Source organism: Ensifer sp. Root954, assembly GCF_001429005.1.
Classification (GTDB): Bacteria; Pseudomonadota; Alphaproteobacteria; order Rhizobiales; family Rhizobiaceae; genus Ensifer; species Ensifer adhaerens.
Map to the genome: position 1 here is coordinate 11084 of NZ_LMJM01000021.1, position 53273 is coordinate 64356.

Annotated in this window: 48 protein-coding genes; 21 read left to right on the plus strand and 27 right to left on the minus strand. The window is 63.4% G+C overall.

What is annotated here, in order from left to right; genetic code table 11:
* From ASE71_RS11365 to ASE71_RS11410, 10 genes are all read right to left on the minus strand, one after another.
* Window positions 1-397 (minus strand): organic hydroperoxide resistance protein (locus ASE71_RS11365; RefSeq protein ID WP_060634952.1); only part of this gene is annotated, 397 nt, incomplete at its 3' end.
* Window positions 398-703: 306 nt separating this feature from the next.
* Window positions 704-1756, minus strand: coding sequence for an alpha/beta fold hydrolase (locus ASE71_RS11370; protein ID WP_034799669.1), 1053 nt, complete (start codon window positions 1754-1756; stop codon window positions 704-706).
* A 154-nt stretch (window positions 1757-1910) separates the two neighbouring features.
* Window positions 1911-2852, minus strand: coding sequence for a GlxA family transcriptional regulator (locus ASE71_RS11375; RefSeq protein WP_034799667.1), 942 nt, complete (start codon window positions 2850-2852; stop codon window positions 1911-1913).
* Between the two features lie 88 nt (window positions 2853-2940).
* Complete coding sequence (locus tag ASE71_RS11380) at window positions 2941-3579, minus strand: VOC family protein (RefSeq protein ID WP_060518124.1); 639 nt, start codon at window positions 3577-3579, stop codon at window positions 2941-2943.
* A gap of 53 nt (window positions 3580-3632) precedes the next feature.
* Window positions 3633-4976: an epoxide hydrolase family protein gene (locus ASE71_RS11385; protein ID WP_060518126.1), complete on the minus strand. Its 1344-nt coding sequence runs from the start codon at window positions 4974-4976 to the stop codon at window positions 3633-3635.
* 82 nt (window positions 4977-5058) lie between these two features.
* Complete coding sequence (locus tag ASE71_RS11390; RefSeq protein WP_060518128.1) at window positions 5059-5856, minus strand: SDR family NAD(P)-dependent oxidoreductase; 798 nt, start codon at window positions 5854-5856, stop codon at window positions 5059-5061.
* Window positions 5857-6184: 328 nt separating this feature from the next.
* Window positions 6185-7510, minus strand: coding sequence for an acetamidase/formamidase family protein (locus tag ASE71_RS11395; RefSeq protein ID WP_060518130.1), 1326 nt, complete (start codon window positions 7508-7510; stop codon window positions 6185-6187).
* Window positions 7511-7573: 63 nt separating this feature from the next.
* On the minus strand, window positions 7574-7768 hold the full coding sequence (locus ASE71_RS11400) for a hypothetical protein (RefSeq protein WP_034799659.1): 195 nt from the start codon (window positions 7766-7768) through the stop codon (window positions 7574-7576).
* Between the two features lie 182 nt (window positions 7769-7950).
* Entirely contained in the window at window positions 7951-8691 is a 741-nt protein-coding gene (gene msrA, locus ASE71_RS11405) for a peptide-methionine (S)-S-oxide reductase MsrA (RefSeq protein WP_060518132.1), read from the minus strand.
* 9 nt (window positions 8692-8700) lie between these two features.
* On the minus strand, window positions 8701-10470 hold the full coding sequence (locus tag ASE71_RS11410; RefSeq protein ID WP_060518134.1) for a cytochrome c biogenesis protein DipZ: 1770 nt from the start codon (window positions 10468-10470) through the stop codon (window positions 8701-8703).
* 225 nt (window positions 10471-10695) lie between these two features.
* On the opposite strand from ASE71_RS11410, the gene ASE71_RS11415 reads away from it, so the two are divergent.
* The 4 genes from ASE71_RS11415 to tsaA are packed head-to-tail and all read left to right on the plus strand — an operon-like array spanning window position 10696 to window position 14081.
* Complete coding sequence (locus ASE71_RS11415) at window positions 10696-11733, plus strand: iron ABC transporter substrate-binding protein (protein WP_060518136.1); 1038 nt, start codon at window positions 10696-10698, stop codon at window positions 11731-11733.
* A 23-nt stretch (window positions 11734-11756) separates the two neighbouring features.
* Window positions 11757-12764, plus strand: a complete 1008-nt coding sequence (locus ASE71_RS11420; RefSeq protein WP_060518138.1) for a FecCD family ABC transporter permease — start codon at window positions 11757-11759, stop codon at window positions 12762-12764.
* On the plus strand, window positions 12761-13585 hold the full coding sequence (locus tag ASE71_RS11425) for an ABC transporter ATP-binding protein (RefSeq protein WP_060518140.1): 825 nt from the start codon (window positions 12761-12763) through the stop codon (window positions 13583-13585). Before ASE71_RS11420 ends, ASE71_RS11425 begins: the two co-directional genes overlap by 4 nt.
* Entirely contained in the window at window positions 13560-14081 is a 522-nt protein-coding gene (tsaA, locus tag ASE71_RS11430) for a tRNA (N6-threonylcarbamoyladenosine(37)-N6)-methyltransferase TrmO (RefSeq protein WP_060518142.1), read from the plus strand. The genes ASE71_RS11425 and tsaA overlap by 26 nt, the downstream gene beginning before the upstream one ends.
* Window positions 14082-14139: 58 nt before the next feature.
* Here the strand turns inward: tsaA and ASE71_RS11435 are convergent, their stop codons facing one another.
* From ASE71_RS11435 to ligD, 6 genes are all read right to left on the minus strand, one after another.
* Entirely contained in the window at window positions 14140-14346 is a 207-nt protein-coding gene (locus ASE71_RS11435; protein WP_034799649.1) for a TOBE domain-containing protein, read from the minus strand.
* A gap of 163 nt (window positions 14347-14509) precedes the next feature.
* On the minus strand, window positions 14510-15283 hold the full coding sequence (gene xth, locus ASE71_RS11440; RefSeq protein WP_060518144.1) for an exodeoxyribonuclease III: 774 nt from the start codon (window positions 15281-15283) through the stop codon (window positions 14510-14512).
* Window positions 15284-15296: 13 nt separating this feature from the next.
* Window positions 15297-15938 (minus strand): alpha/beta family hydrolase, encoded by a 642-nt coding sequence (locus tag ASE71_RS11445; protein WP_060518147.1) that lies wholly within the window; start codon window positions 15936-15938, stop codon window positions 15297-15299.
* Window position 15939: 1 nt separating this feature from the next.
* Window positions 15940-17022 carry a tetratricopeptide repeat protein gene (locus ASE71_RS11450; protein WP_060518149.1) on the minus strand — a complete coding sequence of 361 codons (1083 nt, stop codon included), beginning with the start codon at window positions 17020-17022 and terminating at the stop codon, window positions 15940-15942.
* Entirely contained in the window at window positions 17022-17906 is an 885-nt protein-coding gene (locus ASE71_RS11455) for a Ku protein (protein ID WP_034799645.1), read from the minus strand. Before ASE71_RS11455 ends, ASE71_RS11450 begins: the two co-directional genes overlap by 1 nt.
* Window positions 17907-17932: 26 nt before the next feature.
* On the minus strand, window positions 17933-20413 hold the full coding sequence (gene ligD / locus ASE71_RS11460) for a DNA ligase D (RefSeq protein ID WP_060518151.1): 2481 nt from the start codon (window positions 20411-20413) through the stop codon (window positions 17933-17935).
* A gap of 133 nt (window positions 20414-20546) precedes the next feature.
* On the opposite strand from ligD, the gene ASE71_RS11465 reads away from it, so the two are divergent.
* The 3 genes from ASE71_RS11465 (at window position 20547) to ASE71_RS11475 (ending at window position 24575) form a co-directional block, all read left to right on the plus strand.
* A complete protein-coding gene (locus tag ASE71_RS11465; RefSeq protein WP_060518153.1) occupies window positions 20547-21194 on the plus strand; it encodes a TetR/AcrR family transcriptional regulator in 648 nt (215 codons plus the stop codon).
* Window positions 21195-21358: 164 nt separating this feature from the next.
* Window positions 21359-23638 (plus strand): methyl-accepting chemotaxis protein, encoded by a 2280-nt coding sequence (locus ASE71_RS11470; RefSeq protein WP_060518155.1) that lies wholly within the window; start codon window positions 21359-21361, stop codon window positions 23636-23638.
* Window positions 23639-23765: 127 nt separating this feature from the next.
* Entirely contained in the window at window positions 23766-24575 is an 810-nt protein-coding gene (locus tag ASE71_RS11475) for a phosphate/phosphite/phosphonate ABC transporter substrate-binding protein (RefSeq protein ID WP_060518324.1), read from the plus strand.
* A gap of 25 nt (window positions 24576-24600) precedes the next feature.
* On the opposite strand, the gene ASE71_RS11480 is transcribed toward ASE71_RS11475, so the two are convergent.
* The gene (locus ASE71_RS11480) at window positions 24601-25344 is read right to left on the minus strand and encodes an SDR family oxidoreductase (protein ID WP_060518157.1); all 744 of its coding nucleotides are present in this window, start codon (window positions 25342-25344) and stop codon (window positions 24601-24603) included.
* A gap of 97 nt (window positions 25345-25441) precedes the next feature.
* Here ASE71_RS11480 and ASE71_RS11485 point away from each other — a divergent pair, with 97 nt between their 5' ends.
* Complete coding sequence (locus tag ASE71_RS11485; RefSeq protein WP_060518159.1) at window positions 25442-26347, plus strand: AraC family transcriptional regulator; 906 nt, start codon at window positions 25442-25444, stop codon at window positions 26345-26347.
* Window positions 26348-26476: 129 nt separating this feature from the next.
* Window positions 26477-27064, plus strand: coding sequence for a YqaA family protein (locus tag ASE71_RS11490; RefSeq protein WP_060518161.1), 588 nt, complete (start codon window positions 26477-26479; stop codon window positions 27062-27064).
* Between the two features lie 16 nt (window positions 27065-27080).
* Here the strand turns inward: ASE71_RS11490 and ASE71_RS11495 are convergent, their stop codons facing one another.
* The 4 genes from ASE71_RS11495 to ASE71_RS11510 form a co-directional block, all read right to left on the minus strand.
* Window positions 27081-28520: an amidohydrolase family protein gene (locus ASE71_RS11495; protein WP_060518163.1), complete on the minus strand. Its 1440-nt coding sequence runs from the start codon at window positions 28518-28520 to the stop codon at window positions 27081-27083.
* Complete coding sequence (locus ASE71_RS11500; RefSeq protein WP_082566304.1) at window positions 28513-29619, minus strand: amino acid ABC transporter permease; 1107 nt, start codon at window positions 29617-29619, stop codon at window positions 28513-28515. Before ASE71_RS11500 ends, ASE71_RS11495 begins: the two co-directional genes overlap by 8 nt.
* A gap of 3 nt (window positions 29620-29622) precedes the next feature.
* Window positions 29623-30771 (minus strand): amino acid ABC transporter permease, encoded by a 1149-nt coding sequence (locus tag ASE71_RS11505; protein WP_060518165.1) that lies wholly within the window; start codon window positions 30769-30771, stop codon window positions 29623-29625.
* Between the two features lie 171 nt (window positions 30772-30942).
* Complete coding sequence (locus tag ASE71_RS11510; RefSeq protein WP_051659497.1) at window positions 30943-31974, minus strand: amino acid ABC transporter substrate-binding protein; 1032 nt, start codon at window positions 31972-31974, stop codon at window positions 30943-30945.
* Window positions 31975-32213: 239 nt separating this feature from the next.
* On the opposite strand from ASE71_RS11510, the gene ASE71_RS11515 reads away from it, so the two are divergent.
* Window positions 32214-32900 carry a GntR family transcriptional regulator gene (locus ASE71_RS11515; RefSeq protein ID WP_034799636.1) on the plus strand — a complete coding sequence of 229 codons (687 nt, stop codon included), beginning with the start codon at window positions 32214-32216 and terminating at the stop codon, window positions 32898-32900.
* Between the two features lie 154 nt (window positions 32901-33054).
* On the plus strand, window positions 33055-34644 hold the full coding sequence (locus tag ASE71_RS11520) for an ABC transporter substrate-binding protein (RefSeq protein WP_060518168.1): 1590 nt from the start codon (window positions 33055-33057) through the stop codon (window positions 34642-34644).
* Window positions 34645-34703: 59 nt separating this feature from the next.
* On the opposite strand, the gene ASE71_RS11525 is transcribed toward ASE71_RS11520, so the two are convergent.
* The 4 genes from ASE71_RS11525 to ASE71_RS11540 form a co-directional block, all read right to left on the minus strand.
* Window positions 34704-35378, minus strand: a complete 675-nt coding sequence (locus ASE71_RS11525) for an HAD family hydrolase (RefSeq protein WP_034799634.1) — start codon at window positions 35376-35378, stop codon at window positions 34704-34706.
* A 113-nt stretch (window positions 35379-35491) separates the two neighbouring features.
* A complete protein-coding gene (locus ASE71_RS11530; RefSeq protein WP_034799633.1) occupies window positions 35492-36163 on the minus strand; it encodes a metallophosphoesterase family protein in 672 nt (223 codons plus the stop codon).
* A 214-nt stretch (window positions 36164-36377) separates the two neighbouring features.
* A complete protein-coding gene (locus tag ASE71_RS11535; RefSeq protein WP_060518170.1) occupies window positions 36378-36749 on the minus strand; it encodes a hypothetical protein in 372 nt (123 codons plus the stop codon).
* A 142-nt stretch (window positions 36750-36891) separates the two neighbouring features.
* Window positions 36892-38604 (minus strand): phosphoethanolamine transferase, encoded by a 1713-nt coding sequence (locus tag ASE71_RS11540; protein WP_060518171.1) that lies wholly within the window; start codon window positions 38602-38604, stop codon window positions 36892-36894.
* 270 nt (window positions 38605-38874) lie between these two features.
* Here ASE71_RS11540 and ASE71_RS11545 point away from each other — a divergent pair, with 270 nt between their 5' ends.
* From ASE71_RS11545 to ASE71_RS11580, 8 genes are all read left to right on the plus strand, one after another.
* Entirely contained in the window at window positions 38875-39549 is a 675-nt protein-coding gene (locus tag ASE71_RS11545) for a response regulator transcription factor (protein ID WP_034799630.1), read from the plus strand.
* Complete coding sequence (locus tag ASE71_RS11550; protein ID WP_060518173.1) at window positions 39546-40904, plus strand: sensor histidine kinase; 1359 nt, start codon at window positions 39546-39548, stop codon at window positions 40902-40904. The genes ASE71_RS11545 and ASE71_RS11550 overlap by 4 nt, the downstream gene beginning before the upstream one ends.
* A 169-nt stretch (window positions 40905-41073) precedes the next feature.
* Window positions 41074-42240, plus strand: coding sequence for an HPP family protein (locus tag ASE71_RS11555; RefSeq protein ID WP_060518175.1), 1167 nt, complete (start codon window positions 41074-41076; stop codon window positions 42238-42240).
* Between the two features lie 180 nt (window positions 42241-42420).
* Window positions 42421-43122, plus strand: a complete 702-nt coding sequence (locus tag ASE71_RS11560; RefSeq protein ID WP_060518177.1) for a CerR family C-terminal domain-containing protein — start codon at window positions 42421-42423, stop codon at window positions 43120-43122.
* Window positions 43119-44126 carry a secretion protein HlyD gene (hlyD, locus tag ASE71_RS11565; RefSeq protein ID WP_060518179.1) on the plus strand — a complete coding sequence of 336 codons (1008 nt, stop codon included), beginning with the start codon at window positions 43119-43121 and terminating at the stop codon, window positions 44124-44126. Before ASE71_RS11560 ends, hlyD begins: the two co-directional genes overlap by 4 nt.
* Complete coding sequence (locus tag ASE71_RS11570) at window positions 44123-45853, plus strand: ATP-binding cassette domain-containing protein (protein ID WP_060518181.1); 1731 nt, start codon at window positions 44123-44125, stop codon at window positions 45851-45853. The genes hlyD and ASE71_RS11570 overlap by 4 nt, the downstream gene beginning before the upstream one ends.
* On the plus strand, window positions 45850-46998 hold the full coding sequence (locus ASE71_RS11575; protein WP_060518183.1) for an ABC transporter permease: 1149 nt from the start codon (window positions 45850-45852) through the stop codon (window positions 46996-46998). Before ASE71_RS11570 ends, ASE71_RS11575 begins: the two co-directional genes overlap by 4 nt.
* A gap of 1 nt (window position 46999) precedes the next feature.
* Entirely contained in the window at window positions 47000-48112 is a 1113-nt protein-coding gene (locus ASE71_RS11580; RefSeq protein WP_060518185.1) for an ABC transporter permease, read from the plus strand.
* On the opposite strand, the gene ASE71_RS11585 is transcribed toward ASE71_RS11580, so the two are convergent.
* A complete protein-coding gene (locus ASE71_RS11585; protein ID WP_060518187.1) occupies window positions 48113-48715 on the minus strand; it encodes an alpha/beta hydrolase in 603 nt (200 codons plus the stop codon).
* 161 nt (window positions 48716-48876) lie between these two features.
* Window positions 48877-49806 (minus strand): VOC family protein, encoded by a 930-nt coding sequence (locus tag ASE71_RS11590; protein WP_060518189.1) that lies wholly within the window; start codon window positions 49804-49806, stop codon window positions 48877-48879.
* A 234-nt stretch (window positions 49807-50040) separates the two neighbouring features.
* On the opposite strand from ASE71_RS11590, the gene ASE71_RS11595 reads away from it, so the two are divergent.
* Both ASE71_RS11595 and ASE71_RS11600 read left to right on the plus strand, forming a co-directional pair.
* The gene (locus ASE71_RS11595) at window positions 50041-51867 is read left to right on the plus strand and encodes a sensor histidine kinase (RefSeq protein ID WP_060518191.1); all 1827 of its coding nucleotides are present in this window, start codon (window positions 50041-50043) and stop codon (window positions 51865-51867) included.
* Window positions 51864-53225 (plus strand): sigma-54-dependent transcriptional regulator, encoded by a 1362-nt coding sequence (locus tag ASE71_RS11600; protein WP_034799619.1) that lies wholly within the window; start codon window positions 51864-51866, stop codon window positions 53223-53225. The genes ASE71_RS11595 and ASE71_RS11600 overlap by 4 nt, the downstream gene beginning before the upstream one ends.
* Window positions 53226-53273 lie beyond the last annotated feature (48 nt).

Genomic DNA, 53273 nt, shown 5'->3' on the forward strand with positions numbered 1-53273 from the left:
CGTCAATGTTGCCCCGGGTCGCCTTGGAATAGGGGCAGGTCTGGTGCGCGGCATCGACGAGCCGACGCGCGACGTCGGCGTCGATCCCCGGTAGGCTGACATTCAGCCGTGCCTTCAGGAAGTAGCCGCCGTCGCGGTTCAGCAGATCCACTTCGGCATCAACGGCGACGTCGGCGGGAAGCGCGACCTTCGACTGGCCAGCCGCCAGACCGATCGCGCCGATGAAACACGCGGACCAACCGGCGGCAAAAAGTTGCTCCGGGTTCGTCCCCGGCCGGGAACTGCCGGGCGTGGAAAGCTTGGTGTCCAGGCGTCCGTCGTCGCTGCGGGCAGCGCCGTCGCGGCCGCCGGTCGTGTGGGTCTTGCCGGTGTAGAGTACCTTTTCAGCTGCGCTCATGGTGTTTTCCTTTCAACAGGTTTGCCGTCCGGGCCCGATTGCCCTGCGACTGTCGAGACGCATCTGGCGCCCTCAAAATGTATCGGATGTTTCATCGACGCCCGAAAATGTATGGAAACCTGCCCAGGTGCCGGCGCCGATACACGCTGATACGAAGTCCATCCGAAAGTGGTTGTCGCCCATTGCGCCACACCAGCATGACGCGGCGCCGCATCCGGCGGGCCCTGTCTCCAATCACCGCGCACAAAAAAACGCGGGGCCGGCGAACCGGATCCCCGCGCCTCCACGCAATCTGCGGGAGAAAAACTAGAAACGATCGACGGCGACAATTGCCTCGGCAAAAGCGAGCGGCGCCTCCTGCGGCAGGTTATGGCCGATGCCGCCGGCAAGCAGCCGATGCTCGTATCTGCCGGAAAAACGCTTGGCGTAGGCGGCGGGATCGGGATGCGGCGCGCCATTGGCGTCGCCCTCAAGCGTGATGGTCGGGACGGTAATGGTAGGGAACTGCGCCAGCCGCTTTTCGAGGTCGTCGTACTGTGCTTCCCCCTCGGCCAGGCTGAGCCGCCAACGGTAGTTGTGGATCGAGATATCGACATGATCGGGGTTTTCAAGCGCCTCGGCACTCCTGTCGAAAGTGGCGTCGTCGAAGTTCCACTTGGGCGAGGCAAGCTTCCAGATCAGCCGGGCGAATTCCTTTCGGTTCTGCTTGTAGCCCTCATAGCCCCGCTCGGTGGCGAAGTAGAACTGGTACCACCAGGCAAGCTCGCCCTGCGGCGAAAGTGGCTTCCTGTTCACCTCCTGGCTGCCGATGAGATAGCCGCTGACGGAGACCAGCGCCTTGCAGCGCTCGGGCCACAGGGCCGCGATGATGTTGGCGGTTCGCGCACCCCAGTCGCAGCCGCCGATGACCGCCTTCTCGATCTTGAGCGCGTCCATCAGGGCAATGATATCCGTTGCGATCACAGCCTGCTGGCCGTTCCTTGGAGTCTCGGCGGACAGGAACCGAGTCGTGCCATAGCCGCGCAGATAGGGAACGATGACGCGATAGCCGGCATTGGCGAGCACCGGCGCCACGTCCACATAGGTGTGAACGTCATAGGGCCAGCCGTGCAGCAGGATCACGGCAGGAGCATCGCTGGCGCCAAGTTCGGCGTAGCCGACGTTGAGCACGCCCGCATCGATCTGCTTGAGGACGGGGAAGGACTTGTTCGTGCCCGGGGCGACGGCGGGTAGGCGCGGCGCCTCACCGGCTCCCGCTTGCGCTCTGACCGCGCCAGCCGATGCGAACTGCGTTGCCGCCAGCGAGAGTGCGATTGCGCCGATGAAACGACGGCGCGGGTGGTTGATTTCGTCCGACATTGACTACCCTCCGGGGAACTGAACTGGCATCACAAATGGAGTGCTGGTGTATCTGGGGCGTGTGCTTGGCGGCGTCCTATTGAAAGCACGTGTAGAAACCGCAGGGGCTGGATACACGGCGATACAATCGCATTTTCAAGGCAGGTTATTACCGTCAGGCAACGCCTTCGCGCGCATTGCGTCGGATCGTCTGGGGCGGCTGCCCGAGCGTGCGCAGGAAGGCCCGGCGCATGCGGTCGCTATCGGAAAAACCGGTCTGCTCGGCAATCACGTCCATCGAGTGACGCCCCTGCTCCATCAAGAGCCGCGCGGCTTCCACCCGCAGATGCTCGACCGCTTTTGCCGGCGACTGGCCGGTCTCCGAACGGAAGGCGCGACTGAACTGGCGCGCACTTAAGCCCGCGGCGTCCGCGAGTTCGTCTACCGAGAGGACGTTTCGCAGGTTGGCCTTGGCGTAATTGACCGACTTCTGAATGCGGTCCGACTTCGGATCGAGTTCCAGCAGGGCGGAAAACTGCGACTGGCCGCCGGCGCGCCGGTGATAGACGACGAGCTTGCGTGCCACCTGACGGGCGACATCCTCGCCATGGTCCTTCTCGATCATCGCCAGCGCGAGATCAATGCTTGCCGTCATGCCGGCCGAGGTCCACACGCTGCCATCGACGATGAAGATACGATCCTCCTCGACCTTGACCTCGGGAAATCGCTCGCGCAGTTGACGGGCGAACACCCAATGGGTCGTGGCGCGACGACCGTCGAGCAGTCCGGACTCGGCGAGGATGAAGGCGCCTGTGCAAGGGGCTGCCACCCGGCGCGAGACCTCCAAGGCATGGCGCGCGAAGGCGGCGAGTCCCGGCGTTACCGGCTCGATCACGGTGCCCGCGCCGAACATGACGGTGTCATAGACCGCGTCGTCGAAGGCCTTCGTGAGCACGCCGAAGCCGGCGGACGCCTTGATCTCGCCGCCGGCCTCCGACAGCAATTCGATCGCATAGGCTGGTTCGCCAAGCGTCAGGTTGGCGATCTCGAAGGCGGTGACCGCCGCGAACCCCATGAGCTGAAATCCCGGAAAGACGACGTAGCCGATCCTGTGCATCTCACACCACCCCTGTCCGACTCTGTCTGGAATGGCCGCTTATAGCAGATTTACGCCATGGAGGAAACGCGACGGTCATGGCCGGCGCTCATTCGGGAAGCGGCTTGCCCGCATGTTCGGCCACCATGTAGGCCGCATACCAATCCGGCCAGTTATGGTCGTGCTCACCACCGTTGCGCTTCTCGTGCTCGCCATGGGCGGCGGCAGCGCGACGCAGGGCCCCCGCAAGGTCACCGACGGAAGCAAAGTCCGTCACCTCGGTATCCACACGCCCGGGCAGACGTTCGGTCACCTCTTGCAGCAGCCAGCCGTTGCCGTCGGGGTCGCTGAAGGTGGCATAGGAGCGGTAGCTGCGGCGCGCGGGATCGCGTCCGCTGATCGCTGGCTTTCCGGGGCCCTCGCGGTGGAAGATGTCGCTGACCTCGGCGCCCCGTTCGACGAGTTCCGCACGCGCGGCTTCGATATCCGAAACGACCAGATAGAGGCCGCTCGCCGAACCGGGCGTAGCCGAGGTCAGCCCGGTGCCGAAGTGGATCGATGCCGGCGAGCCCGGGGGAGTGAACTGCACAACGCGAAACGCATCGCCGACGGGAAAGTCGGCATCGAGCCGCCAACCGAGGCGACCGTAGAAATTTTTGGCGCGATCGACATCCGCGACCGGAATGACGGCGACCTCGAACTTCAGATCGACCGATGGTGCTCTGTTGTTGCTATCTGCACCTGTCATGACACTTCTCCTTTGTTGCGACGGTGGGGCGCGCTTTCGCACGCCTCTTCCTGTCAGCTCGGTTGACGCAGTGACTTGAATGAAGCCCTCAACTCGTCGACTAGGGCTTGCGGCTGTTCCCAGGCTGCAAAGTGCCCGCCCTTGGCGAGACGATTATAATGGATGAGCTTGGGGAATGCCTTCTCCGCCCAGGATTTTGGTGCCTGATAAAGCTCGTCCGGGAAGGCGCTGACGGCCACCGGGATCTGCACGCCCTTCGGCTGGAAGAAGGCAAGCTTGTTTTCCCAATAGAGCCGTGCCGACGACACGGCGGTAGTGGTCAGCCAGTAGAGCGTGACATTGTCGAGCACGTCATCGCGCGTCAGCCCTTCCGGCTTGCCATCGAAGACGCGGGCGATCAACTCGTAGCTGCGGGCATCGTGGTCGAGCATCCAGCTCGCAAGCCCGATCGGCGAATCCTCAATCGCATAAAGCGTTTGCGGACGTTTGCTCATCTCCTGCGCATAGGACAGCCCGTTCCGGTAGAAGAAGTCGAGCTGCTCATAGGCGCGGCGCTCGTCGGCCGAAAGGTTCGCTGGTGCCGGCTGGCCGGCATCGAGGCTCTTCTGGATCTCGTCAGGCACGGTCGCCGGCATGTTGGTGTGGATCCCGAGCAAGCCCGCCGGCTGCTGCAGCGCCATCTGCTCGGTAACAGCGTCGCCCCAGTCGCCACCCTGCGCGACGTAATGGGAATAGCCGAGACGCTGCATCAGCACTGCCCAGGCGCGCGCGATCCGGACAGGGTCCCAGCCGCGCTCCGTCGGTTTGCCGGAGAAGCCGTAGCCGGGAAGCGAGGGGATGACCACGTCGAAAGCATCGGCTTCCGTGCCTCCATGCGCGTTCGGATTGGTCAGGGGATCGATGATCTTCAACTGCTCGATGATCGAGCCCGGCCAGCCGTGGGTGACGATGAGTGGCATCGCGTTCTTATGCTTGGAGCGCACGTGAATGAAGTGGATGTCAACGCCGTCGATGTTGGTCACGAACTGCGGCAGGTCGTTGAGTGTCTTCTCCACGCGGCGCCAATCGTAGTTTGTTGCCCAATAGTCGGCGAGCTTCTGCATGGTGGCAAGCCGCACGCCCTGGGTGCCGTCCGCCACCAGTTCGCGATCCGGCCACTTGGTCGCCGCGATGCGCTGCTTGAGGTCGGCAAGTGCGGCATCACTGGCGTGGAATTGGAAAGGGCGGATGGATTCGTCCGTGGCCGGTTTGGCAGCCGACGTGATTTGGACGTCGCTGCCGGCGGACACGCCCGCCGCTTGAGCGGCGAGCGGAGGAAGCAGGATCGCGATCGCGCCCGACAATGCCAAGGCGGCCAGTCGGCGGTTTTGGACAATGGGCATGGAACGTCTGAACATCATCATTCTCCTGGTTCGATTGGCGAGGCGAGGAACCGCCTCGAAAGTCCGGGTTGGAAGGTTGCCGGAAGGTGAGCGGGCGCTAGCTCCCGATACGGTAGCGAGCGGCCGGCGTTTTCCTGGAAAGGTTCGGCATCAGCTTCTGCCGTGCGGCCTCATAGTCTGCCCAGTCAGCGGCATCCGGCAGCGCTGGGATAGTGATCACTTCGCCCTGGTCGAGGCCGGCAAGTGCCGCGTCCACCATGTCCTCGGCGCGCATGACGATCTCGCTCGGCACGTGTTCGATGGGGGTGCCGGCAATGCCCCAGAAATCGGTGGCGGTCGCACCCGGCAACACGGCCTGGATGCGGATATTTTTGTCGGCAAGTTCCTTTTGCAACGACAGGGTAAAGGCCAGGACGAAGGCCTTGGTGCCACCATAGACGCCGTTCAGAACTTCCGGCGCCACGCCGACGATTGAGGCGATGTTGATGATCGTGCCAGTGCTGCGCGCCGCAAATCCTGGTGCCACCGCATAGGTCAGCCGCGTCAGCGCGCTGACGTTGAGCGTGATCATCTCGTCCATCTTGTCGACATCGGAGGCAAGCAGCGGCGCCGTCGCGCCGACCCCGGCATTGTTGATCAGCATCGTGATGCTCGCATCGCTTTCGAGGATCTTCTCGACCCGCCTGACATCATCCCTGTTGCCGAGGTCCGCGGCGACGACTTCGATGGCGCGGCCGGTTTCGTCCGCCAGCCGGCGGGCTAGATCGTCGAGGCGTACGCGGTTGCGCGCGACGAGAATGAGGTCATATCCGCGATGTGCCAGGCGGTCAGCATAGATCGCGCCGATACCGGACGAAGCACCGGTGATCAGTGCAGTGCCTTTTGAGTTGCTCATTTCAAGCTCCTTTGCTTGGGTTGGAGCCTCGATGGTACGGTCGAAAGACAGCGTCTCAAATGTCGTAATTCCGTCTTTTCAGGCCATAGCCCGTGTGGGCGGACGCGAACCAAATTTCGCCGTGACCATGCGTGTACTGTGTATCCGCGATGTGTTCGGAAGCGGCGTCTGTGTATCGCAATGTTTGAACGGCCGCGGACGGCGGCAAACCGATACGAAATGCCCTGGGATTTCTGCCGCTGCGCCTTAGCGTCAGAAATCAAAACGGGGCCGACATGACGTCGGCCCCGCTATCGTCTGCAAGCAACTCCTTGAAAATACAGGAGGCTCAGAGATTGTAGAGACTGCGCGCGAACGCGCCGATGCCCTTTGCGTCGAGCAGGCTGAGCGGGGCACGAAACGTTACCCGCGCCACGCCCGGATGGCGGCCGATCTCGATTGCACCTGCGATCGTTGCCCGGTTCATCACTTCGGGAACGCTGAGACCGAGCAGGTCTGCCGCCCGCTCCAGCCCGTTCGTGGTCGCATCGTTGAGGTTCGCGCCCGTGCCGATGAAGGTGACCGGGGCGTCAGCTTCGACCTCTCGGACACCGTGCTTGCGGGCAAGTGCCGCCACCCGCGTTCGTTCCGCCTCGTCAAGCGGACGTGCAAGGAACGGTACATCTTCCAGCACCGGCAGAAGGATCGGCCCGTCGATATTGAGCCCCTTGATGACATGGACCTCCAGCGTCACCGTGCCGGCGACGTCGCAGGTATGGCCGGCAATTTCGCCGTCGCCCTGCAGGGCATGCATGTCCCCCATATAGATGCCACCACCCGGTACCTTGACCGGGCAGATCAGGATCGCGCCTTCCCGCACGGTATTCACGTCCATGTGGCCGTCAGTCTTATGCTGGACGAGTTCGTCCGCGGTCAGGGAATAAGCATGTGGTGCGTCGGTCAGAAACTGGCCGAAATCGCCGGCATTGTGCGAGTCCGGCATCGCCTTCGACGGCGTCGTGCCCAATTGGCCGAGGAATGGCCGAAGCCTTGTGGCAACACCGATGAGGTCCGCTGGCGCGAAGGTCAGGATCGGATGCTGGATCGAGCCGTCCGGCAGGGCCAGCAGCCGTTCCGCATCCGTGGCAAAGGTCTCGGCAGTCGCTTTGCCGACGGTCAGCCCCACCTGGCGCTCATCGTCGAAGGCGATCGTGTAGCCGTTGGTGAAGATGAAGGGCGTCGCGTCCGCGCCGCACTTCTCGCAGCGGATCGCAGTCTGGCCGATGCCCTCCACGCGCGTGCGCGGCCATTCCGTGCCGCAGCCCGGGCAAACGGCCGCGCAGAAGGGATCACCGTTGAAGCGACCAGCCACCACCTCGTCGTTGCCCGAGGCCGTCGCCGCGGACGTGACGATCAGCGATCGGATCCGAATGGCAACGGCGTCGCCGACTTCAGCGCCCGCGACCGCCACAGGGCGCGTCACCTCATGTCCGCCGCGGATCTCCGGCGTGATCATCGGCCCCCAACATCCGGGCGCCGTGTTCGCGATGATGACACCGCCATCGGCGACAGGCCCCAGCATCGGCTCGGCGGGGTCGAGTATCCCGTTGGTCAACTCGTTGACAAATACTGTCCGAGCCCCGGTCGTCTGGCGCTCTCTCGTTTTCTCCAGCATGTCACTTTCCTCCAGGTTGATTGGCATCAAAGGTTCGGGCCGCCCGTCTCGGCGGTACTATCGTCAGTCGAAGAACGGATCGGCAAGCTCCTCGTGCGGCGCCCCTTGCAGCAATCCTGCTCCCTTCTCAGCAACCGTTGCGGATCCGGATCCGGAGACGAGTGCGGCAAGAAGCGAGGGTTCTCTCGGGTCGCTATCCCAGGCGCATGGTGCCGCCGCGAGCGCGGCGATGGCGAAAACTGTCGCGAAGATACGCATGATGGCTCCTTCCTTTATTGATGTCAGCAGCGGCGTTTCGTCGCCGAAGGCTCGAAACGTGCTCGCGGCCAGAGTGTCTCTTGGACGTATCGCGGGTGCGTGCAGCCGGCCGCGAAACTGTATCCTTGTGTAAAGGGCCGAACTGGTGCGCCCCTTCGGGAGGCCTCACGGCGCCTCATCAGCTAAGAAGCGCTGTCCGCCACAAGCACCGGCTTCTGCCGATAGAGGCCCGGAAACAGACGATGCAGCGCGCCGATCTTCGGTTTCTCGTAGATGACCACATAGGGCTGGCCGGGATTGTTGTAGACGTAATCCTGGTGATACGCCTCGGCCGGGTAAAAGGTCTTCCCGTCCTCGATGGTCGTCGCAATCGGGCGGCTGAAAACGCCGCTCGCATCCAGTTGCGCGATATAGTCGGTGGCAACCTTCGCCTGCTTTTCATCGCGCGGAAAAATCGCCGATCGATATTGCGTTCCGCTATCGGGTCCCTGCCCACCAAGCTGCGTCGGATCATGAGCGACGGAGAAGTAGATCTCGAGCAGCTTGCCGTAGCTCACCTGCTTCGGGTCGAACGTGATCTCCACCGCTTCGGCATGCCCTGTGGCGCCGGTCTCCGTCTTTTCGTAGGTCGCCGTCGCGGCGCTGCCGCCCGCGTATCCTGACGTGACGCTCGCGACGCCAGCCACGTGCTGGAACACCGCCTGCACGCCCCAGAAGCAACCGCCGGCAAAGACCGCCGTCTGGCGGCCGTCCGTCGGCGCGATATCGTGGAGCGCCTTCGGCACAAGCCTGGTCTCCTGTGCCACCGACGGCGGCCCGTTGAGAACGAAGATCAATCCGCCACCGACCATGGTTGCGGCGACGAGAAGGCGTCGCGTGAAGGCGGACCAGGTGCGCCCGCGCCGTTTTTCATTGTCGCTCATGGCAAACTCTCATCCAAAGGTGAAAACGAAGGCTTCTGCGCCGGGTGCGAGAAAGCGGATCTCGAAGGTCCGCTCCCGGGCTGCTCCGGACTGGCGGACGAGTTGATAAAGGCGGGTCCCCGAAACGGCACCTTTGCCGGCCGCATCGATATCCGCGCCATGGTCCGCGCCGGGCGCCACCCCATCGATGGTTATCCGAAACGGGACCGGCCTGCCGCCGGTGCCAGTGCCGAGCACCAGGTGCAGGTCCCGCGCGCGGAACCGGTAGGTGATGCCGCCGCCGGCCTCGTTGAGGCGCGCCTCTTCGGCGCCGACCGTCCAGTTGCCGGTCAGCCCCCATTCATTGAGCCCCGGTTTGCCGACCGTGTACCGCGCGGACGTGTTGGCCGAGACGCCCTCGGGCGAGACGAAGTTTGCGGCGCGCGCATAACCGACATAGGTCTCGCCGGATCCGAGGCGTGCCAGGTCCGGCGAGGCCTCGGCACCCTTTGCCTCCGGCTTGACCAGATCGCCTTCGGCCTTCTTCTTGCCGGCGGCTTCCGCCAGCAGATCCTGGATCACACGCTCGGATCCTTCATAGTCGCCCTCGCCGAAATGGGTGTAGCGGATCTGCCCCTCGGCATCGATGAAGTAGTGGGCCGGCCAGTAGCTGTTGGAGAAGGCGCGCCAGATGGCGAAGTTGTTGTCGATCGCCACCGGATAGGTGATCTTGAAGTCGCGCACCGCCTTCTCGACGTTGCCGATCTGCTTTTCGAAGGCGAATTCGGGGGCGTGCACGCCAATGACAACCAAACCTTGGTCCCGGTACTTCTCCGCCCAGGCTCGAACGTAAGGGATGGTGCGGATGCAGTTGATGCAGGAATAGGTCCAGAAATCGACGAGAACGACCTTGCCGCGAAGCTCGGCCGGCGTCAGCGGCTTCGAATTCAGCCACTGAACCGCGCCGTCGAGCGACGGAAATTGCCCTTCCACCGGAAGGTCGCTGCGATAGGCCGCCTGTCGCGTATCCTTTGCGGCAAGGGTCATGCGGGTGCTTGCGACGTCCACGGGCGAAGCACCGCTGCGCAGGCGATCGAGGATCGACTGTTCGACGCCCGACGTGCTGGCATAGGAAAGCTGCGCCAAAAGACCGGTGTCGAGCCCCAGTGCGATCGCGCCAACACCGGCGAGCACCGCGACGCCGAGACCCTGGCGGATGCGGTCGCCAAGGCCGAGGAAGCGCTTCATCGCCGCGAATACTCTGGCACCGGCCAGGACGGCGAGCGCCAGCGAGGTCGCAGCACCGGCCGCATAGGCCACAAGCAGCAGCGTGGTCTGCGCATTCGCGCCGTTCAGCGCCGCCCCGGTCAGCACCAGACCGAGCACCGGTCCGGCGCAGGGCGCCCAGAGCAATCCGGTCGCAACGCCAAGGAGGATCGAGCCGCCGATGCTGCCCTTCTCCCCGGTCGCAGCCTTTCTCGACAATCGGTTGCCGAGTTCCACGAGCGGACCGGTCACAAAGGCGGCAGCCCGCGTCGAGAGCAGCGTCACGCCGAAGACTGCGAGCATCGCGATCGCCGCGTAGCGGCCATAGGCGTTCGCCTGCACCGCCCAGTTGCCGCCTAGGGCTGCAAGCGAGGCGATACCCGCAAAGGTCACGATCTTGGCGAGCAGCATCGGAAGAATGCTGGTGGAAAAGGGTTGGCCGGCGCGGGCAAACACGAATGGCAGCACGGGCAGGATGCACGGGCTGACGATCGTCAGCACGCCGGCAAGATAGGCTACAACAAAGAGGATCATCACCGTCTCTCCGCATGGGATCGATGCCCGAGGCACAGATCGCTTGTCACGTGCGGCAGAGGACCATCGCGACGTATCGCGGATGTTTCCGACAGGAGCGGAATTGTATCTCAGTGCATCAGGGTGGCTCCCGATCGTCGCAAATCGCGCAATCAATATATTCCATGAAATATAACGGCATGCCATAGTGCGGCCTGACCGATCCCTCTCGCTATCGTGGCCTTCATGTTGAAATCTCTTGCGATAATCTTCTCAGCCGTGCTCGGCCTTGCCTCAGGCGCCGCCGAGGCGCGTACGATCACCGATGCCGCAGGGCGGACGGTTGAGGTTCCCGATACCATCACCCGCGTACTTGCTGCCGGCCCGCCGGCCTCGGTGCTCACCTATGTTCTGGCGCCGGACAAGCTCGCCGGCTGGGTGCGCGAGCCGACGGAGGAGCAAAAGGCGTACCTGCTACCGTCGGTCCGCGACCTGCCGACCTATGGCCAACTCACGGGCAAGGGCGGCAGCGCCAACGTCGAGGCGGTGCTTGCCGCCAAGCCGGACATCATCCTCGACGTTGGAACCGTCAACGACACCTACCGCTCGCTGGCCGACAAGGTGCAGGCGCAGACCGGCATTCCCTACGTGCTGATCGATGGACGCTTCGCTGATAGCGGCAAGACGCTGCGCGACGTCGGCGCGCTGCTTGGCGTGGCCGAACGCGCCGAAACGCTCGCAACCTATGCCGACCAGCGGATCAAGGATCTGAACGACAGTCTCGCCATGATACCGGCCGATCAAAGGCCGCGCGTCTATTATGGCCGCGGCCCGGAAGGGCTAGAAACGGGGCTTTCCGGCTCGATCAATGTCGAGATCCTGGAAGCCGTCGGCGCCGAAAACGTCGCGGCGGCAGCCGGCAAGGGCAGCCTGACCCAGGTGTCGCTCGAACAGATTCTCTCCTGGAACCCGGACGTCATCATCGCGGCAAGCGGAAAGTTCGCAGCCTCGGCAAAGAAGGACCCGCTCTGGGCCGACGTGAAGGCAATCACGACCGGTCGAGTCTTCACCGCGCCGTCCCTGCCTTACGGCTGGTTCGATTCGCCGCCTGCGATCAACCGAGTGATCGGCGTCGTCTGGCTGCAGAAGCTGTTTTATCCCGACCGCTTCAAGGGGGACCTGAAGGCTGAGACCCGCGATTTCTACAAGCTGTTCTACCAGGTCGACCTGACGGACGAACAAGTGGCCACGCTCCTGAAGGGGGCGGTGCCGGCTTCGAAATGAATCGGAGGCAGGAAACATCGGACATGCTAGCCGAAGGGCGCAAAGGCAATCTCTGGCTCCTCGTCGGCCCCCTCCTCCTGCTCGCCCTGGTGTCGATGTCGGTCGGCAAATATGCCGGCCCGTCGGAGATCGCCGGGGCGCTGCACGCGGCCCTATCGGGACAGCCGAGCGACCCCGTTCTTTCAACCGTGCTCTGGAACGTGCGGCTGCCTCGGGTGGCGGGTGCGATCCTGATCGGCGCAGCACTTGCCGCAGCCGGCGCCACCTATCAGGGGCTTTTCCGCAATCCCCTCGTCTCGCCGGATATCCTTGGCGTTTCCGGCGGTGCCAGTCTCGGCGCCGTCATCGGCATCTTTCTGTCGCTGCCGGTCCTGGCAATCCAGGCGATCAGCTTCGCAGGCGGGCTGCTCGCCGTCGCCGCAGTCTATGCCGTCGGCATGGCAATCCGCGGACGCGATCCGGCCCTGACGCTCGTTCTGGCAGGGATCGCCATCGGCGCTCTCGTCGGTGCCGGCATATCGCTGATCAAGATCCTCGCCGATCCCTATGACCAGTTGCCGGCGATCACCTATTGGCTGCTCGGCAGCCTCACTGCGATCACGCGTCTCGACGTCGTTTCGATCCTGCCGTCGCTTTTGATCGGGCTGGTGCCGCTGGTGCTTTTTCGCTGGCGCATGAACCTGATGACGCTCGGCGACGAGGAAGCCCAGACCTTGGGCGTCGACACGCGTCTTACCCGCGCATTGCTGATCGCGGCGGCAACGCTGATCACGGCGGCGGCCGTCTCCGTCAGCGGCGTCATCGGCTGGATCGGCCTCGTCATCCCGCACATTGCGCGCATGCTGGTCGGCCCGGACTTCCGCCGCCTGCTGCCGGCCTCGATGATATCTGGTGCTGCCTATCTGCTTGTTGTCGACATGCTGGCGCGCAGCATCGCGCTCATCGAAGTGCCGCTCGGCATCCTGACCGCTGCCGTTGGTGCGCCCTTCTTCCTTTGGCTGCTCGCCTCCGGCCGGAGGGCCTGGCTATGACGCTGGACATCAGGGATCTCGCCTTCGGCTATGGCGGACGCACGGTAGGCGAGAATGCCTCCCTGTCGCTTGAGTCCGGCGAGGTTCTGGCCCTGCTTGGCCCCAACGGCGCCGGCAAGACGACGCTGTTCAAGACCGTCCTCGGTCTCCTGCCGGTCAAGGCCGGCGATATTCTCCTGGACGGTCGACCGCTTTCCGCCTGGTCGCGGCGCGAACGCGCCAGGCAGATCGCCTATGTCCCGCAGGCGCATGCGGCACTTTTCCCGTTTACAGTGCTGGAGGTGGTGTTGATGGGGCGAGCCGCTCGCCTCGCGCCGTTCTCATCGCCTGGCGCCCGCGACCGTCGGATTGCCATGGAAGCGCTTGGCGGCCTCGGCGTGGCCCACCTTGCCATGCGCCCCTATACCGAGATCAGCGGTGGCGAACGCCAGATGGCGTTGATCGCCCGCGCACTGACGCAGGAACCCGCCATCCTCGTCATGGACGAACCGACCGCCAATCTCGACTATGGCAACCAGATGCGGGTGCTTTCGCATGTCCGAGCGCTGGCGGCACGCGGGCTTTCGGTCGTGCTTTCGACGCACAATCCGGATCACGCCTTCCTGGTCGCGGACCGCGTCGCCCTTCTCCACGCCTCGAAACTCAGCGCGCTCGGCTTACCCAAGGACGTGTTGACGCCCGCCTCTCTCAAACAACTCTACGACATCGATGTGGTGATCGGCTCGATCGACGGCAGCGACGCCCGTCTCTGTGCGCCGCGCCTCACCACCCCCTCTATAAGGAAAGGAACTGACCATGGTCCGCCAGAACGAAATCCGTGAGAACGAGGTGGCCGTGGTACCGCCCGCGGCAACCGACGCCGGTCTCGTCTTTATCGGCCGCATTTCCACGCCCTGGACCTCGCGCATGGAAACCCCTCGCCAGGGTCGGCATGACGGCCCGGTCTGCCGTATCGAAATCTTCGAACCCTGGGTCCTGGCGCTGAAAGGCGTGGAGGCGTTCGAGCGGCTGGAAATCCTCTACTGGCTCGACCGTTCGCGGCGCGATCTGGTGTTGCAAACCCCAGCCAGCAACGGCGAAGTGCACGGAACATTTTCGCTGCGCTCGCCGGTTCGGCCGAACCCGATCGGCACCTCGATCGTCAAGCTCGAAGCCGTGGAAGGCTCGAGCCTTCTCGTGCGCGGCCTTGATTGCCTCGACGGTACGCCACTCATCGATCTCAAGCCCGACCGGACTCTGTTCAAGCCGATTGCGCCGCCGCAACGCGGCGACTTCGAGACCGGCGACGGCAACGCGCATTACTGCCAGAAGGCGTGATCCGGTCGCGATTTGGCAGGGCGCGACGGTCGATCCGCGCGCCCTTGCCGCAAGCGTATCAGTCGATACCGACCATGACATCGGAGGCCTTGATGACCGCGTAGGCTTCGCCGCCGACCTTCAGGCCAAGTTCGTCGACCGACTCGTTGGTGATCGCTGCAGTCACGATCGAGCCGCCGACGTCGATCCGGACATGGGCGGTGGTTGCGCCCTTGATGACTTCGACAATCTTGCCCTTGAGGCGGTTGCGCGCGCTGATTTTCATGCGGTTCTCCTTCGTGTTGACCAGGCTGAATGTCGTAGTCACCGCATTCAGCCGCTAGGCCAGACGGGGTTTACCCCGGATCGCGGCTGCGAATAGCGGCGCTCGAGGCGAAACAGTATCACCGTCGCGCATGGACGTGCAGTCTCCCCGCAGCATTGTCAGGTCAATCGCGGAGCGTGACCCACACCGGCGCATGATCGCTCGCACCCTCCATGCCACGAACCTCCCGGTCGATGCCGGCACCGGTAAGCTTGCGGGAAAGCTTGCGGCTGAGCAGCATATGATCGAGCCGAAGGCCCGCGTCGCGCTGCCAACGGTTCCGGCGATAGTCCCAGAAGGTGAAAAGCTGGTCCTTCGGGTGAATCTTGCGCAGCGCATCGAGCCAGCCCTGGTCCAGAAGTTCGCCGAATGCGGCGCGGCTTTCGGGCTGGACCAGCGCATTGTCGTCGTAGGAGGTTGTCGGGTAGATGTCGCGCGGCTCCGGAACTATGTTGTAGTCGCCGGCAAGCACGACAGGCAGATCGAGGGCGAAGAGTTCGGCGGCATGTTTGGCCAGACGCTCGTGCCAGGCAAGCTTGTAGACGAACTTGGGGCCTGGCTGTGGGTTGCCGTTGGGCGCGTAGAGACAGGCGACCAGGATGCCGCTGACGGCAGCCTCGATATAGCGCGCCTCGGCATCCGACGGGTCGCCGTCGAGCCCGACACGGGTCAGCACCGGCTCGCTGTCTCGGGCGAGGATCGCCACACCATTCCAAGCGGATTGTCCCTGCCGCACGGCGCCGTAGCCGGCCGCTTCGATCGCCGAGCGCGGGAACTGGCGATCGGGCGCCTTCAACTCTTGCAGACAGACGATGTCCGGCTCCGCCTCGCCCAGCCAGGCGATCAGGTTGTCGAGCCGCCTGTTGATGCCGTTGATGTTGAAGGTGGCGATCTTCATTCCGGCGATCGGATCAGCGTGTCAGCCGGGCAGCCCAGGCTGCCACCGCATCGGCCAAGGTCCTCAAATGATCGGCGGTTGAAAAGCCGGAAATGCTCTTGCGCGGTTTGAGATCATGGTCTCCGTCCTCGAGCCACAGGACTTCGATCGCATCGGAAAGCACGTAGTTCTGCACTTCCTCGCGCGTGCCGAATTCGTCGCGGGTTCCCTGGCAGATCAGCGTCGGCGTCTTGAGGCCGGTCAGGTGCTTGGTGCGCAGTTGCTCGGGCTTGGCTGGCGGATGGAAGGGATAACCGAGGCAGAGCAGCCCGGTGATCCTGCCGGCCGCATGCAGCGGATCGGCGACCATGCTCGCGACGCGTCCCCCCATCGACTTGCCGCCGATGATAAGTGGGCCTTTGACGTCCAGATCCTCGATGGCGGCGAGATATTCCGGATTGAGCGTGTCGGCGCGAGGCGGCGGCTTGCGCCCCTCAACGGTGCGCCTTGCCGCCATATAGCCGAACTCGAAGCGTGCAACGCGAAAGCCTGCCGTCGCAAGCGCCCCTGCGGTCGCGGTCATCGAAGCCGAATCCATCGGCGCGCCGGCGCCATGGGCAAGAAGGATGGTGACCGCGGCATCGTCGGGTCCGTCGAAGAGAAATTTGCCGCCCATATCAGCCTGTTCTCGGGCGGCTCTGCAGGTCGACATATTGCACGCCGCGCTCCGCCGTTCGCGCCCATTCGCTATCGCTATCGAGTTCGAGATAGCGGGTCCACCAACGCTTCGCCTCCGCGAGATCGCCGGCATCGAATTCGAGTTTCGCCAGGTTGAAGACGGCGTCGGCATAGTCGCCGTCGATCTCGATCGCCTTCCCGAGATGCCTGCGCGCGGCGTCGATCCGCCCCCGTTCGTTCATCAGCCCCGCGAGGTTGAACCAGGCCTCGACGAAGGATGGATCGAGCTTGATGGCGCGGGCGTAATCATGGGCCGCATCTAGCTCCCGTCCGGCTGCCTTCAGGCAATTGGCGCGGTTGAAGGCCGCGACCGAATCCGTCCGGTCCATGGCAAGATAGCGTTGATAGAAGGCCGCAGCCTCCAGGTAGTCGCCACTGGCTTCCGCCTCCTCGGCCAGATCGAAGAGATCTTCCAGGGCGGCATCGTCGGGTGTGTCGAGATCGAAGAGCAATTGCCCATTCAGCTCACTCAGGCCCTCGGCGCTGCGGGCATAGATCGCATCGGTGCCACCGTGGTGCAGCGAAAGCGCCGTCAACGAGGCGACCGGTCCGGAGCGATGAACGGACCGGGCGATCGCAGTCCAACTCGCGCCGCTGGCAATCAGCTCGGCATATTTCCTGGCGAGGATGAGGTCGCGGAACGAGTAGGGCTCGCTGTCATGCTCGAAAGCGTCGAACAGCGAGAGCAGGTCGAAGATGCGCGGCGAGAGCCTCGCCTGATCGATCAGCGACTGGCGACTAAGCGCGGACGCAGCCGGCACCGACATCAACCCCAAAAGGCGAAGAAAGCCGTTCTCGCTGATAAGCCACCGCCCGGACGAATGTTCGGCATCGAAACGGGCTTCGATCTCCGCCTCGCTCGATTTGGCAAGCAGGCTGCGGCCGAACACCAGATAGGTCGTCTGGCGCGTCACGCCGCGACGCACGTGGCCGTGCTGGCGCTCGACCTCGCGCGCCACAAGCCGGCGCGGGAAGGCCGACAACGCCCCGACGATACCGAATGTCTGGCCTGCAACAGCCATCAGGCTTTCTTCTTCGCGGCCGGCTTTGCCGCCGTCCGCTTGGCTGGCGCTGCCGCCTTGGTGGTTTGCTTGGCTGCCGGCTCGGCCTTGGGCTTGCTCTTTGCAGGCGGCTTCGACTGCGACAGGCTCGCCTTCAGCGCATCCATAAGGTTGATGACATTGCCGCGCTCAGGGGCTGCCGCAATGATCGGCTTATGACCTTTGAGCTTCTCGCGGATCATCTTCATCAGCGCGATCTCATAACGATCCTCATAGTTCTTCGGGTCGAAGACCGTCATCTTCTGCTGGATCAAGGCTTCGGCAAGCTGCAGCATTTCAGGGTCCGGATGACCAACGGGTACATTGCCGAAATATTCAGCGGTTCCGCGCACTTCGCTCGGGTTTCTCAGCGTACAGACGAACATTCCGGTTTCGCGCGCGCCGATGGTCACGACGCGTTCACGGCTCGAAAGCACCAGGCGCGCGATCGCCACCTTGCCGCTCTTTTTCAGCGCTTCGCGCAGGACGACGAAGGTTTCCTCGGCCATCGCGCCGTCGGGCGCGAGATAATAGGGCGCGTCCTGGTAGATCACGTCGACGGAGCCTTCATCGACGAAGGCCTCGATGTTCATCGTGTGATTGGACTCGATCCTGACGCTGTCGAGATCGCTGTCCTCGATGATGATGTACTTCTTGTCTTCGTATTCGTAGCCCTTGACCAGATCCGAGCGCTCGACGAGCCCAAGTTCCGGGTCTACCGGCTTCATGTTGATCCGGTTGTGGGTGTCCTTGTGCAGCTGGTTGAAGCTGATGCGCTCGCTCGAACTGGTCGCCGGATAGAGCCTGACGGGGCAACTGACGAGACTGAGTTTGAGATAACCTTTCCAACTTGCCCTGGGCGCCATTGATGTCTCCTACGCGGCCAAACGCATTACGTCCTCGTTTCGGACAGAAGCGGCAGATCCTTGGCAAAGTCGTCGATATCCGCCCAGGGATCGCCGAAAGTATCCAGAAGTCCAGGCAGCGAAGAATAGTTCAAATCCTCCGGAGCGTCGATAGTCTCCAGATCCGCCCACTGAAGCGGGGCCGAAGCCGGCAGATTGGTGCGTGCCCGCAGCGAATAGGGAGCGGCCGCCGTATGGCTGCGCGCATTGCGATGGAAGTCGATGAAGATGCGCTTTTTGCGGTTTTCCTTGCCCATGGTCGTGGTAAAGGTCTGGGGTGCAGTCGCCGCCAGCCGCGTCGCTATCGCGCTCGTTGCCTGGTGTGTCTTCTTCCAGTCCAGCTTCGGTTTGACCGGCACCACGACGTGGATGCCGCTGCCGCCAGACGTCTTGACGAAAGGAACGAGGCCGATTGCTTCCAGCTCGCCGCGAATATGGACCGCTGCCTCGACCACGTCGCGCCACGAGATCCCCTCGCCGGGATCAAGATCGAAGACGACGCGATCGGGCTTCTCCAAGCGCGTGCGCCGCGAACCCCAGCTATGAAGCTCGATCACGCCGAACTGGGCGAGCGCCAGATAACCCTTCGTGCCCTCGATCGAGAGGAAGGACTTGCTCTCGCCCTCGGAATTGGTCGCGTTGAAGCTGACGATGGAGGGCGGCATGCCGGTGAAGGGATGGCGCTGGAAAAAGCAATCGGCCTGCTTCCCCGTCGGGCAGCGGAACAGCGACACCGGGCGACCGAGGATATGCGGCAGCATGAAATCGCCGACGAGCGCATAGTAGACGGCAATGTCGAGTTTGGTCGGTCCGGATCTTCCGAACACCCGGCGGTCGGCATTGGTCACCTGGATCGTCGCCAGGTCGGCGTCCGTGATCAGCCGCTTGCGCGGCGCCGTCGCCGGGGCCGAAAGCTCGACATCGCGAAGCCCCTTGAACACCGCATGCCGCAAGACATTGTCGGTCGTGCGGTTGGAGTAGTGGATGCGGGCGGATAGCACCGGCCGCACCCAGAGGATTTCCTTGGGCGCACCGTCCAGCGCGGTCTCACCCCCGCGCAAGGCTTGCAGCCGGGCGAGTAATTGCTTGGCTGTCGCCGCATCGAAGCCGGTGCCGACCTTGCCGCGGTAGTGCAGCTCGCCGCCCACCCACTCCCCGAGCGCCAGTGCCGCCAGCCCCTCGGCCGCCTCGGAGACGGTGTAGCCTGCGATCACGAAGTCTTCGCTTTTGAGCGCTTTGGTCTTGGTCCAGGTCTGGGTGCGTCCGCTGCGGTAGGGTGCGGAGGCACGCTTTGATACGATCCCTTCCAGCCCCAGCTCGGCGGCCTGATCGTAGAGCCCGCGCCCATCACCTTCCACATGGTCGCTGAACTGAATGGCGGAACGGCTCGATATCTGCCCTTCAAGCAGCTGAGCCAGCAGACCCTTGCGCTTTTCCAATGGAACTTCGGCGAGATTCCAGCCGTCGAGATGGAGGATGTCGAAGGCATAGAAGACGAGCTTGCCATCGGTCCCGGATGAAAGAGCCTCCTGCAACAGGGAGAAGCGGCTGATGCCCTTGTCGTCGAGAGCGACGATCTCGCCATCGATCATCGCTTCCCGACAAGGCAACTTGCGGAATGCGTCTGGCAGATCGCCGTAGCGTTTCGTCCAGTCGAGCCCGCTGCGCGTGATCAGCCGTACGGAACCATCCGAGAGATCCGCCATCGTGCGGTAGCCATCGAACTTGATTTCGTGCAGCCAGGTCTGTTCTCCCGGTGAGGCCCCGGGCGGTTTCGGGATAGGGCTGGCGAGCTGCGGCTCGATCCGCTGCGGCTTCGGACCTTTCACAGCGCCCGGCAGCGAACCAGGCTTGAGGACGGCCGGTTTCGCCGGTTTCGCCGCTTTAGCCGGTTTCCTTGGCTGCTCGACCAACTCTTCGATGCGCCGCCCGCTTTTCACGCTCTCCGGGCGTGCCGTCAGAATGTCGACATCAGGATCGGCGGCTGGATCATGCTCTTTGAACAGCAGCCAGTTGCGCGTATCGTCGTCTCCCGGTTTCGGCTTCAGCCGCGTCAGCATCCAGCCGCCATTGAGCTTTTCGCCGGCTAGACGGAACTTGAACGCGCCGGTTCTCAGGCTCTTTTCGATATCGTCCATCGGTGCCCAGACGCCGGTGTCCCAGACTATCATCGTCCCACCGCCATATTCGCCTTCCGGGATGACGCCCTCGAAGTCGATGTAGTCGAGCGGATGATCCTCGGTCTCGACAGCCAGCCGTTTGTCGGCGGGGTTGAGCGACGGCCCCCTGGGGACCGCCCAGCTTTTCAGCACGTCGCCGACCTGTAATCTGAGATCATAGTGATCGGCAGTGGCATGGTGCTTGTGCACGACGAAACGATTGCCCTCCGCGCCACTTCTTCCGGCAGGCTCCGGCGTCCGGGAAAAGTCCCGCTTCGCACGATAGGTCGTGAGTTTCGACGTCGCCATGCAGCAAAGCTAGAACGTGTTCGCAAAGGTCGCAATATCCGCCACGGCCAGGACATGCGGCACAGAAATTTCGGAAAACAATTGCTTTCTCAACTCGGCTCACCTAAAAACTCGATGAATTTGGAAAGCCGCCATGATCGAAAAGCAGAAGCCGCGACGCTCCCGCGGCCGTCCCCAGGTCCGACCGGACGACGAGACGCGCCGGGTGATCGTCCTCGCCGCCGAACGGCAATTCTGCGACTTCGGCTACGAGGCGGCGAACATCAACGTCATAGCTCAGAATGCCGGCGTTTCCACCAAGACGCTCTATCGGCTGTTTCCCACCAAGGCCGATCTCTTCGAGCGCGTCATCTCCCTCAGGATCGCCGAGTTCGTACTGGAAGCCGATGAAGAGAACCTGGAAGATCTGGGCGTAAGGGGTGGCCTGGTGCACCTGCTTGCCGCCTACGGACATCTCGTGCTCTCGCACGACACGATCGCGATCATCCGCCTGGTGCTCGCCGAGGCAGAACGCTTTCCGGAAGTTGCTGCCACCTTCTGGGAACAGGCGATCCAGCGGACAAGTGCCACCTTGGAGCGATGGCTGAGGATGCAGGTGGCCCACGGCCGGCTCGCGGTGGCAGACCCGCGTCTGACCGCAGGCATGCTGCGCGGCATGATGGCGATGGAGCCGCAACGCGCCGTCATGATGGGTTGCCTTGGCACCATCGACGAGGCGACGATCACGGCGCGAGCAGAAAGCTGCGCCGACATTTTCCTGACAGGCGCCTTGCCGAGATAGAGCCGTCGCTCTCCACGGCAAACTTTGGCGATGTCATCCAGCTGTCATCAAGCTGTAACGTGAGACCGTATAACTCTCCGCGCGGAAGCCCTTCCGCCGGACGCATGAGGCGTCGCGACCAGCCTTCGGCATGGCCTCCTCCCCTTGCACGTCCGGTGATTGTTATGCGTTTGTCCGCGAAGCTTCCTCTCGCTGCGGCGGCTCTGGCCGCTTTTTCCATTGCTGCCACCAGTCTTGCCAGCCTGACCGTCAGCGGCAATCTCTCGTCACGCGCGGCAATCGAAAAGCTGGAGGCGCTCGCCGATGCCCGCCGCAACGAGCTACGCCATTACCTCACCACCGTGGAAAACGACCTGCGCAATCTGCAAGCACAGAAGTCCGTCGCCAAGGCGCTAACCGACCTCAATGGCGCAGCCGCCAAGTTCGGGGAAAAGACCGCAAGCGAATTGCAGCGCCGCTACCTGGCGGAAAACCCCAACGCCGAAGACAAGCGCGCCCTCTACAGCTCCGCCGGCATCGACGACTACGACGTGCTGCATGCGCGCTATCACCCGTTTTTCCGGCGTTTCGCCGAAGCCCACGGCTATCGCGACGTGCTGCTCGCCAATCTCAGCGGCGATGTCGTTTACGCCCTCAACAAGAAAGGGGATTTTGGCGTCAACCTCAAGGACGCGGCCTGGAAGGACACCGGGCTTGGCCGTGTCTTCCGGGAAACGGCCGAGGGAACGGACAAGAGCAAGCTCGCCTTTGCGTCCTACGAAGCCTATGCCCCGCTTGGCGGCGGCCCCGCTGCGTTCGTCGCCATCCCCCTGGAATCGATTGACGGCAAGATCGGCACGCTGATCCTTGAAATGCCGGATGGGCGCATCGGCGAAATCGTCGGCAACCGCACGGGCCTTGGCGAAACCGGCGAAACGATTTTGCTCGACGGTAACGGGTTCTTCCTCGCCGACAGCGCCGCCACACCCGGCAACGATATGCTGAAGGCCCGGATCGTGGTTGAGCAGCCGGCGGAAGACGGCATCGTCAGCAGCAGGCTTGCGGATTTCCGCGGCGAGGAAGCCCAGATGGCGGCCACCAACCTTGATGCTTTCGGCACGCGCTGGACCATTGTTGCGGTCATGACCTCGCGGGAGGCCTTTTCCGCGGTTACCGCCTTGCGCAACTGGACGCTCGCGACCGCGCTTGCCGTCCTCGCGGCTGCGCTGGCGATCTCCATCTGGTACTCGCGCCGACTGACGCACCCGATTACCGGTCTCGTCCGCGACATGAGCCGGCTCGCCGATGGCGACACGACGATCAGCGGTGTTGGCGGTACCCGCAAGGACGAGATCGGTGACATGGCCCGCTCCGTCCTTGTTTTCCGCGACGCTCTTCGCGACCGTGCCCGCCTCGAAACCGAGGCAGCGGAGACGCGAACCATGATCGAGGAGGAACGGCACGGCCGCGAGACGACCCAGGCCGAGGTATCGCGCCAGATCAACGAGGCCGTCGAAATGCTGGCCTCGGGGCTCGAACGCTTGTCCCACGGCGATCTGACGGCCCGCATCGACCGCCCCTTCGGCGCCGGCTTCGATCGCCTACGCTCGGACTTCAACCTGTCGCTGGAGAGCCTGGCGGTCACGCTCGGTGACGTAAAGGCGAGAAGCGCCGAGATCGACGGCGAAACCGGCGAGATGCGCGACGCCATCGGCCAACTCGCCAAGCGCACCGAACATCAGGCAGCGACGCTGGAGGAAGCGACCGCGGCGCTCGGCGCAATCACCGCCACCATCGGCCGCACCGCAGAACACGCCACATCCGCAACCACGATCGCCGCCGCTGCCAAGGCGAGTTCCGATCGTTCGGGTCAGGTGGTGATGAACGCCGTCTGCGCCATGGCCCAGACCGAGAAGGGATCGGTCGCCATCTCTCAGATCATCGGCACGATCAACGATATCGCCTTCCAGACCAACCTCCTGGCGCTGAACGCAGGGATCGAGGCGGCGCGTGCCGGCGAAGCGGGTAAGGGCTTTGCGGTCGTTGCCCATGAGGTGCGGGAACTCGCGCAGAAGTCGGCGCAGGCCGCCCGGGAGATCAAGGCGATCATCACCGCGTCGGCCGAGGAAGTGGCGAAGGGCGTTTCTCTCGTCAGGGCCGCTGGCGACGCGCTCGACGAAATCTCCGGTCAGATCCACGCGATCAACGAGCAGACGCTGCAGATCGCGGGCGACGCGCGCAACCAGGCAACCGACCTGCAGCACATCAACCAGACCATGCTGTCGCTGGACGCCGTGACCCAGCAGAACAATGCGATGGTCGAGGACAGCACCGCCATGACCCACAGGCTCTCAGGCCAGGCATCCGGCCTGTTCGATCTGGTCGAGCGCTTCCGCACGACATCCAGCGGACGTCGATCTGAAACGGCCGCGGTGGAGCGGGCTGGCCTTCGCCGCACGGCCTAGCACCGCACATCGGCGCCGCCATCCAGACGCATGGCTGCCACCGCTTTGGCGCCGCGACCACGGCCTTGACGCTTCGCCGAACGCATTTTACGCCATGGCGGGAGTGCTCATGGAGCGCGGGGAAACCATGCGGATAGCCAGCCTTGCGATGTATGTCAGCCCTCAGCCGCTCGCGGCCGCAACGGCAACGCTCTGGGCGTTCCTGCGCGACGACCTGCGGCGCGAGGGCCTGACGGATGTGCCCGACCGATTGGACGCCGTCCTCCATCATGCCGATGCCTGGCTTCATCCGGCGCTGCTGCTCGCGCAAACCTGCGGCTATCCCTACGTGCGGCATTTGCGCGGCAAGGTTCGCCTTGTCGCTACGCCGGTCTACGGGCACCCGGGCTGCGACGGGCCCGACATGTGCAGCTTCGTCATCGTGCGAGCAAACGCACCGGTCCGTTCCCTCGAAGATCTCCGGGGGACACGGGCTGCCATCAACGATCCGATCAGCAATTCCGGAACCAACCTGTTGCGCGCCGCGATCGCGCCCCGCAGCCGCAATGGCCGGTTCTTCTCCTCTGTTGCCGAAACCGGCAGCCATTTGGCAAGCATAGATGCGGTTGCATCGGGCACTGCCGACGTGGCCGCCATCGACTGCGTGACCTATGGCAACACGCAACGTTTTGATCCGGAACGCGTGGCCGGTCTGCGGGTCTTGACCGCCACCGCCAGCACGCCGGGCCTGCCTCTCGTCACCCGCGGCGACGCCTCGGACGACGAGCTTTTGCTGCTGCGCAGTTCACTCGGACGGGCGATCACGGAGCCCCATTTGGCTGAGGCCCGCGCTGTGCTTTCCCTAAAAGACTTCGCGGTTCTGTCGGATGCCGATTACGAGCCTGTGGCGGAACTGGCGCGGTTCGCGCATCGTCTCGGCTACCCCGAGATCGCCTGAAGACGCGCAGTTGAGTTCAGGTACGTCAGCCTGCCTGTGCCAGCGCCACCGCATCGTCGCCGGCCGGGAAATGGAGCTGGCCGGACAAATCGTTCGCCGCTTGCCAGACGGCCTCCGCGACGTCGGCCTCGGTCGTCACCAGAGACGGTGCTGCAAATTGGGCGAAGATCGGCGCTGCGAATTCGGCATAGGCCTCGGGGATCAGGTCCTCGACCCGCATCGTCGTGTTGTGAGCAAAGCGCGTGGTTGGCGCGTAACCTGGCTCGACCAGCGTGACACGGATATCGAAGGCGGCAAGCTCGTGGGCAAGCGAACCGGTGAAGCCAGTGATCGCCGTCTTGCTGGCGGTATAGGCGGCAGCCAGCGGCATGGAAGCAAGCGTCACGCTGGAGGTGACGTTGACGACGACGCCGGACCGGCGAGCACGGAACTGCGGGATCACCGCCTGGGTCATCGCCATCACGCCGAAGGTATTGGTGTCGAAGACCTTGCGGATATGGGACATCGGCGTTGCCTCGAAGGCACCCACCACGCCGATGCCCGCATTGTTGACGAGCGCATCGATCGGACCGCTTTCCGCGATGGCGGCTGAGACGCTGTCGGGATCGGTGACATCGAGTGCCAGCAAACGAAGCCGCTTCGAATTCGGCAGAATATCGTGTCGGGGCGAGCGCATCGTGGCAATCACGCTCCAGCCTTCGGCATGAAAGCGGCGCGCAGTCTCCAGCCCGTAGCCGGAAGAGCAGCCAGTGATCAGTACGGTCTTCATAGCGGTATCCTTCGTGGTTGCGATGGAAACGGAGTACTGCGCGGACTGCGGACGTTCTACGGCTTGAAGTCCTGATTTTATTTGCTAGCATCCTGAAATGACCGATCCCCTCTCGCAGCTTATTCAGCTTCTCCGCCCACGCACAGTGTTCACCAAAGGCATCAGCGGTGCCGGCCGCTGGGCGGTTCGCTACTCCGAATTCGGTCATCCGAGCTTTTGTACCGCCATCGAGGGATCGTGCCGGCTGGCAGTCGATGGCGAGGCGCCGGTGACGCTGCAGGCGGGCGACTTCGTGTTGTTGCCTCGCACGCCCGGCTTCACCATCTCGGGCTTCGATCCGGTTCAGCCGACCTTCATCGATCCCAAGGCGGCGCCGTCACCGGTCGGCGAAGTTCGCCATGGCAGGCAGGACGGCGAACCGGACGTGCGCCTGCTCGGCGGCTATTTCGTCCTCGACTCGCCCGACGCCGGACTGCTCGTTTCGCTGCTGCCGGCATTGATGCATCTGCGCGGGATAGAACGGCTTTCGACGCTCGCCCGCATAGTGGGCGAAGAAGCACGCGACGTACGCCCGGGCCACGACCTGGTCCTCGCACGCCTTGTGGAAGTGATGCTTGTCGAGGCGCTTCGATCAATTGAAGGGGAGAGCGCGGCACCCGGCCTGTTGCGCGGGCTGGGAGATGCGCGGCTGGCGGTGGCCATTCGCCAGATCCACGCCGATCCCGCCCATCCCTGGACCGTGACGGAGCTGGCGCACGAGGCCGCACTGTCGCGCTCCGTCTTCTTCGAGCGCTTCACGCGCGCCGTCGGCGTGCCACCGATGGAGTATCTGCTCGTCTGGCGCATGGCGATCGCCAAGGACCTGCTGCGGCAACGCGAACTGGATCTTGCCGCCGTCGCCGAACATGTCGGCTACAGCTCGGCAAGCACCTTCAGCACGGCCTTCAGCCGCCATGTCGGGCAACCGCCAGGGCGCTACGCGCGCATGGCGGCTGCCCAATAATACCGGCACGGCTTCTCGTGAGAATTGTCTCAAATACAGAAGTCAGCCACATTTACACCCTGCTCTCTGGCCTATAGACGAGCCTTGGGGCCCGTAAACGGACCCCGGGCCAACAGAGAACCGCACCTCATGCTCCGACGCCTGTACGATTGGACAATGTCGCTCGCGACACGGGAAACCGCCATTGTCTGGCTTGGCATCATTGCCTTTGTCGAAAGCTCGATCTTCCCGGTTCCGGCCGATCTTCTCTTGATCCCGATGGCGCTGGCGCGCCCGGAACGGGCCTGGCGCTATGCGCTCGTGGCGACGGTCTGCTCGGTACTTGGCGGCATCGCCGGCTGGTATCTCGGCCATTATGCCTTCGACACCATCGCAAGGCCATTGCTCGAGTTCTACGGCAAGCTCGACACCTTCGAGCATCTGAAGGCCTCGGTCGACAGTGAGATGCTGGCATTGCTGCTCGTCACCTCGGGCCTGGCGCATCTGCCGCCGATCAAGGTCGTGACCATCCTTTCAGGCGCCGCCAACATCAATCTCGGCCTGTTCATCGTCTCGGCGATGATTGCCCGCGGCGCGCGATTCTTCCTGCTCGCCTGGCTGCTGCGCCGTTTCGGCGAAGAGATCCGGGATTTCCTCGAAAGGCGTCTTGGCGCGCTGGCGGGCGCGGCGGCGACAGTCCTGATCTGCCTCTTCGCCGCACACCGCTTTCTGTCCTGACGGACCGCGGCCGGAATTACCTGCGCGGCAGTGAGAGCGGCGCAAGCGTCCCCAGTGCGCGACCCTTCGTGTCGTTCTCAGCCGCCTTGCGGCAAGCGTAGTCCTGCGCTTCCTGGAGCTTTGCGAGCGCGCCGTCATAATCGATCAAGGTCGGGCGGCCATCACTGACGACGCAAGTGCCGTCCACGTGGACGCGCTCGATCGCCCGCTCGGCCGCGCAATGCAGGAGATTGCGCAAGGGGTCGTAGACCGGCTGCATGGCGTGGTGCCTGAGATCGACCACCAGGAAATCCGCCTTCGAGCCGACGGCGATCCTGCCGATGTCGTCCCGGCCAAGTGCCCGCGCGCCGGCGGTCGTCGCCGCCTCGAAGATGTCGCCGGTGGATACGTCGAAGACGGACTTGCCCGAGAGCCGCGCGCAGATCATCGCCTGGCGCATTTCTTCGAGCATGTTGAACGGATAGCTGTCGGTTCCGAGCGCGACGTTGACGCCGGCGCGGCGGTAGCGGCCGACCGATTCCAGTGCCATGCCGCTGCGCGAGAAGGTGACCGGGCAATGGGCGACGGTCGTCTGGCGATCGGCGAGCAGACGCAAGTCGATCTCCGTGCGCTGTCGCGTCCAGGAATGGCTGTCGACGAAGATGCAATGACCAAGGATCAGGTCCTTGCCGAGCAGACCCAGCTTTTCGAGATATTGTACGGCCGTCAGCCCGTGCCGGCGCAAGAGTTCTTCGTGCTCGGTCATGGTCTGGGCAGCATGAATGGTAATCGGCATGCCGCGCTGACGCGCTGCCGCCACCGCATCCTGCAGCAGTTCCGGCGAGCAGGTCTCGATCTGCGACGGTGCGACGACGCCGCCAAGGCGGCCCGATGGGTGTGCATTCGCAGTATCGACGACCTCAAGCGCTCGCGCAAAGGCATCGCGCCCCCGCGCCCTGTCCCAACGGAAGTCAAGACGATGGCTGTCTTCGACATGCCATTGCGCTTCGCGGAAACCCGGCGCGACGAAGGCGCGTGCACCACTCTTGGCAAGCGTCGGCAGCCAGCTCGCATGCGGGCCGGCAATATCGAGCAGCGTGGTGACGCCACTACGCATCAGGTCGCCGACCATGACCGTCAGCGACGCCTCGATCGCATCGTCATCGATTTCCAGAAGGTTGGAGTATTCGTAGAGCGCATTGCCCCAGAGCGCTGCCGTCCCCATGTCCTCGAAGATGCCCTTGGAGATCGGCTCCTCGCCGGAATGGCAATGCACGTTGACGAAGCCCGGCAGGATCATCCGGTCGCGGCCGGAGCTTTCGCTGACGAACGGACCGTCATAGTGGCCGCCGACATGCACGAAGCCCTTCTCGTCATAGGCGACGTCGGCGTCGTTGAGATAGACATGGCCATTAAGCTTGCGGTCGAAGGCGACGAGCGTATGCGCTTTGCGGATGACGTGGATCTCTTTAGTCATGCGTGGTCCTGAAATATTGCTCGAGGAAACGGCTGTAAGCCCCCATGAGAGCGCTGAAAACGAAGTATACAACAGCTGCGAAGACATAGCCCTCCAGCACCGCGATGCCCTGCCATTGCGGGTCGCGCATGGCGGTGCGGACGGTGTCGAGGAAGTCGAGCAGACCGACGATCGTCACCAGCGTTGTATCCTGGAAGAAGCCGATGAACAGGCTGACCAAGGGCGGAATGACCTTCTTCAGCGCCTGCGGCAGCACGATTTTACGCATGATCTGCCAGTAATGCAGACCCAGCGAATGGCCGGCCTCGACCTGCCCGTTGGGAACCGCCTGCAGGCCGCCGCGCACGATCTCGGCAATATAGGCGGCGGCAAAGAGGATGATCGCCACCTGCGCCCGGACGAGCTTGTCGATGGTGATGCCATTGGGCATGAACAGGGGCAGCATGACCGTCGCCATGAACAGGATGCTGATCAGCGGCACCCCGCGCACGATCTCGATGAAGCCGACGCCGAGGACGCGGATTGCCGGAAGGCTCGATGCGCGGGCGAGCGCCAGCGCAATGCCAAGCGGGAGCGCGCAGGCAAGCCCGATGAAGGAGAGCATGAAGGAAAGCGGCAGCCCGCCCCATTGCGTCGTGGGCACGACCGTGAGCCCGAAATAGCCGCCCGCCATCAGCACATAGAGCACCGGCAGGACGACGGCGACCCAGGCGATCAGCAGTCCCCGCCCCCAGACCTTCGGCATCATCGAGACGAGGCAGGCGCCGAGAAACAGAAGCATCGCCGTCAGCGGGCGCCATTGCTCTTCAAAGGGATAAAAGCCGAAAAAGATGTAGCGCATCTTCGCCGACAGGAACGGCCAGCAGGCGCCGCTCGTCGCCTTGCATTCCGCCGGCGTGCCGACAAAGGTGGCGTCGACGAAGAGCCAGCCGATTGCGAGCTTGGCGAGCGCAAAGACCGTGCCGAGGCAAAGGATGGTGATCAGCGCATTGCCGGGCGTGCCGAAATAGGCGCTGAACCAGCGGCTGCGCGATGCCGGTGGCGCTTCGCGGCTCGGCGCAAGCGTCGCATTGCTCACGAGGGTGTCGACCTGTGTCATGGCTCAACGCTCCCTCAGCGCGACCCGCGCATTGTACCAGTTCATCACCAGCGAGATCAGGATCGACAGGCCGAGATAGACGCACATGAAAATGGCAATGGCTTCAATCGCCTGGCCCGTCTGGTTCATAATCGTGTTTGAGACCATCACCAGATCCGGATAGCCGATGGCGATCGCGAGCGAGCTGTTCTTGAACACGGTCAGATAGGTGTTGGTGAGCGGCGGAATGATGATGCGCAGCGCCTGCGGCAGGATCACGAGCTTCAGCGTGCGTGCCCGCGACAGGCCAAGAGCCGTCGCCGCTTCCCACTGCCCCTTGCTGACTGCCTGGATGCCGGCGCGAACGATTTCCGCGACATTGGCCGACACGCTGAGCGTCAGCCCGAGCAGAAGCGCCACGAATTCGGGGCGCAAATGATAGCCGCCGCTCAGGCGGAAGCGGCCGAGTTCCGGCACATCCCAGGTGACCGAGATGTTTGCGAAGAGGATGGTTGCGGCAAGCGGCAGCAGAAACGCGATCGTCGCGAACAGGGCAATCGGCCGCTCCTTCCCGGTTGCGATGCGGCGGCGGCCGAGAATGCGCGCGGTAACGACGGCGGCAGCGACGCCGGCAACAAAGGCCGTGACCAGCGCAGCGAAACCGCTCTGCCAGTGCAGCGCCGGCGTGACCAGGCCGCTGTTCGAGAGAAAGACGCCGGGAAGCATCTCGATCGCCTGCTTGACTGGCGGAAACACGGAGATGATCAGCGAATACCAGAGCAGAAGATAAAGCAGCAGCGGCACGTTGCGCAGCGCTTCCACATAGGCAAGCATCAGCCGCGACAACACCGGATTGTGCGACAGCCGCCCGATGCCGACCAACAGCCCGAGAACAGTGCCGAACAGGGCAGCGAGCAGCGAAACCTTGACCGTGTTGGTGATGCCGACGAGGATCGCGCGGCCGATCGTATCCGTCGGCTCATAGGTGATGGCAGATTCGGTAATGACAAATCCGGCCTGGCGCGCCAGGAAGCCGAAACCGGTCGCAATATCCTGCTTGGCAAGATTGGCGCTTGCGGTGCTGAACATCACCCAGGCGATGAGCAGCACGACGCCGACGGCGATCACTTGATAGAGATAGGCGCGAATGCGCGCGTCATAAAACAGGGGCATCGGCACCCGTCCCTTGGAGCACAATGATCTCGGGCCGGCGCGACCCAAGATCATAACTTGATCGATTTCTATCGTTTATAGTACGGCGGCATACCGCGCGCACTCTCCACGGGCCGATTAGGCACAATGTGGAGACGTGGACCCGAGCGAAACGCGCGGGCCGGTCGATTCTCAACGGAACGGCGGTGCGTAGAGTAGGCCACCTTCGCTCCAGCGCGTGTTCGGGCCACGCGTCAGGCCAAGCGCGGTCTTGGTGCCGAGGTTGCGCTCGAACACTTCGCCGTAGTTCCCGACGCCCTTGATGATGTTGTAGCCCCACTTGTTGTCGAGGTTCAGCATCTTGCCGAGTTCTTCGCTGACGCCGAGCATGCGCTGGATCTCCGGATCCTCGCTCTTGGTCATCTCGTCGACATTGGCCTGGGTGATCCCACGCTCTTCGGCAGCCATCAGCATCCAGGCAGACCAGGAGACGATGTCACGCCAGTTGGAATCGTTCTGGCGAACGGCTGGCGCCAGCGGCTCCTTGGAGATCGTTTCCGGCAGCACGACGTAATCGTCCGGGTTGTTGGCAACGGCGCGGATCGAGGCAAGGTCCGAACGGTCGGACGAGATCGCCTCGCAGCGGCCGGAGAAGAAGGCGTTGCGGTTTTCGTCCGGGCTTTCGAAGACGACCAGCTCGAACTTGCCGCCGATCGTACGGAAGAAGTCGCTGAGGTTCTGGGCGGTCGTGGTGCCCGGCAGCGTGCAGATCGCTGCGTCGGTCAGTTCCTTGGCGCTGCTGACGCCGAGCGACTTCGGCACCATCAGACCCTGGCCGTCGTAGAACACAGTCGGGCCGAAATCGAGCCCGAGTGAGGTTTCGCGCGAAAAGGTCATGGTCGTCTGGCGCGACAGCATGTCGATCTCGCCGGACTGAAGCGCCTGGAAGCGCGTATTGATGTTGGTCAGGACGAAGTCGACCTTTTCCGGATCGCCGAATACGGCAGCCGCCACGGCGCGGCAGACATCGACATCGAAGCCTTCCATGTGACCCTTGGCATCGGCCGTCGCAAAGCCCGGCGTGCTCATCGAGACGCCGCAGATCAGCTTGCCGCGGGCCTTGACGGTTTCGAGCGTCGTCGCGGCGTTGGCAGCGGTCGCGGCCACCAGGCCGACGGCGATGCCGGCAACTGTCGCACAGAGCTGCAGAATCCTGCTGTTCATGAATTCCCTCCCATTGGCTGTTCCCTTTCAGGCCTTCTCAGGTCGCGCGGTCCTCTCCGCACGCCTCCTCCCGAACCGGCCGGCACCGGTCTTGTTTGTCGGCGCCTGCAATTGCATACGACAAGAGAATACAAACATCAACATTATTGTATACAATATTGACGACCATTTGGACGGGCGCTATCGAAGACAAGGGGCATGTTCGGCCGGTCCCCCATCGGCCCGTTGGGGAGGCAACCTTGTCTGAGAAATCTAGCCGCAGCGAAGTGGTCTACAAGCTTTTGCGCCAGGCGATCCTGGAACAGGCCCTGAGGCCCGGAACGAAACTTTCCGAAGACACGATCGCCGACCATTTCAAGGTCAGCCGTACCAGCGTTCGGGCGGCCCTGGTCCGGCTCAACGCAGAAGGCATTGTCGATTTACGCGCCAATAAGGGCGCCTGCGTGGCCGAGCCGACATTGGAGGAAGCCCGCGACATCTTCGCACTGAGACGCATGCTCGAAGCCGAGGTGATCCGACGGCTCGTCGCCGATCTCGACGCCGCCGGCGTCAAGCGGCTGCAGCAGCATGTCCGGCAGGAGGAGACGGCGCTTACAGATCACGGCCCGCTTTCGATCCGGCTCGCTGGCGAGTTTCACATCCTGCTTGCCGAGCTTACGGGCTCACAGGCGCTGACGCGGTTCGTCCGCGAGATCGTCTCACGCTGTTCGCTGATCCTCGCTCGCTTCGCGCGGCTGCATTCGCCGGAATGTGCCGTCGACGAGCATGTCCAGATCATCCGCGCCCTGCAATCGCGCGACACCGCCACGGCGGAACGGATCATGCTCGAACACCTCGACGCGGTCGAGCTTCGCGCCGAACTCGACACCGACAAGACCGAGCCGGATATCTCCGCGATCCTGCAACGCTACGCCCGCAAGGGGTGACGGCGCCTCAACTATTCGGTCGAGAATACGACTTTCTTTCGCCGATCTGCGCCACCATCTGTCGCGCGGCAACACACCAGGCGCGGCATCTGCCTCCAATATCTGCAACGATACCGGTTACACCGGGTGGGTCTTGCAAGAGAGGGAGTAAGACATGCCAATTGAACTGGAATTCATGAGCAAGCAGGTTGCCGCGGGCCGGCTGTCGCGACGGGAGTTTCTCGGACGGGCCGCGGCACTCGGGATAACCGCCGCCTCGGCGAACCTGCTGCTTGGCCAAGCGGCCCGCGCTGCAGGGCCGGTCAAGGGCGGAACACTCAAGGCGGGCCTCGTCGGCGGGGAATCGACGAACAGCCTGGACCCGGCAACCTGGGCAAGTCAGGTCCCCTACACGCTCGGGCGCTGCTGGGGCGAACAGCTCGTCGAAGTCTCGCCGACGGGCGAGATCGAGTACCGGCTTGCGGAAGCCTACGAGGCGACGCCGGACGCCAAGACCTGGCGCTTCAAGATCCGCAAGGACGTGACCTTCCACAACGGCAAGGAGCTGACCCCGGCCGACGTGGTGGCGACGTTCGAGCGTCATGGCGACGCGGACTCCAAGTCTGCGGCCCTGCCCTTCGTTCAGGACTTCGAGACGATCAAAGTCGATGGCGACAGCGTGGTCATCACGCTGCGCGCGCCCAATGCCGACCTGCCCTATATCGTCAGCGATTACCACCTGATGATCCAGCCGAACGGCGGCAAGGACGACCCGACGGCGGGCATCGGCACCGGCCCCTACAAGGTCGTGTCCAACGAGCCGGGCGTCAAACATATCGCAGAGCGGCACGAAGGTTATTGGGGCTCGGCCGAGCGCGGCCATGCCGATCAGATCGAAATCGCTGTCATCAATGACTCGACCGCTCGAACCGCGGCCCTCCAGAGCGGCCAGATCCACATGATCAACCGCATCGAGCCCAAGGTGGTCGCCCTGATCAGTCGCCTTCCCGGCGTCGTCATACGGAATGTGCCGGGCAAGGGTCACTATGTCTTCATCGCCCATTGCAACACGGCGCCCTTCGACAACAACGACCTGCGCCTGGCGCTGAAATATGCCGTCGACCGCGAGGAGATGGTGGCAAAGGTGCTCGCCGGCTATGGCACCGTCGGCAACGACACGCCGATGATCAAGGGCTATCCGCTGTTCGACAACGATATCGAGCAGCGCGTCTTCGATCCGGACAAGGCGAAGTTCCACTACAAGAAATCCGGGCACAGCGGCTCGGTTCTGCTTCGGACCTCCGATGTCGCCTTTCCCGGCGCTGTCGATGCGGCACAACTCTTCCAGATGAGCGCCGCCAAATGCGGGATCACCATCGACCTGAAGCGCGAACCGGGCGACGGCTACTGGTCGGACGTCTGGAACAAGCAGCCCTTCAGCATGTCCTATTGGACCGGCCGGCCGACGCAGGACCAGGTCTATTCGATCGCCTATCTCTCCAAGGCCGAGTGGAACGATACCCGCTTCCTCCGGGAGGACTTCGACAAGCTGATCTTTGCGGCGCGTGGTGAACTCGACAACGCCAAGCGCAAGGCACTCTATCATCAGGCGGCGATGATGCTGCGCGACGAAGGCGGCGTCATCGTACCGATGTTCAACAACTATATCGACGCGACCAACGACAAGGTCGGCGGTTGGATCGACGATCCGAACGGCGAACTGATGGGCGGGCACGCGCTGACGAAATGCTGGCTCAACGCCTAAACCAGCGACGCGAATGACGGGAGGTCCCCACGCGGCCTCCCGTTCTCATCGACGGGTTTTCAAGCGGTACGGCGCAGTGATACCGTGCCGTCTGTTGCGCGCTCCACCGCGATGTCGTGGTAGCGGGCAAGCGTCATGTGCGGCGTTCCCTCGGCGGCCGCATGCGCACCGGTGACGACGACGACATCGGCCCCGGCTGCGAGCCCGGCCAGAATTCCGGCCGGCGCGTCCTCGAACACCAGGCAATCCTCCGCACGCACGCCCAGCCGCTCGGCCGCCATCCGGTAGCCCTGTGGATCGGGCTTGCCGATGGAAACATCCTCACCGGTGATCATCAGTTGGGGCATCGGAATGCCGGCGGCCGCGAGACGGCGCACGGCGAGATCCAGCGGCGCGGACGTCACGATCGCCCACCTTTCCGGCGGCAGAGAATTCAGGAAATCAACCGCACCGGGGATCTCGACAATACCTTCAACGTCGGCGATCTCGGCCAGCGCCAGGTCGTAGGCTTCCTTCTCCGGATCGATGTCCGGCAGCTCGAGATTGCGGATCGTATCGACGGCGCGCACGCCATGTACGGTTTTGGTAAACTCGACTGGGTCGAGACCATTGCGCTCCGCCCATGCGCCCCAGACACGCTCGACCACGGCCATGGAGTTCAGCAACGTGCCATCCATATCGAACAGGAGGGCAGCAAAATTCTTCGTGAAAACGGATGAAGGCGCGGCGTCCAAGGCAATCCCCTGAGATGATGAGACGGGCGGCAAAGGCTTCGCCCAGCGGAGAAGCCACACCTACTACCGGAGAGCCGCCCGCACAATGCCATTTACGCCACCGATGCCAACGCTCACTCGACGCGCCAGGCAGCCTTGCTCGCCGTCAGGAAGTCGATCGGCCCGCCCGCCTGATCGTCGTCGAAGATGGCGCAGGAGAGGATGCCGCTGAACACCGCGCCGGAATCGACATTGGTGCGGTTTCCGACCGTGCGCGGATTGGCCGTGCTCGGCGTGTGGCCATGACAAAGGTGCCGGCCCCAGTACTCGCCGGAATAGTCGTCGGGCGGCCGGATCCAGAGGAAAACCCCGTCGTCCTGCTGTTCCAGCGGCCGCGTGTCGTCGACGCCCGCATGAACGAAAATGCGAAAGCGCTCGACCAGGATCGTCGGCAGCTCCTTGATCCATTTCAGGTGCCGCCCGGGAACCGTGCCGTCATAGGAGATCAGCGTCTCGCGGCCACCGTTGACCAGCCACCAGTCGACATCGCTTTCACCACTGCTGGCACCCCAAAGCATTTCCTCGTGGTTGCCCTTGAGGGTCAGCCAGGTCCAGCCGGGCTTCGTCGGACCAGCCATGATCAGTTCAATGACGGCGCGGCTGTCCGGCCCCCGGTCGATCAGGTCGCCGAGAAAGATCACCCGCCCCGTTGGCGCATAGTCTTCGATTTCATCCAGCAGCGCGCGCAGCTGGTCGAGGCAGCCGTGAATATCGCCGACGGCGAACGTCAGATGCCGGACGGCCATGCATTCACTCTCCAAATTCCGATAGCGGGCGCCGGCCGGTTCGAGGCCGAAAATATCGCCAGATCAAGGCGCTATAACATGCCTTTTGCGGAAAGGATGCAAGATGCGGCGGCCGCGACGCGGACCCGTGCGACAATTAAGAATGAGGGCCGCCGTGTAAGGAGCCACGGGCGAGATGCCCGCACTTGGGAGCCACTATTGTGCCGTCCTGATGTCAGCGTCGGGAATGACCCTTGGCGATGGTCGAGCTGGCGATCGACACCGGGTCGCTTGCCGGAAAAGTATCCTCGAGTCCTTCGTCGAGTTGCTCTTCCATCGCATCGCGATCATGCGCCCGGCGCGCGTTCGGCAGGGTGCCGCGACGCACCCCTGCCTGGTCGCCGGCGGCCGCGACCGTTTCGTCGGCCGCAATGGCCGCATGCAGAATTTCCTTTGCCTTCGCGATCGCGTTCAGCCGGTTAAGGGATCCGGCCTTGTCCTGGGGACACATCACTGTCATCACCTCATCGCCGTCGCCTATGAATTCGACGGTGAACCCTGAGCGACCGGCTCTTTCGGCAGTGACCTGCAGGCCGACGATGCGCATCGGACCTCTCCTTCCTTGGGCTGTCCCGAAGGGCCGAGGCCGCGTTGGCCGCCTCGGCCGTGGCGGGAACGAAATCGGGGTGTGTTTTCAAGGAAGCGTCGAGGCCGGGTTTTGTTCCGACCGTGGGCAAATTTACGGGCCGTTAAAGGGCGCCTGGAAACCCTGAGGAACGCACGGGGCTTGCCGGCAAGTCGTTGGTCGTATCCGCGGCCTGGAACGCCGCCCCGCCGCCCGGCTTCTTCGTGCAGCTCGCAAAGGCATCAAGGCCCGGCTTGTAGACCTTGGTCTCGACATTCATCATGCCGAGCACGGTATGAAACAGGTTGTCGTGGGATTTCGGCTGCGCCGTATCCTTGGCGAGGCACGCCGTATCGACACCCATTGCCGCCTGGTAGGGCTTCGAGAACCACGCGATAAACGGCACCTGCGTCTGTTCGCGCGGGGCGATGGCATAGGGCGCGCCGTGCAGATAGATGCCGTTCTCGCCGAGCGACTCGCCGTGATCGGACATATAGATCATCGCGCCCGCGATCTGGTCCTGATGCTTTTCCAGCAACCGGGCGACACTCGCCACCACGTAGTCGGTGTAGAGGATCGTGTTGTCATAGGCGTTCGTGATTTCTTCAACCGAACACTTCATCAGTTCGGGCGTGCGGCAATCGGGCGTGAAACGCCGGAACTTCTCGGGATAGCGCAGGTAATAGGACGGTCCGTGGCTGCCGAGTTGGTGGAGTACGATCACGCTGTTCTTCTTGGTCGCCGAGAGCTTCTTGTCGAGCTCGCCGAGGAAGATCTCGTCCAGGCATTCCCCGTTCTTGCAGAGCGGGCTGTTCTTCTGGTCGGTCATGCTGGCGAAGTTGATGAGGTCGGCAATGCCCTTGCTGCCGGTGTTGTTGTCCCACCAGGTGGTCGAAACGCCGGCGCGCGTCAGCACGTTCATGAGGTTTTCCGTCGAGCGAGCCTTCCAGTCGCTGTACTCATCACGCGGGTAGACGGAGAACATGCAGGGGAGCGACGTTGCCGTCGCCGTGCCGCAGCTCGTGGTGTCGGTGTAGTTGACGACGCCCAGAGCCTTGAGTTCCGGATTGGTCTCGCGCCCATAGCCGTTCAGCGAGAAGTTCATCGCGCGCGCGGTTTCGCCGGCAACGACGACGACAACCACGGGCTTGCCGGCAGCGGCAATCCGCGCACCCTGTCGGGCGTCGGTTGCGAGTGGCTGCACGACGATGTTGCGCTGCTTATAGGTCGAGGACGCATATCGCACGGCAGCCGAAACCGGCCCCGTCGGGTTGAACCGCTTCATCAGGTCCTTGTGTTCGCGGATCACGTAGGCGACGTTTGCAAAGTTCGCGTAGACCAGCCCCCCGCTGACGAGGAGGCAGGGAATGATCACCGCCAGGTTGACCGCAGCATTCGACAGGAAGGGCCGGTAGCGGAGCTTGAACCAGATCACCAGCAGCGACGGAAGTACCCCGTAAAGCAGCAGATGCGTCGCCAGACTGCCGGTCAGGAGGTGGCTGGCTTCGGCCTGCGTCGTCACCGCCGCGTTGCCGATCATGTCCTTGTCGATGATGACGCCGAAAGTATCGATGAAGTAGGAGGCGGCGGCCGATACCATGATCAGGAAGATCATCACCGGCTTCATCACATATTTGACGGAGGCCAGCGTCAGGCCTGCGAAGGTCAGCAGACACAGAGCCGCACTGAAAGACAGACGCGCCGAGAGGGAATCGTCGAAATAGGCGACCGTGTGTGTCCAGAAGGATTTGTTGGTGGCAAGGAGCAGATAGGCACTGACAAGAGCGCTGAGCGCAATACTGCCGATTTCGGGGCGGCGAATACCTGAAAATCTCAAAACTGTAGTCTCCTGCGGTGACTGCAAGAGCGCCTGGGAGGGGCGTTGCAGGCACGGGCATTCAATCGAGATGGAGGCCGCGTGGCGGCCACCTGCTAGGTTGCAGCCTCCCCCTCAGCCGTTGAGATACGACGGACAAGCTGTCCAAACCCCGTCAAGATTGCTCATTGTTGCGCCGATACGCGCGCTGGTAGGTGTCGCGCAGGCAGTTGGCAGTCCCGGCGAAAGCCCATATGGTCGGCGGTGGCCCTGTAATATCGAGACGAATCAATGCGCCTGCTCCTGGTCGAAGACAGTCCGCGACTGGTTGAACTGGTCGGTGAAACCATGCGGGATGCGGGCTGGCGCCTCGATGCGGTTTCAAGCGTGGCCGATGCCGAAACGGCGATCGCGGCGCGCGAGCATGACCTGGTGCTGCTTGACCTCGGGCTGCCCGATGGCGACGGCCTGTCGCTGCTTCGCCGCGTCCGCCTGGAGTATCCCGGGCTGCCGGTGCTGATCATCACGGCCAAGGGCTCTGTCGACGAGCGCATCGCCGGGCTCGACGCCGGGGCCGACGACTATCTCGTAAAACCGTTCCACCATCGCGAGCTGCTGTCGCGCTGTCGCGCGATGCTGCGGCGCAATCCCCAGGCCGTACAGCCGGTACTGGAAGCTGGGACATTGCGCTACGACCCGGCAACCGCCGACCTCACCTGCGACGGCACGGTGGTGCCTTTGCCGCCGCGCGAGCGGTCGTTGATCGAGATCCTGATGCGCGAGGTCGGTCGCGTCGTGCCGAAGCGGAAGCTCGAAACGGCCCTTTCGGAATATGGCCAGGAAGTCACGCCCAATGCCCTGGAACTGGCTGTTTCAAGGGTGCGCAAACGCCTGCAGCCGCTCGATAGCGGCGTTCAGATCGAGACGGTGCGCGGCATCGGCTACCTCCTCAGGCAAGCTCCATGAGGAGCCGAAACCCTTCCCTGATCGGTATCGTAGCCCGCCGCATCATCGCCTTCTCGCTGTTGGCCATGGCGATCCAGATCGGCGTCGTCTTCGCCGACTACTGGTTCGACGACGACAAGCTGAGCGTGCTCATGCTGCAGCAGGAAACCGAAAACCTGATCGAGTATGTCCAGGTGCGCGACGGCGTGGCGCGTTACGAGCCCAATCGCGACGTGCGCGAACGCTATCTCGACCGGTCCGACGACAACGGCGCGATTTTCCTGCGTATCCGCACTGCGTCCGGTGAGATGATCCATTCGAACTGCACGGCCGAATGTGCCCAACACTTCCTGCCGCTCAACGTCGACGCGCCGCAATTCTGGAAACGCCTGATCGCGCCGGGCAAACCTTTCAGCGTTGCCGGCGGCCAGACTTTCGATCGGGGCGGCCTGGTCGTCCTGGTCGAACTCGCGATCCTCAACGATCCGAACGGCTTCATGTACGGCGCCTTGCTGCACGAGATGTTCGATTCGATGATCGTGCCGATGACCCTAATGTTCTGTCTCGTGATCGGCGCGACGATCTGGTCGGTGCGCAGCGCCTTGCGGCCGGTCGCCATGGCCGCGCAGGCCGCCGACGCCCTCGACCCGCGCGACAGCAATGCGCGCCTGCCGTTGACGCGGATGCCGCAGGAAATCGCCCGTCTCGTCACCGCAGTCAATCGGATGCTGACCCGGGTTGCCGATCTCATCCAGTCGCAAAAGCTGTTCTCGTCGTCGATCGCCCATGAAATCCGCACGCCGGTGTCGATCGCCAAGATGGAACTCAGCCGCATCGACGACCCGCGGGCGCGCAATGCGGAGCGCGACCTGGACGCACTCACCCATATTCTGGAGCAGTTGACCTCGCTCGCGCGCGCCGATGCCGTCGATCCCTCCGCCTACCAGCGCACCAGCCTGTCTCAGATCGGCGCCGCCGTTGCGGAGGCGATTGCACCTTTCGTCTTCGACCACGACAAGTCCCTCGAATTCGTAGACGAAGGCACGCCACAGATAACCGCCATTCCGGCGCTCGTCGAAAACATGCTGCGCAACCTCATCGAGAACGCCGTCAAGCACAACCCGCCGGGAACCCGGATCGTCCTGACCTGTGGCCCCGGCCCGGTCGTCTCTGTCGAGGATGACGGCAAGGGGCTGATAGACCTTCCGGAGCACAACGAAGACCTCGGCTATGTAAAAAGCTCCGGGCAGCTCGGCCTCGGCCTGAAGATCGTGCGGCGTATCAGCGAATTGCACCAGGCAACCGTCGCGGTCGATACGACGCCTGGCCGTGGCACCCGGTTCTCGATCGATTTTTCCGCCGCCCTGTCGGGCTGACGAGCCCGACTATAGGGACAGCACGCGCCCGCGTGTGCATCGCACATTTTTTAGGCGCGATGCATATATTTCAATCCAACGCCGGTTTTTGGATGCGGATTTCATGCCCAATGCTGCGCCATGTGCTAATGGCGTGCCCAAGTCCGTACCTCCCCTCCCGAGAGGCTCCATGTCGAAGGCCCGCGCGTACATCAAGCGTTTCATCCCATCGCTCGTTCCGATCAGCCATCTGGAACGCCTGCGTGCGTCTTTGGGCGCGCTTCTTGGCATCCTGCTTACCGGCTTGATCAGCAGCTATGCCCTCGGGGCGGGCGCCAGCCTGCCGCTGCTGATCGCGCCAATGGGCGCCTCGGCCGTCCTTCTCTTTGCCGCCCCGGCGAGCCCGCTCGCCCAACCCTGGTCGATCGTCGGCGGCAACACCATCTCTTCGCTGATCGGCGTGACCGCGGCGTTGCTGATCCCGGATCCGGTCGTCGCAGCCGCAGTCGCCGTCGGGCTCGCCATCGCGATCATGCTGCTGCTCGGCTGCCTTCATCCGCCGAGCGGGGCGGTTGCGCTGACCGCCGTGCTCGGTGGCCCGGCGATCCACGAGGCGGGTTACTGGTTCGTCCTGTCGCCGGTCGCCATCAATTCGGTCGTCATCCTCTTGATCGCGCTGGCGTTCAACAACGTGACCGGTCGCCGCTACCCGCATCTTGCGCAGGCGCCGACGCTGCATGGAACGAGCGACCCCGCGCCGACGCACAGGCTCGGCATCGTCCCCGAAGACCTGCAGACCGTTCTCGCCCAATATGGTGAAGTGGTCGACGTCAGTCCCGAAGAGCTCGACGCGTTGATCCACCAGGCGCAGATCCGCGCCTTCAACCGCCGCTCCGGCGAAATCACCTGCGCCGAGATCATGTCGCGCGACGTCGCCACGGCCACGCCCGAGACGACCTTGCGCCAGGCCTGGCAGACCCTGATCAAGCATCACATCAAGGCGCTACCGGTCGTGACTGAAAAGGACGGACTCGTCGGTATCGTCACGCAAACCGATTTCATGAAACACGCAATGCTCACACCGCAGGGCGGCATCCGCCAGCGGCTCGGAAACGTTATCGGCTTCGGGCCGAAAACACCACGGCTCGTATCCGACATCATGACCCGCAAGGTGCAATCCGCCCTACCGGAAACCATGATCGCCAAACTCGTGCCGCCGATGTCCGACATGGGGCTGCACCATATGCCCGTGGTCGATCCGGATAACCGGCTGCTCGGCGTCGTCACCCAATCGGATCTCATCGCCGCCCTCTTTCAGCGCCGCCTCGAACGGGGCGAAGAGCGCGACGTCGCTTAGGCCAAAAGTTTCACCGGGGGTTCCTCGCCCGCAAAATAGAGTGCCACAGCAAAACCGCTGTGCACCTTTGTGCGACCTGCTTTCTGCAACACGACCTCATCGATTCAAGGCATGTCGTCATCCGTCGCGTAAATTCATTCGATTGACTTAATCATTGGAATGATGTAATTTCAGTATGTCATGAAAAAAGAAACCTCGCCCCGCCCGACCAAGCAGGACCGCGGAGATGTCACCCGCGAGAAACTGCTGACCAGTTCCATCGACGTCTTTGGCCGCTACGGCTTTGACGGCGCAACCACTCGCATGCTCGCCGAAACGGCAGGCGTGAACCTCCAGGCAATCCCCTATTACTTCGGCGGCAAGGAAGGCCTCCATATCGCCGCTGCGGAGCACCTTGCCTCGATCATCATCGACCACGTCGCAGACCTTCGAAACGCGGTTCTTGCTCGCCTTGCCCACCTCGACAGCCAAGGCCAGCCGTTGGAACCCCAGGAAGCCCGCGACATGCTCACCCAGCTGGCGCAGCACATGGTCGCCCTCTTCGTGAGCCGCCAGTCCGAAAGCTGGGCGCGCTTCATCATCCGCGAACAGATGGAGCCGACGGAAGCCTTTGAGCGCGTCTATTCCAACGTCATGGGCCCGATGATCGGCATGGCCGGCAGGCTGGTTGCCACCATCCTTGGCGAGCCTCTTCAATCGGAACAGGTCCGGCTGAAAACCCTGTCCTTCGTCGGCAGCATCCTGGTCTTCCGCATGGCCCACGCAGCCGTGCTTCGGCAGATGAAATGGCAGGCGGTCGGTCCTGACGAGCTCGATCTCTTGCGCCGACATGCTGCCGAGCTGGTCGCGGCCATTGGAAACAAGCGGGAGGACCGGTCATGAACAAGCCGGCAGTAGCCCTTGTATTGCTTGCCGGCGCCGCGGCCAGTGCCTGGTGGTTCGACGTGCCGCAGCGGCTCGGCTGGACCGGCACGGAGCAGACCTCGGTGCTCTACGGCAATGTCGACATTCGGCAGGTTTCACTCGGCTTCCGCGTCAGCGGCCGCATCGCAAGCCTTGGCGTCGACGAAGGAGACGTGGTCAAGCCCGGGGACGTTCTGGCGACGCTGGACGCCGCCCCGTTCGAGCAGGCGGTCGCCGCGGCGCAGGCCGATCTCGGTGCGCTCAGGGCCAACCTTGCAAAGCTGAGGGCGGGGGCACGCCCGACCGAGATCGCCCAGGCGCGCGCGACCCATGAGGAACGTCTGGCCGATCTCGAAAACGCCAATCTCGCTTATGAACGCGCCCGGCAATTGCGCCCGAACGGCACCATCTCCCAGGCCAATCTCGACGAGGCGAACGCCAACAGGGCGGCAGCCGCAGCGCGCGCCACCTCCGCCCGCGAGGCCCTGGCGCTCATCGAAGAGGGAAGCCGGATCGAGGATATTGAAGCCGCCCAGGCGCAGGTGCTCGCCGCCGAAGCCAAGCTCGAAAGCGCCCGCACCTCGCTTGCCGATACCCAACTGTTCGCGCCGAGCGCCGGCACGGTCCTGTCACGGGTGCGCGAGGCTGGTGCCATCGTCGCGCCTTCCGACACCGTCTACGTCGTCTCGCTGAACGAACCCGTCTGGGTGCGCGCCTATGTGGCGGAACCGGACCTTGGCCGGGTGCATCCCGGCATGGCCGTCGAGGTCACGTCCGACAGCGCCCCGGACCACCGCTACAAGGCGACGGTCGGGTTCATTTCACCGGTCGCCGAATTCACGCCCAAGTCGGTGGAAACGCCGGAACTGCGTACCGATCTCGTTTATCGCCTGCGCATCGTTGTCGACAAGCCGGGCCCCGATCTCCGGCAGGGCATGCCCGTGACCGTGCATCTGCCGGAAAAGGCTGGAGCCGCGCAATGAGCGACGAGGTGCCGTTCGTTCGCATCGCGGATGTGGTCAAGCGCTTCGGCGATGCCCCGCCGGCGCTCGACCATATCGCTGGCGAAATCTTGGGCGGGCGGATCACCGGGCTCGTCGGCCCCGATGGCGCCGGAAAGACCACGCTGATCCGCCTGATGACCGGGCTGATGGTACCGGACGAAGGCAAGGTCGAGGTCCTCGGTTTCGATACGGTGGCGAATGCTGCCGATATCCAGGCGGCCATCGGCTACATGCCGCAACGCTTCGGCCTCTATGAGGACCTTTCCGTTCAGGAAAACCTCAATCTCTACGCCGATCTGCGCGGCCTGCCGCTTGGCGAGCGCACAGCGACCTTCGACGAACTGCTCGAATTTACTGACCTCAAGCGTTTCACTAGCCGCCTTGCCGGCAAGCTCTCCGGCGGCATGAAGCAGAAGCTTGGCCTTGCCTGCGCCCTGCTGCGCAAGCCGAGGCTGCTTCTCCTCGACGAACCGGGCGTCGGCGTCGACCCGATCTCGCGCCGAGATCTCTGGAAGATGGTCGAAAACCTGACGAAGGAAGGCATCGGCGTCGTCTGGTCCACAGCCTATCTGGACGAGGCGGAGGCCTGCGACAGCGTTCTGCTCTTGAACGAAGGCAGGCTCCTGTTCACGGGCAGTCCCGCCGAATTGACCGCCAGGGTCGCCGATCGCGTCTTCAAGGTTTCCGGCATTACCCATGGGCGGCGCCAGAAGCTCGCAAGCTATCTCGACGACGACGATGTCGTCGACGGGGTCATCCAGGGCGAAGCGATCCGCCTGGTCATGAAGCCAGGGACCAAACCGCCAACCCCGGACGGACATTCGTCCGCATCGAGCGTGGCGACGACCACGCCGCGTTTCGAGGATGCGTTCATCGACATGCTCGGCGGCGGTCCCGGTGGCCGCTCCAAGCTCGCGGAAACCCAGACCCCCTTCCCGACCGACGGCGAACGCCCGGTCATCGAAGCGCGCGGACTGACGAAACGCTTCGGCGATTTCACCGCCGCGGATGCGATCACCTTCGACATACCGCGCGGTCAGATCTTCGGGCTCTTAGGCCCGAACGGCGCCGGCAAATCCACGACCTTCAAGATGTTGTGCGGGCTGTTGAAGCCCACGGCCGGCGAAGGCCGCGTCGCCGGTTTCGATCTACGGCGAGACGCAGCGGAAGCACGCAACCGGCTGGGCTACATGGCGCAAAAATTCTCGCTCTACGGCGATTTGAGCGTCGGCCAGAACCTCAGCTTCTTTGCCGGCGTCTACGGTCTTGCCGGCGCGCGCAAACGCGAACGCATCCAGTTGATGACGGAAATCTTCGGCTTCGCCCGCCTGCTCGACATGTCGGCGAAAGATCTGCCGCTCGGCCTCAAGCAGCGTCTGGCACTCGCCTGCGCCGTATTGCACGAACCGGAAGCGCTGTTTCTCGACGAACCGACCTCCGGCGTCGATCCCATCACCCGGCGCGAATTCTGGACCCACATCAACGGCCTTGTCGAAAAGGGCGTCACCGTACTCGTCACCACCCACTTCATGGACGAGGCCGAATATTGCGACCGCATTTCGCTGATTTATCGCGGCCGGTCGATCGCGCTCGGCTCACCAGACGAATTGAAGGCGCAGGTCGCCAGCCCCGACCTTCCGGACCCGACCATGGAGGATGCCTTCATCGCCCTGGTTCAAGGCTCAGAGGAGAAGGAGGCCGCATGAGCGCGCGCGCCGCAACGACCGAGGGCCGGGCCACGAGAGCCAGACGCTTTGCCGCGTTGGTGCGCAAGGAAAGCTATCAGATCGTTCGCGACCCGAGCAGCATCCTGATCGCCTTCGTGCTGCCGATGATCCTGTTGTTTCTCTTCGGCTATGGTGTTTCGCTCGACACGACGCAGACCCGAATCGGCCTCGTCGTCGAAGAAGAGGCCCCGCTGACGCGCGATCTCGCTGCGGGATTTCAGGCCTCGCGTTATTTCACGGTGGCGGTCGGTCGGGACCGCCGCGAGTTCGAGGAAGACCTAGTGCTTGGCCGGGTCCGCGGCATCGTTGTAATCCCCAAGAGCTTCGTGGCCGACTACTCGGCCGGTCGGCACCCCGCCTTGCAGGTGCTCGTCGACGGCTCCGATCCCAACACCGCGAACTTCGTCCAGAACTATGCGCAGGCGACCGTAGCCAATTGGGAGCGCCAGCGGTTGAGCGACAGCGCCGGCCGGCCGCCGGCGATCTCGGCCGAGCAGCGCTTCTGGTTCAACCCGGAGCTGACCAGCCGGAACTTCCTGGTGCCGGGCTCGATCGCCATCGTCATGACGCTGGTCGGGACGCTGCTCACCTCGCTCGTCGTTGCACGTGAATGGGAGCGCGGCACGATGGAGGCGATGATGGCGACGCCGGTTTCGGCAGCCGAACTCCTTGCCGGCAAGCTGCTGCCCTATTTTATTCTCGGGCTCACCTCGATGACGCTCTGCGTCCTCCTTGCCGTCTTCCTCTTCGGCGTTCCTTTTCGCGGCTCGGTCGCAGCGCTCTACGCGCTGTCAGCGACTTTCCTGATGCCGGCGCTCGGTCAGGGCCTGTTGATTTCGGCGGCGACCAAGAACCAATTCCTCGCCTCGCAGCTCGCGCTGATTTCGGCGTTTCTTCCGGCCTTTCTGCTTTCGGGATTTCTCTTCGAGATCAATTCGATGCCGACGGTCATCCAGTGTATCACCTTTATCGTGCCGGCGCGCTATCTGATCCCGAGCCTGCAGACGGTGTTTCTGGCTGGCGACATCTGGCCGATGTTCGGCAAGTCCATTGCCGCCATGCTCCTGATCGGCAGCGTGTTCTTCGCGCTCGCCGCCCGCAGTACCCGCAAGAGGATCGGCTGACATGTGGTGGACGAGACTGAAGGCCCTGATCGTCAAGGAGTTGCTGGCGGTGCTGCGCGACCCCAAGGGGCGCACCGTGCTGATCGTACCGCCGATCCTGCAGCTTCTGGTGTTCTCCTACGCTGCGACGCTGGAGGTCACGAATGTCGACGTGCTGGTGCTGAACCGCGACAACGGCCACTGGAGCCAGGATCTGATCGAGGGGATCGACGGCTCGCCAACCTTCCGAAGCATCCGCTTCACCGACAGTCAGCAGGAGGTGCGCCTGGCGATCGACACCCAGCAGGTCATTGCGGCGATCGAAATCGGCCCCACCTTCTCGCGCGATATCGAGGCCGGCCGGCCGGCGGAGGTGCAGGTCATCCTCGACGGCCGCCGCTCCAATGCGTCGCAGATCGTCTCCGGTTATCTCGGCCGTATCGTCGGCGCGCTTGCCGCCGAGACGCCCGCAGGCAAGCGCATGGCATCGGGGGCGGTCACCGTCGTTGCCCGCAACTGGTTCAATCCAAACCTTACCTACCAGTGGTTCATGGTTCCGAACCTCGTCGCCAGCATCGCATTGTTGATAGGTCTTATTGTCACTGCGCTATCGATCGCGCGCGAACGGGAGCTCGGCACTTTCGATCAACTGATGGTCTCGCCGCTTCGAACCCACGAGATCCTGATCGGCAAGCTGATACCGCCGATGATGATCGGCCTCTTCCACATCACCATTTACATCCTGGCGGCCGTATTCATCTTCGGCGTGCCGCTGCGCGGCTCGCTGCTTCTGCTCTACGGCAGCGCGGTGTTCTACCTCGCCTCCGTCGTCGGCCTCGGCCTGTTCATTTCTGCCCTGTCGATGACGCAGCAGCAGGCGATCCTCGGCGCGTTCCTGTTCATGGTGCCGGCGATGCTGCTTTCGGGTTTCGCCACGCCGATCGAGAACATGCCCTCCTGGCTGCAGCCGATCACCTATGTCAATCCGCTGCGCTACTTCCTCGTGATCGTGAAGGGCGTGTTCCTCAAGGACATTCCGGCGGTCGAGGTGGCGCGACAGACGGTCCCATTGTTTCTGATCGCCATCGTCACCCTCTCGGCCGCCTCCTGGCTCTTCCGTCGCCGGCTGGAGTGATCAATCCTTCAGGAAGCGCGCGATCGCCGCGATTTCATTCTGGCGGATGTCGTGCCCGCCCGAATGCCACTCGGTTTCGGTTGCCGCACCCTGCCCCTGGAAATAGTCCGCGAGCGCCTGGGTCAGCGGTGCCGGGCAGATGGGGTCACGCTCGCCGGCGGTGATCAGGACGCTACGCTCCTTCAGCCCCGCATTGTCCTTCGGGCGGAACGGGATCAAGGGATGCATCAGCACCGCCTTGTCGAAAACACCACCTTCGATCAGCACATTGGCAAGGATGTTCGCGCCGTTGGAATAACCAAGGCCGATCACCTGAGAAGCCTGATGCTCCGCAGCCAGCGCCTTGACGAAGCCCGTCATCTTTTCGGTGGCGCGAGCAAGGTCGGCCATATCGTAGACACCCTCGCCGGTGCGCTTGAAGAAGCGTGCGGCGCCATATTCCGAAACGTCGCCTCGCGGCGAAACGATCGTCGCGTCGGGCAGCAACTCGGATGCGAAAGTGAAGAACTGGTTCTCGTCACCGCCGGTCCCGTGGAACACGAAGAAAACCGGCTGGCCGGGCTTTCCGGCCTTCAGCTTGTGAACATAGCCATGATCTACCATTTTTGTCTCCTGGGGCAGGCCTCCGACGGGTCGAAGCCTCGTGCGAACCTGCCTGATTTCAAAGCGTTGGCTTCACGGTTTCGACGAAACTGTGAACCGACCTGTGCAAGATCGGGTAGCGAAGGCTCGCCGCGGCGGCGAGCCTTCCCTGTCTTGGCGTCTTAGTCGATCTTCTGCAGGTGACTTTCGAGGATCGGGCGCAGGTGCTTGTGCTGCTGCGGCAGCTTCAGCGCCTCGCCGAGATGGGCGAGGTCCTCGTCCCGGTCGAAGCCAGGCTCGTTTGTCGCGATCTCGAACAGGACGCCGCCCGGCGTGCGGAAATAGATCGCCCAGAAGTAATCGCGGTCGATGACCGGCGTCACCTGATAGCCCGTGTCCATCAGTGCCTTGCGCACCTCGAGTTGCTTTTCGCGGTTATCGACCGCGAAGGCGATGTGGTGCACCGAGCCTGCCCCTTGCGAGGCGCGGCCGATATTCGGCATCGTTTCGAGGTCGATGACGCGGGCATCGTTGCCGCCGGGCACGATTAGACGAGTTACACCATCCTTGCGGTCAAGTTCTTCGTAGCCCATGAACTTCAGAAGTTCCGCCGTCGCACCTTCGTCACGCAGGCGCAGTGCTGCCGAATGGAACCCGCGGATCGCATGATCAGCGGAAATGCCGCCTTCCGTCCAGGGCGTGCGCCCATCGTCCCTGACCTCGACAAGCGCAAAGCCGTCACCATCAGGACCGGCGAAGTTCAGGCGGTTTTCACCGAAGGTTTCTTCATCCTTGAAACCGGTGGCGCCGAGCGTTGCCAGCCGCTCTTTCCAGAAACCGAGCGAACCTTCGGGCACGGAGAAGACGGTGGTTCCGACTTCGCCAGTACCGGCGCGGCCACGCGGCATCTGCGGGAACGGGAAATAGGTCATGACGGTACCAGGCGTGCCGGCTTCGTCGCCGTAATAGAGGTGGTAGACATCCGGCGAGTCGAAGTTGACCGTCTTCTTGACACGGCGCAGGCCGAGCGACTTGGTGAAGAACAGGTTGTTCTCGCGCGCATCGTCCGCCATCGAGGTGACGTGATGCAGACCCTTGATCTGATTGAGCATTGCCGTGATCCTTTCTCTCCGGCGCCACCGGGCGCTCCGTTGGGTCTTAGATGCGCCTATCCGCTTCTCGGCGAAAGACGGCCGCAACCAAACGCATTGTCAACAGATCATTGACGACGCCTAAAACTCGTCAACAGAAGCGAGTTGCAGCGGCGACTTGTGAGCCCTCGCCCCGATGCTTAAGATCGGCGGGCGGCATTTGCTGCAACGACGCGAGGAGGCGCGCGCATATCTGTGAAACATCGCTTGGTCATTGCGTTCCTGCTGTTGCCGCTGCTTGCAGCCATGCTGGCATGGAAAGGCTATGCGGTCACGACCGACAGCTATTTGCGCGAGGCAGGTGCTCAGGCGACCACGGCGCTGCGCCTCGCCGTCACCGCGCTCGACGGCCACCTCAACCGCTACCAGGCGTTGCCGGCACTGATCGCGGATCATGACGATGTCCGCGAGCTCGTCACCCGCCCACGGGACCGGCGACTGCGGGAGGCCGTCGACAGCTACCTCAAGGACATCAACGGCCTGTTGCAGTCCTCGGACATCTACGTGATCACGCCGGATGGCAACACCATCGCCGCCAGCAACTATGACGGGCCGACGAGCTTCGTTGGGCAGAATTTCAGCTACCGGCCCTATTTCCAGGAAGCGCTTCGCGGCGAGCAATCGCGGTTCTATGCACTCGGAACCACGTCGTTGAAACGCGGCTACTTTTTCGGCTCCCCGATCCGGGTCGGCAACGAGATCCGCGGCGTCATGGTGTTCAAGGTCGATGTCGAGCGCATCGAAGCGTCCTGGCAGGGCGGCGAGTACAAGATCTTCGTCTCCGACCCGGAAGGCATCGTCTTCATGTCCGGCGATCCGGAATGGCGCTACGCGTCGATCCTGCCGCTGACGTCGGACCGGCTTGCACGAACCGAGGCCTCCAGGCGCTACGCCGATGCGACCGTACATGCCCTTCCCGTGTCGGAGCGCGTTTCGTCCGACCGTCATTTCCTCACCGTCTCGGCCGAAAACTCAAGCCGCGAATACCTGATGCTTTCGCAGCGGATGCCCGACGCCGACTGGACAGTGAATGTGCTGGTCGACACCGCGTCGGTGCGAACACAGGCGCTGACGACTGTTATCGCCGCTCTGCTTCTGCTCTGCCTTGCCGGTCTCGGCGTCGCCATCATTCTCCAGCGGCGCGCGCGGCTCAACGAGCGCCTGTCGATGCAGGCGGAAGCACAGGCCGAGCTGGAACGCCGCGTAGACGAACGCACCGCCGATCTTGCCCGCGTCAACGGCCAGATCGAGGAAGAGATCGCCGAACGGCGGCTGACGGAGAAGCAACTGCGACGGACGCAGGCCGATCTGATCCAGGCCGGAAAACTGGCAGGGCTCGGGCAGATGTCCGCCGCCCTCTCGCACGAATTCAACCAGCCGCTCGCCGCCGCCAAGACCTATGCTGACAGCGCCGCACTGCTGATCGAGCGGGGTCGGTCCGACGAGGCGACGGACAATATCCGCCGCATCTCCGGGCTTGTCGACCGCATGGCGGCGATCAGCAAGCACCTGCGCAATTTCGCCCGCAAACCGAACGAGAAACTCGGGCCGGTCCCGGTCGAGGAAGTGGTGCGCGACACGATGGAGATCGTGTCGGTTCGGCTGAAGGCGGCGGCGGCGACCATCGACATCGATCTCGGCAACGAACCGCTCGTCGTCCGGGCCGGCTCGGTCCGCCTGCAGCAGGTGCTCGTCAACATCATTTCCAATGCCGCCGATGCCGTCGAGGGCCTTGACGACCGCACCATCCGCCTGCGTGCGAAGCAGGAAGACGGCAAAGTCGTGCTGACCGTCAGCGACCGCGGCCCCGGCATTGCGCCGGCGATTGCCGAACGTATCTTCGACCCGTTCTTTTCCACAAAGGGCGTCGGCAAGGGGCTGGGCCTTGGCCTTTCGATTTCCTATAACATTATCAAGGATTTCGGCGGAAGCCTTGTCGCCACTAACCTTGCGGAAGGCGGCGCCGAGTTCCGCATCGAACTCGCTGCCGAAAACAGCAATGCCCGGGAGGCCGCCGAATGATCGAGAGCCGGATCCTACTCGTCGATGACGAAGAGGATGTGCGCCATTCGAGCGCCCAGGCGCTGGAGCTGGCCGGATTCCGCGTCGATGCCTTCTCGGCCGCCGAACACGCGCTCGAATTCATCAGCTACAGTTTTCCTGGCGTGGTGATCAGCGATATCCGCATGCCGGGCATGGACGGCATGACCCTCCTGCAGCGCATCCGCGAAATCGATGCGGAGGTACCGGTCATCCTCGTCACCGGCCATGGCGATGTGCAACTCGCGGTCCGGGCCATGCGCGAAGGCGCCTATGACTTCGTCGAGAAGCCCTTTGCAGCGCAGATGCTCGCCGGCACGATCCGCCGGGCACTGGACTGGCGCGCGCTCGTTCTTGAAAACCGCCGGCTGAAGGCGGTTGCCGGCAAGCGCGACGACATCGAACAGCGGCTGCCCGGTCGAAGCCAGGTCATGGTCGACCTGCGCTACCGCATCCGCGCGCTCGGCGCGGCCGATGCCGATACCTTGATCATCGGCGATACCGGCGTCGGCAAGGAGGTGTTGGCCCGCACGCTCCATGATCTGAGCACCCGCGCCAACAGCCCGTTCATCGCTATCAACTGCGCCGCGCTGCCCGAAAACCTGATCGAAAGCGAGCTCTTCGGCCATGAGCCCGGCGCCTTTCCCGGCGCCATCCGTCCACGCTACGGCAAGTTCGAACATGGTCGCGGCGGTACGATCCTGCTCGACGAGATTGGCTCGATGCCCTTCGACCTCCAGGCAAAGTTTCTGCGGGTGCTGCAGGAGCGCGTCATCACCCGTCTGGGATCGAACGAGCAGGTCCCGCTCGACGTCCGTTTCATCGCCACCAGCAAGGTCGATCTCGAAAAGGAAGTCGCCGCCGGGCGCTTCCGGGCGGACCTCCTCTATCGCCTCAACGTCGCGACGCTCCGCGTCCCCTCGCTTGCGCAGCGGCGCGCCGACATTCCGCTGCTCTTTCTGCAACTGGTCAGGGAGTCGGCCGCTCGCTACGGCCGGGATGAGGTGGAGATCTCCCAATCGATGCTGGCCGAAATCGCCGAGCGCGACTGGCCGGGCAATGTGCGCGAGTTGCGCAATGCCGCCGAGCGGCTGGTGCTCGGGCTCGATGCGGCTCCCGACGACAGCGCGCGATCGGAAAACGGCAACCGCCTCGCCGACAAGGTGGCGGCCTATGAAAAAGGCCTCATCGCCAGCGCAATCGCCGCCCATGGCGGCGCGCTGAAGCCGGTCTACGAGACCCTCGGCATCTCGCGGAAGACGCTCTACGAGAAGATGCAGAAGTTCGGGCTCGACAAGAAACTCGTCGCTTCCGATTTCTCCGCAGAGAACGAGACCTGACGTTTCCGAGCCCGAGAACGGAAACGGGGACGCGATCGCTCGCGTCCC

Excerpts from the sequence above, each read along its gene's own strand:
- ASE71_RS11485 (WP_060518159.1), top strand. The coding sequence starts at position 25,442 with ATGACCGATCCCCTCTCGCAGCTTATTCAGCTTCTCCGCCCACGCACA.
- ASE71_RS11505 (WP_060518165.1), bottom strand. The coding sequence starts at position 30,771 with ATGCCCCTGTTTTATGACGCGCGCATTCGCGCCTATCTCTATCAAGTG.
- ASE71_RS11570 (WP_060518181.1), top strand. The coding sequence starts at position 44,123 with ATGAGCGACGAGGTGCCGTTCGTTCGCATCGCGGATGTGGTCAAGCGC.
- ASE71_RS11370 (WP_034799669.1), bottom strand. The coding sequence starts at position 1,756 with ATGTCGGACGAAATCAACCACCCGCGCCGTCGTTTCATCGGCGCAATC.
- ASE71_RS11450 (WP_060518149.1), bottom strand. The coding sequence starts at position 17,022 with ATGGCTGTTGCAGGCCAGACATTCGGTATCGTCGGGGCGTTGTCGGCC.
- ASE71_RS11415 (WP_060518136.1), top strand. The coding sequence starts at position 10,696 with ATGTTGAAATCTCTTGCGATAATCTTCTCAGCCGTGCTCGGCCTTGCC.
- ASE71_RS11590 (WP_060518189.1), bottom strand. The coding sequence starts at position 49,806 with ATGCTCAATCAGATCAAGGGTCTGCATCACGTCACCTCGATGGCGGAC.
- ASE71_RS11410 (WP_060518134.1), bottom strand. The coding sequence starts at position 10,470 with ATGATCCTCTTTGTTGTAGCCTATCTTGCCGGCGTGCTGACGATCGTC.
- ASE71_RS11470 (WP_060518155.1), top strand. The coding sequence starts at position 21,359 with ATGCGTTTGTCCGCGAAGCTTCCTCTCGCTGCGGCGGCTCTGGCCGCT.
- ASE71_RS11395 (WP_060518130.1), bottom strand. The coding sequence starts at position 7,510 with ATGCTGGAGAAAACGAGAGAGCGCCAGACGACCGGGGCTCGGACAGTA.
- ASE71_RS11510 (WP_051659497.1), bottom strand. The coding sequence starts at position 31,974 with ATGAACAGCAGGATTCTGCAGCTCTGTGCGACAGTTGCCGGCATCGCC.
- ASE71_RS11465 (WP_060518153.1), top strand. The coding sequence starts at position 20,547 with ATGATCGAAAAGCAGAAGCCGCGACGCTCCCGCGGCCGTCCCCAGGTC.
- ASE71_RS11445 (WP_060518147.1), bottom strand. The coding sequence starts at position 15,938 with ATGGGCGGCAAATTTCTCTTCGACGGACCCGACGATGCCGCGGTCACC.
- ASE71_RS11600 (WP_034799619.1), top strand. The coding sequence starts at position 51,864 with ATGATCGAGAGCCGGATCCTACTCGTCGATGACGAAGAGGATGTGCGC.
- ASE71_RS11420 (WP_060518138.1), top strand. The coding sequence starts at position 11,757 with ATGCTAGCCGAAGGGCGCAAAGGCAATCTCTGGCTCCTCGTCGGCCCC.
- ASE71_RS11555 (WP_060518175.1), top strand. The coding sequence starts at position 41,074 with ATGTCGAAGGCCCGCGCGTACATCAAGCGTTTCATCCCATCGCTCGTT.
- ASE71_RS11400 (WP_034799659.1), bottom strand. The coding sequence starts at position 7,768 with ATGCGTATCTTCGCGACAGTTTTCGCCATCGCCGCGCTCGCGGCGGCA.
- ASE71_RS11380 (WP_060518124.1), bottom strand. The coding sequence starts at position 3,579 with ATGACAGGTGCAGATAGCAACAACAGAGCACCATCGGTCGATCTGAAG.
- hlyD (WP_060518179.1), top strand. The coding sequence starts at position 43,119 with ATGAACAAGCCGGCAGTAGCCCTTGTATTGCTTGCCGGCGCCGCGGCC.
- ASE71_RS11495 (WP_060518163.1), bottom strand. The coding sequence starts at position 28,520 with ATGACTAAAGAGATCCACGTCATCCGCAAAGCGCATACGCTCGTCGCC.
- ASE71_RS11560 (WP_060518177.1), top strand. The coding sequence starts at position 42,421 with ATGAAAAAAGAAACCTCGCCCCGCCCGACCAAGCAGGACCGCGGAGAT.
- ASE71_RS11425 (WP_060518140.1), top strand. The coding sequence starts at position 12,761 with ATGACGCTGGACATCAGGGATCTCGCCTTCGGCTATGGCGGACGCACG.
- ASE71_RS11530 (WP_034799633.1), bottom strand. The coding sequence starts at position 36,163 with ATGGCCGTCCGGCATCTGACGTTCGCCGTCGGCGATATTCACGGCTGC.
- ASE71_RS11455 (WP_034799645.1), bottom strand. The coding sequence starts at position 17,906 with ATGGCGCCCAGGGCAAGTTGGAAAGGTTATCTCAAACTCAGTCTCGTC.
- ligD (WP_060518151.1), bottom strand. The coding sequence starts at position 20,413 with ATGGCGACGTCGAAACTCACGACCTATCGTGCGAAGCGGGACTTTTCC.
- ASE71_RS11550 (WP_060518173.1), top strand. The coding sequence starts at position 39,546 with ATGAGGAGCCGAAACCCTTCCCTGATCGGTATCGTAGCCCGCCGCATC.
- ASE71_RS11490 (WP_060518161.1), top strand. The coding sequence starts at position 26,477 with ATGCTCCGACGCCTGTACGATTGGACAATGTCGCTCGCGACACGGGAA.
- ASE71_RS11580 (WP_060518185.1), top strand. The coding sequence starts at position 47,000 with ATGTGGTGGACGAGACTGAAGGCCCTGATCGTCAAGGAGTTGCTGGCG.
- ASE71_RS11480 (WP_060518157.1), bottom strand. The coding sequence starts at position 25,344 with ATGAAGACCGTACTGATCACTGGCTGCTCTTCCGGCTACGGGCTGGAG.
- ASE71_RS11520 (WP_060518168.1), top strand. The coding sequence starts at position 33,055 with ATGCCAATTGAACTGGAATTCATGAGCAAGCAGGTTGCCGCGGGCCGG.
- ASE71_RS11475 (WP_060518324.1), top strand. The coding sequence starts at position 23,766 with ATGCGGATAGCCAGCCTTGCGATGTATGTCAGCCCTCAGCCGCTCGCG.
- ASE71_RS11390 (WP_060518128.1), bottom strand. The coding sequence starts at position 5,856 with ATGAGCAACTCAAAAGGCACTGCACTGATCACCGGTGCTTCGTCCGGT.
- ASE71_RS11535 (WP_060518170.1), bottom strand. The coding sequence starts at position 36,749 with ATGCGCATCGTCGGCCTGCAGGTCACTGCCGAAAGAGCCGGTCGCTCA.
- xth (WP_060518144.1), bottom strand. The coding sequence starts at position 15,283 with ATGAAGATCGCCACCTTCAACATCAACGGCATCAACAGGCGGCTCGAC.
- ASE71_RS11545 (WP_034799630.1), top strand. The coding sequence starts at position 38,875 with ATGCGCCTGCTCCTGGTCGAAGACAGTCCGCGACTGGTTGAACTGGTC.
- ASE71_RS11435 (WP_034799649.1), bottom strand. The coding sequence starts at position 14,346 with ATGAAAATCAGCGCGCGCAACCGCCTCAAGGGCAAGATTGTCGAAGTC.
- ASE71_RS11585 (WP_060518187.1), bottom strand. The coding sequence starts at position 48,715 with ATGGTAGATCATGGCTATGTTCACAAGCTGAAGGCCGGAAAGCCCGGC.
- msrA (WP_060518132.1), bottom strand. The coding sequence starts at position 8,691 with ATGAGCGACAATGAAAAACGGCGCGGGCGCACCTGGTCCGCCTTCACG.
- ASE71_RS11575 (WP_060518183.1), top strand. The coding sequence starts at position 45,850 with ATGAGCGCGCGCGCCGCAACGACCGAGGGCCGGGCCACGAGAGCCAGA.
- ASE71_RS11500 (WP_082566304.1), bottom strand. The coding sequence starts at position 29,619 with ATGACACAGGTCGACACCCTCGTGAGCAATGCGACGCTTGCGCCGAGC.
- ASE71_RS11385 (WP_060518126.1), bottom strand. The coding sequence starts at position 4,976 with ATGTTCAGACGTTCCATGCCCATTGTCCAAAACCGCCGACTGGCCGCC.
- tsaA (WP_060518142.1), top strand. The coding sequence starts at position 13,560 with ATGGTCCGCCAGAACGAAATCCGTGAGAACGAGGTGGCCGTGGTACCG.
- ASE71_RS11375 (WP_034799667.1), bottom strand. The coding sequence starts at position 2,852 with ATGCACAGGATCGGCTACGTCGTCTTTCCGGGATTTCAGCTCATGGGG.